General features: G+C 58.6%; 50 protein-coding genes (2 of these 50 only partly in view). 26 read left to right on the top strand and 24 right to left on the bottom strand.

The window, feature by feature from the left end:
* The 3 genes from ACZ5DH_RS13300 to ACZ5DH_RS13310 form a co-directional block, all read right to left on the bottom strand.
* Nucleotides 1-707: the 5' portion of an MFS transporter gene (locus ACZ5DH_RS13300; RefSeq protein WP_464254731.1), read on the bottom strand. 865 nt of this gene lie to the left of the window's left edge; only the first 707 of its 1,572 coding nucleotides appear in the window; the start codon lies at nt 705-707; its stop codon lies off the left edge, out of view.
* 61 nt (nt 708-768) lie between these two features.
* The gene (locus tag ACZ5DH_RS13305; protein ID WP_464254732.1) at nt 769-3,888 is read right to left on the bottom strand and encodes an efflux RND transporter permease subunit; all 3,120 of its coding nucleotides are present in this window, start codon (nt 3,886-3,888) and stop codon (nt 769-771) included.
* Nucleotides 3,889-5,310 (bottom strand): efflux RND transporter periplasmic adaptor subunit, encoded by a 1,422-nt coding sequence (locus ACZ5DH_RS13310; RefSeq protein WP_464254733.1) that lies wholly within the window; start codon nt 5,308-5,310, stop codon nt 3,889-3,891.
* Nucleotides 5,311-5,432: 122 nt separating this feature from the next.
* Between ACZ5DH_RS13310 and ACZ5DH_RS13315 the strand changes: the two genes are divergently transcribed.
* Nucleotides 5,433-6,290: a MerR family transcriptional regulator gene (locus tag ACZ5DH_RS13315; RefSeq protein ID WP_464254734.1), complete on the top strand. Its 858-nt coding sequence runs from the start codon at nt 5,433-5,435 to the stop codon at nt 6,288-6,290.
* A gap of 207 nt (nt 6,291-6,497) precedes the next feature.
* Here ACZ5DH_RS13315 and ACZ5DH_RS13320 read toward each other — a convergent pair whose 3' ends face one another.
* Together ACZ5DH_RS13320 and nth are read right to left on the bottom strand one after the other, a co-directional pair.
* Nucleotides 6,498-7,451, bottom strand: coding sequence for a chemotaxis protein (locus tag ACZ5DH_RS13320; RefSeq protein ID WP_464254735.1), 954 nt, complete (start codon nt 7,449-7,451; stop codon nt 6,498-6,500).
* Between the two features lie 117 nt (nt 7,452-7,568).
* The gene (gene nth, locus ACZ5DH_RS13325) at nt 7,569-8,255 is read right to left on the bottom strand and encodes an endonuclease III (RefSeq protein ID WP_464254736.1); all 687 of its coding nucleotides are present in this window, start codon (nt 8,253-8,255) and stop codon (nt 7,569-7,571) included.
* A gap of 369 nt (nt 8,256-8,624) precedes the next feature.
* Between nth and cutA the strand changes: the two genes are divergently transcribed.
* From cutA to ACZ5DH_RS13350, 5 genes are all read left to right on the top strand, one after another.
* Nucleotides 8,625-8,966, top strand: a complete 342-nt coding sequence (gene cutA, locus ACZ5DH_RS13330) for a divalent-cation tolerance protein CutA (protein ID WP_464254737.1) — start codon at nt 8,625-8,627, stop codon at nt 8,964-8,966.
* Between the two features lie 433 nt (nt 8,967-9,399).
* The gene (locus ACZ5DH_RS13335; protein WP_464254738.1) at nt 9,400-10,353 is read left to right on the top strand and encodes a carbohydrate kinase family protein; all 954 of its coding nucleotides are present in this window, start codon (nt 9,400-9,402) and stop codon (nt 10,351-10,353) included.
* A gap of 79 nt (nt 10,354-10,432) precedes the next feature.
* The gene (locus ACZ5DH_RS13340) at nt 10,433-10,873 is read left to right on the top strand and encodes a VOC family protein (protein WP_464254739.1); all 441 of its coding nucleotides are present in this window, start codon (nt 10,433-10,435) and stop codon (nt 10,871-10,873) included.
* A gap of 285 nt (nt 10,874-11,158) precedes the next feature.
* Complete coding sequence (locus ACZ5DH_RS13345) at nt 11,159-11,587, top strand: DMT family transporter (protein ID WP_464254740.1); 429 nt, start codon at nt 11,159-11,161, stop codon at nt 11,585-11,587.
* 284 nt (nt 11,588-11,871) lie between these two features.
* Complete coding sequence (locus tag ACZ5DH_RS13350; RefSeq protein WP_464254741.1) at nt 11,872-12,345, top strand: YbaK/EbsC family protein; 474 nt, start codon at nt 11,872-11,874, stop codon at nt 12,343-12,345.
* A 538-nt stretch (nt 12,346-12,883) separates the two neighbouring features.
* On the opposite strand, the gene ACZ5DH_RS13355 is transcribed toward ACZ5DH_RS13350, so the two are convergent.
* Nucleotides 12,884-13,348 (bottom strand): DUF134 domain-containing protein, encoded by a 465-nt coding sequence (locus ACZ5DH_RS13355; RefSeq protein WP_464254742.1) that lies wholly within the window; start codon nt 13,346-13,348, stop codon nt 12,884-12,886.
* Nucleotides 13,349-13,439: 91 nt separating this feature from the next.
* On the bottom strand, nt 13,440-13,853 hold the full coding sequence (locus ACZ5DH_RS13360) for a hypothetical protein (RefSeq protein WP_464254743.1): 414 nt from the start codon (nt 13,851-13,853) through the stop codon (nt 13,440-13,442).
* A 666-nt stretch (nt 13,854-14,519) separates the two neighbouring features.
* Here ACZ5DH_RS13360 and aldA point away from each other — a divergent pair.
* Nucleotides 14,520-15,956 carry an aldehyde dehydrogenase gene (gene aldA, locus ACZ5DH_RS13365; RefSeq protein ID WP_464254744.1) on the top strand — a complete coding sequence of 479 codons (1,437 nt, stop codon included), beginning with the start codon at nt 14,520-14,522 and terminating at the stop codon, nt 15,954-15,956.
* 778 nt (nt 15,957-16,734) lie between these two features.
* On the opposite strand, the gene ACZ5DH_RS13370 is transcribed toward aldA, so the two are convergent.
* Complete coding sequence (locus ACZ5DH_RS13370) at nt 16,735-17,082, bottom strand: cupin domain-containing protein (RefSeq protein ID WP_464254745.1); 348 nt, start codon at nt 17,080-17,082, stop codon at nt 16,735-16,737.
* 107 nt (nt 17,083-17,189) lie between these two features.
* Complete coding sequence (locus ACZ5DH_RS13375) at nt 17,190-20,099, bottom strand: mechanosensitive ion channel family protein (RefSeq protein WP_464254746.1); 2,910 nt, start codon at nt 20,097-20,099, stop codon at nt 17,190-17,192.
* Between the two features lie 273 nt (nt 20,100-20,372).
* Here ACZ5DH_RS13375 and ACZ5DH_RS13380 point away from each other — a divergent pair, with 273 nt between their 5' ends.
* Both ACZ5DH_RS13380 and thiE read left to right on the top strand, forming a co-directional pair.
* Entirely contained in the window at nt 20,373-21,503 is a 1,131-nt protein-coding gene (locus ACZ5DH_RS13380; protein ID WP_464254747.1) for a DUF362 domain-containing protein, read from the top strand.
* A gap of 11 nt (nt 21,504-21,514) precedes the next feature.
* Entirely contained in the window at nt 21,515-22,162 is a 648-nt protein-coding gene (gene thiE / locus ACZ5DH_RS13385; protein ID WP_464254748.1) for a thiamine phosphate synthase, read from the top strand.
* Between the two features lie 442 nt (nt 22,163-22,604).
* On the opposite strand, the gene ACZ5DH_RS13390 is transcribed toward thiE, so the two are convergent.
* On the bottom strand, nt 22,605-23,513 hold the full coding sequence (locus ACZ5DH_RS13390; RefSeq protein WP_464254749.1) for a LysR substrate-binding domain-containing protein: 909 nt from the start codon (nt 23,511-23,513) through the stop codon (nt 22,605-22,607).
* A gap of 98 nt (nt 23,514-23,611) precedes the next feature.
* On the opposite strand from ACZ5DH_RS13390, the gene ACZ5DH_RS13395 reads away from it, so the two are divergent.
* Together ACZ5DH_RS13395 and ACZ5DH_RS13400 are read left to right on the top strand one after the other, a co-directional pair.
* Nucleotides 23,612-24,007, top strand: coding sequence for a CidA/LrgA family protein (locus ACZ5DH_RS13395; protein WP_464254750.1), 396 nt, complete (start codon nt 23,612-23,614; stop codon nt 24,005-24,007).
* Entirely contained in the window at nt 23,986-24,699 is a 714-nt protein-coding gene (locus ACZ5DH_RS13400; protein WP_464254751.1) for an LrgB family protein, read from the top strand. Before ACZ5DH_RS13395 ends, ACZ5DH_RS13400 begins: the two co-directional genes overlap by 22 nt.
* A 405-nt stretch (nt 24,700-25,104) precedes the next feature.
* On the opposite strand, the gene ACZ5DH_RS13405 is transcribed toward ACZ5DH_RS13400, so the two are convergent.
* Both ACZ5DH_RS13405 and ACZ5DH_RS13410 read right to left on the bottom strand, forming a co-directional pair.
* A complete protein-coding gene (locus ACZ5DH_RS13405; RefSeq protein ID WP_464254752.1) occupies nt 25,105-25,242 on the bottom strand; it encodes a hypothetical protein in 138 nt (45 codons plus the stop codon).
* A gap of 646 nt (nt 25,243-25,888) precedes the next feature.
* The gene (locus tag ACZ5DH_RS13410; RefSeq protein ID WP_464254753.1) at nt 25,889-26,725 is read right to left on the bottom strand and encodes an EamA family transporter; all 837 of its coding nucleotides are present in this window, start codon (nt 26,723-26,725) and stop codon (nt 25,889-25,891) included.
* Nucleotides 26,726-27,147: 422 nt separating this feature from the next.
* On the opposite strand from ACZ5DH_RS13410, the gene ACZ5DH_RS13415 reads away from it, so the two are divergent.
* The 4 genes from ACZ5DH_RS13415 to ACZ5DH_RS13430 all read left to right on the top strand — a co-directional run bounded on the left by ACZ5DH_RS13415 (nt 27,148) and on the right by ACZ5DH_RS13430 (nt 33,287).
* A complete protein-coding gene (locus ACZ5DH_RS13415; protein WP_464254708.1) occupies nt 27,148-28,320 on the top strand; it encodes an NAD(P) transhydrogenase subunit alpha in 1,173 nt (390 codons plus the stop codon).
* 80 nt (nt 28,321-28,400) lie between these two features.
* A complete protein-coding gene (locus tag ACZ5DH_RS13420; RefSeq protein WP_179980264.1) occupies nt 28,401-28,682 on the top strand; it encodes an NAD(P) transhydrogenase subunit alpha part 2 in 282 nt (93 codons plus the stop codon).
* Nucleotides 28,683-28,737: 55 nt separating this feature from the next.
* On the top strand, nt 28,738-31,248 hold the full coding sequence (locus ACZ5DH_RS13425; protein ID WP_464254754.1) for an NAD(P)(+) transhydrogenase (Re/Si-specific) subunit beta: 2,511 nt from the start codon (nt 28,738-28,740) through the stop codon (nt 31,246-31,248).
* Nucleotides 31,249-31,928: 680 nt separating this feature from the next.
* Nucleotides 31,929-33,287: an aminotransferase family protein gene (locus ACZ5DH_RS13430; protein ID WP_464254755.1), complete on the top strand. Its 1,359-nt coding sequence runs from the start codon at nt 31,929-31,931 to the stop codon at nt 33,285-33,287.
* Between the two features lie 562 nt (nt 33,288-33,849).
* On the opposite strand, the gene ACZ5DH_RS13435 is transcribed toward ACZ5DH_RS13430, so the two are convergent.
* Nucleotides 33,850-35,391 (bottom strand): sigma-54 interaction domain-containing protein, encoded by a 1,542-nt coding sequence (locus ACZ5DH_RS13435; RefSeq protein ID WP_464254756.1) that lies wholly within the window; start codon nt 35,389-35,391, stop codon nt 33,850-33,852.
* 609 nt (nt 35,392-36,000) lie between these two features.
* Here ACZ5DH_RS13435 and xsc point away from each other — a divergent pair.
* The 8 genes from xsc to ACZ5DH_RS13475 all read left to right on the top strand — a co-directional run bounded on the left by xsc (nt 36,001) and on the right by ACZ5DH_RS13475 (nt 44,473).
* Nucleotides 36,001-37,740, top strand: a complete 1,740-nt coding sequence (gene xsc, locus ACZ5DH_RS13440; protein ID WP_464254757.1) for a sulfoacetaldehyde acetyltransferase — start codon at nt 36,001-36,003, stop codon at nt 37,738-37,740.
* A 235-nt stretch (nt 37,741-37,975) separates the two neighbouring features.
* A complete protein-coding gene (locus tag ACZ5DH_RS13445; RefSeq protein WP_464254758.1) occupies nt 37,976-38,725 on the top strand; it encodes an ABC transporter ATP-binding protein in 750 nt (249 codons plus the stop codon).
* A gap of 37 nt (nt 38,726-38,762) precedes the next feature.
* A complete protein-coding gene (locus tag ACZ5DH_RS13450) occupies nt 38,763-39,557 on the top strand; it encodes an ABC transporter permease (RefSeq protein WP_464254759.1) in 795 nt (264 codons plus the stop codon).
* Nucleotides 39,558-39,559: 2 nt separating this feature from the next.
* Nucleotides 39,560-40,402, top strand: a complete 843-nt coding sequence (locus ACZ5DH_RS13455) for an ABC transporter permease (protein ID WP_464254760.1) — start codon at nt 39,560-39,562, stop codon at nt 40,400-40,402.
* Between the two features lie 32 nt (nt 40,403-40,434).
* Nucleotides 40,435-41,199: an ABC transporter ATP-binding protein gene (locus ACZ5DH_RS13460; RefSeq protein ID WP_464254761.1), complete on the top strand. Its 765-nt coding sequence runs from the start codon at nt 40,435-40,437 to the stop codon at nt 41,197-41,199.
* A gap of 103 nt (nt 41,200-41,302) precedes the next feature.
* Complete coding sequence (locus ACZ5DH_RS13465) at nt 41,303-41,704, top strand: hypothetical protein (protein WP_464254762.1); 402 nt, start codon at nt 41,303-41,305, stop codon at nt 41,702-41,704.
* Between the two features lie 56 nt (nt 41,705-41,760).
* Nucleotides 41,761-42,846: an ABC transporter substrate-binding protein gene (locus ACZ5DH_RS13470; RefSeq protein ID WP_464254763.1), complete on the top strand. Its 1,086-nt coding sequence runs from the start codon at nt 41,761-41,763 to the stop codon at nt 42,844-42,846.
* 97 nt (nt 42,847-42,943) lie between these two features.
* Entirely contained in the window at nt 42,944-44,473 is a 1,530-nt protein-coding gene (locus ACZ5DH_RS13475) for an aldehyde dehydrogenase family protein (protein WP_464254764.1), read from the top strand.
* 535 nt (nt 44,474-45,008) lie between these two features.
* Here ACZ5DH_RS13475 and ACZ5DH_RS13480 read toward each other — a convergent pair.
* The 3 genes from ACZ5DH_RS13480 to ACZ5DH_RS13490 all read right to left on the bottom strand — a co-directional run bounded on the left by ACZ5DH_RS13480 (nt 45,009) and on the right by ACZ5DH_RS13490 (nt 47,403).
* Complete coding sequence (locus ACZ5DH_RS13480) at nt 45,009-45,425, bottom strand: hypothetical protein (RefSeq protein WP_464254765.1); 417 nt, start codon at nt 45,423-45,425, stop codon at nt 45,009-45,011.
* 21 nt (nt 45,426-45,446) lie between these two features.
* Nucleotides 45,447-46,013: a hypothetical protein gene (locus ACZ5DH_RS13485; RefSeq protein ID WP_464254766.1), complete on the bottom strand. Its 567-nt coding sequence runs from the start codon at nt 46,011-46,013 to the stop codon at nt 45,447-45,449.
* Nucleotides 46,014-46,203: 190 nt separating this feature from the next.
* The gene (locus ACZ5DH_RS13490; protein ID WP_464254767.1) at nt 46,204-47,403 is read right to left on the bottom strand and encodes an HD-GYP domain-containing protein; all 1,200 of its coding nucleotides are present in this window, start codon (nt 47,401-47,403) and stop codon (nt 46,204-46,206) included.
* A gap of 522 nt (nt 47,404-47,925) precedes the next feature.
* On the opposite strand from ACZ5DH_RS13490, the gene ACZ5DH_RS13495 reads away from it, so the two are divergent.
* Nucleotides 47,926-49,311, top strand: coding sequence for a diguanylate cyclase domain-containing protein (locus ACZ5DH_RS13495; RefSeq protein ID WP_464254768.1), 1,386 nt, complete (start codon nt 47,926-47,928; stop codon nt 49,309-49,311).
* Between the two features lie 519 nt (nt 49,312-49,830).
* Here ACZ5DH_RS13495 and ACZ5DH_RS13500 read toward each other — a convergent pair.
* The 8 genes from ACZ5DH_RS13500 to ACZ5DH_RS13535 form a co-directional block, all read right to left on the bottom strand.
* The gene (locus tag ACZ5DH_RS13500; RefSeq protein ID WP_464254769.1) at nt 49,831-50,409 is read right to left on the bottom strand and encodes a nitroreductase family protein; all 579 of its coding nucleotides are present in this window, start codon (nt 50,407-50,409) and stop codon (nt 49,831-49,833) included.
* 42 nt (nt 50,410-50,451) lie between these two features.
* Nucleotides 50,452-51,249 carry an adenosylcobinamide-GDP ribazoletransferase gene (locus ACZ5DH_RS13505; protein ID WP_464254770.1) on the bottom strand — a complete coding sequence of 266 codons (798 nt, stop codon included), beginning with the start codon at nt 51,247-51,249 and terminating at the stop codon, nt 50,452-50,454.
* Between the two features lie 10 nt (nt 51,250-51,259).
* Nucleotides 51,260-51,901 carry a redox-sensing transcriptional repressor Rex gene (locus ACZ5DH_RS13510; protein WP_179980216.1) on the bottom strand — a complete coding sequence of 214 codons (642 nt, stop codon included), beginning with the start codon at nt 51,899-51,901 and terminating at the stop codon, nt 51,260-51,262.
* 962 nt (nt 51,902-52,863) lie between these two features.
* A complete protein-coding gene (gene atpE, locus ACZ5DH_RS13515; protein WP_179980215.1) occupies nt 52,864-53,187 on the bottom strand; it encodes an ATP synthase F0 subunit C in 324 nt (107 codons plus the stop codon).
* Nucleotides 53,188-53,319: 132 nt separating this feature from the next.
* Entirely contained in the window at nt 53,320-54,024 is a 705-nt protein-coding gene (gene atpB, locus ACZ5DH_RS13520) for a F0F1 ATP synthase subunit A (RefSeq protein WP_320351710.1), read from the bottom strand.
* A gap of 107 nt (nt 54,025-54,131) precedes the next feature.
* Nucleotides 54,132-54,554 (bottom strand): hypothetical protein, encoded by a 423-nt coding sequence (locus ACZ5DH_RS13525; protein WP_464254771.1) that lies wholly within the window; start codon nt 54,552-54,554, stop codon nt 54,132-54,134.
* The gene (locus ACZ5DH_RS13530) at nt 54,538-54,891 is read right to left on the bottom strand and encodes an AtpZ/AtpI family protein (protein WP_464254772.1); all 354 of its coding nucleotides are present in this window, start codon (nt 54,889-54,891) and stop codon (nt 54,538-54,540) included. Before ACZ5DH_RS13530 ends, ACZ5DH_RS13525 begins: the two co-directional genes overlap by 17 nt.
* Before the next feature lie 162 nt (nt 54,892-55,053).
* On the bottom strand, nt 55,054-56,730 hold the full coding sequence (locus ACZ5DH_RS13535; RefSeq protein WP_464254773.1) for a class I SAM-dependent RNA methyltransferase: 1,677 nt from the start codon (nt 56,728-56,730) through the stop codon (nt 55,054-55,056).
* A gap of 264 nt (nt 56,731-56,994) precedes the next feature.
* On the opposite strand from ACZ5DH_RS13535, the gene rplU reads away from it, so the two are divergent.
* Nucleotides 56,995-57,303 (top strand): 50S ribosomal protein L21, encoded by a 309-nt coding sequence (rplU, locus tag ACZ5DH_RS13540; protein WP_015939251.1) that lies wholly within the window; start codon nt 56,995-56,997, stop codon nt 57,301-57,303.
* Nucleotides 57,304-57,442: 139 nt separating this feature from the next.
* Nucleotides 57,443-57,545: the 5' portion of a 50S ribosomal protein L27 gene (rpmA, locus tag ACZ5DH_RS13545; RefSeq protein WP_179980209.1), read on the top strand. 167 nt of this gene lie beyond the right edge of the window; only the first 103 of its 270 coding nucleotides appear in the window; the start codon lies at nt 57,443-57,445; the stop codon falls past the right edge of the window.

Consider the following 57,545-nt stretch of genomic DNA (forward strand, 5'->3'; position numbering starts at 1 on the left):
TTTACCGCATACACCGTGGCCATAAGGCCCGCCGCCAGCGTGAGCGCCTGGCCGATGGGCCATGCGCCGCGCATTTTTACTTGTGGCTTGGGCAGCAAAATGGCCGCCAGGGGTAAAATGCCCAGAATAACGGGCACATTGATGAGAAAGACCGAACCCCACCAGAAGTGCTCAAGCAGAAGGCCGCCCGCCAGAGGCCCCATGGCCGCGGCCACGGTGCTCACCGTGCCCCAGATGCCCAGGGCCATGGCCCGTTCTTTCCAGTCCTCAAAGGTGATCCGTATGATGGCCAGCACGCTGGGCACGATCATGGCCGCGCCCACGGCAAGAAGCGCCCTGGACATGATCAGGGCCCTGGCCGTGGGCGAAAAGGCCGCGGCCAGCGAAGCGACCAGAAAGATAACCAGCCCGACCAGCAACAGCGCCCGTGGGCCCATGCGGTCGCCCTGCGTGCCCATGGGCACCAGCAGGCTGGCCATAATCAGGGGATAGATATCTATGATCCAGAGGATTTCCGTGCCTGTGGCCTGTAAGGAAAGCGTCAGCGAGGGCACGGCGATATGAAGAATGGTCATGTCCGTGGCAATGGGCAGCCATGCCACCATGACGGCCATAAGCACCCGCCAGCGGGCAGCCCTGTTGAGGCCCTTCTGGACAGGAGCGTTTTGCGGGGGCGCATTATGCGTATCAGGAGTATCCGTATTCATAAAAACTTGTGAAAGGTTTTTGTCGCGGCGGCAGCGCCGGGGGGGCACTGCCGCCGCAGTTTCAGCTTTTTTGCCGGTTGCCGCCTCCGGCCAATGGTCTGCCCAGCAATGTTACAATCAGTACAAAGAACAGCGGCGTAAAGTAAATGCCAAGCGCGGTTGCCGTAAGCATGCCCGCCATCACCACAGTGCCCAGGGCGTTCTGCGCTCCGGCCCCGGCCCCGCTGCTCAGCGCGAGAGGGATAACGCCCAGGATAAAGCACAGGGAGGTCATGATGATGGGCCGCAGCCGCAGGCGTGACGCCTCAATGGCGGCAGCGACCAGACTTTTGCCGGCCCTGTGCTGGGCGCGGGCGAATTCCACAATCAAAATGGAATTTTTGGCGGACAGGCCCACAATGGTCAGCACCGCAATCTGAAAGTAGACGTCATTGTTCAGCCCGCGCAGCCAGGCCCCGGCAAGCGCGCCCACAAGGCCGGTAGGCACGGCCAGCAGCACGGATACGGGGATGCTCCAGCTTTCATACAGGGCCGCAAGGCTGAGAAAGACCACCAGCAGGGATATGGCATAGAGCATGGGCGCCTGATCGCCCGAAAGCATCTCTTGATAAGATAGTCCTGTCCAGGCAAAGTCAAATCCCGCTGGCAGGTCTTTGGCGCTGGCCGCCATGGCCTTCATGGCCTGGCCGGAACTTTGCCCCGGTGCCGCGTCGCCCTCTATTTTCACCGCGGGCACGCCCTGATAGCGGGTGAGCTTGGGCGAAGCGTTGATGGATTCCACATCAATAAAACTGGCAAAAGGAACCATTTCACCCACACTGTTGCGCACATGATAGCGGCGAAAGTCTTCCGCGCTGGAGCGAAAGGCCGGTTCCGCCTGCAGGTACACCTTCTTGGTGCGGCCCTTGTCCACAAAGTCATTGATGTATTCCCCGCCCCAGTATGCGCCGATGGCCCCGTTGACCACGCTCATGTCCAGGCCCAGAGCCCCGGCCTTGTCGCTGTCGACAATAAGGCGGTACTGCTCGGCGTCGTCCAGGCCGCTGTACCGGGCAGAGGCGATGGCCTCCTGAGTGGCGGCCTTTTGCAGCAGGGCGTCCTTGGCGGCCATGAGGGCATGATGCCCCCTGTTGCCCCTGTCCATCAACTGCATGCTGAATCCGGAGGAATTGCCCAGCTCCATAACCGCAGGGGGAGCCATGACAAAAAGCAGGGCTTCGGGAATGTTCGCAAACCGGGCATTGGCCCTGTTCATGATGTCAAAAACCCCTTGCCCCTTGCCGCGCTCGTTCCAGTCCCTGAGCAGGGCAAAAGCCATGCCCGAACCCTGGCCCGTGCCGCTGAAGCTCCAGCCCATAACAGTAAATACACTTTCAACAGCTTCTTTTTCGTCCTGGCGAAAATAGTCTTCCACCTGCGCCAGCACCTTGGCCGTGCGCTCGAAGGAGGCCCCAGGCGGCAACTGGAGATCGAGAAAAAGTATGCCCTGATCTTCTTCCGGCAAAAACGCGCCGGGCAACTGGAACAGCAGGACGGCGCATATGGCGAGTCCCGCCACAAAGAAGCCGACCCAGCGCCTGGGTTTGTCGAGCATGGGGCGCAGGCTGACGGCGTAGCGCCGCGTCAGGCGGTCGAACCAGCGGTTGAAGCGACCAAACAGGCCTTCGCCCTGGCCGGGGGCGTGCGTGTGCAGCATGATGGCGCACAGGGCGGGCGTGAGCACAATGGCCACAAGAACCGACAGCACCATGGATGTGACGATGGTTATGGAAAACTGGCGGTAGATGACGCCTGTGGACCCGGACATGAAGGCCATGGGCACAAAAACGGCCGAAATGACCACGGCAACGCCCACCAGAGCGCCCGTGATTTCCCGCATGGACTTGAGCGCGGCATCCCTGGGGCTGAGCATTTCATCCCGCATGAGGCGTTCCACGTTTTCAACAACCACAATGGCGTCGTCCACCAGCAGGCCGATGGCCAGCACCATGCCGAACATGGTCAGGGTGTTGATGGAGTGGCCCGCCAGCGACAGCACGGCGAACACGCCCAGCAGGACAACTGGCACGGTGATGGCGGGAATGAGCGTGGAGCGGAAGCTCTGCAAGAACACAAACATCACGGCAACCACAAGGGCCACGGCCTCCAGCAGGGTGCGCACCACCGAACTTATGGATTTTTCCACAATGGGGGCCCTGTCGTCGGCAAAGGCATACTGCATGCCCTGGGGAAAAAAGCGCGAAAGGGAGGCCAGTTCGGCCTTGATGGCGTCCGTTGTTTTTATGACGTTGGCCCCTGAGGCCAGCTTTACGGCCACGCCCACGGCGGGGTGGCCGTTGAAGCGCGATTGACCCATAAAGGTTTCTTCATTGATCTCCACGCGGCTCGCCTGGCCGAGCCGCAGCACCGAACCGTCGGCCTCGGTGCGCAGACGTATGCGCTGGAATGCATCAACTGTCTGCAAGCGCGACGCGGCATTGACCGTGATGCTCGTTTCCTGCCCCGGCAGGGCGGGCGCTGCGCCAGTCTGACCGCCCGCAACCTGCGCGTTCTGCGCCTGCACGGCGGCCACGATGTCCTGCGGGTTCAGGCGGAATTGCTCCATTTTCGCCGGGTCGCACCAGATGCGCATGGCATTGACACCGCCATATAGCGTGGTGGAGCCGACGCCTTCTACCCGGTTGAGCTGGTCTATGAGGTTGCTGGCCACATAGTCGCTGATTTCGCCCGCGCTCATTGAGGCGTCATCAACATAAAAGGCTATGGTCATAAAGGAGTTTTCCACTGCCTTGCTGACCTGCAAGCCCTGGCGCTGCACGGATTCCGGCAGCATGGGCATGGCCTGCTGCAACTTGTTCTGCACCTGCACCTGGGCAATATCGATATTGCTGCCCGCCTCAAAGGTGAACACCATTTCCACGTTGCCATACGAATCGCTGGACGAATGCATGTAGAGCAGGTTGTCGATGCCCTTCATCTGCTGCTCGATGAGCTGGGTCACGCTCTGGTCCACAGTGGCCGCCGAAGCGCCGGGGTATTGCCCGAAGATGGATATCTGCGGCGAGGCTATGTCCGGGTACTGGGCAACGGGCAGACTGCGCAGGGCAAGGCCCCCGGCCAGCATGAGCAGAATGGCCAGTACGGTGGCGAATATGGGTCGGTTGATAAAGAACGCGGCCATCTAGCGCCCACCCTGATTTTTGTGGCTGTCCTGCGTGTCGGCCCTGGGCTGCGCGCTGACTTGCGCGCCGGCCTCCGCCTGCCACAGGGTTCCGGCGGCCTTGCCGCCGGGTACGGCTTTTTGCAGCCCCTCAATGACCACGAGGTCGCCGGCTTCAAGGCCGGAACGCACAAGCCAGCGGTTGCCGTGGGGGCGGTCAAGCTCCACATTCTTTCTCCGCACCGTAAAGACCGGGGCCGCGTCCTCGCCTTGTGGCGGCGTTTGCGGGCCTTGCAGGGTCATGACAAAATGGCGTCCCTCACTGTCAGCCATGACAGCGCGCTGGGGAACAAGAAGCGCGTTTTCGATGACGCCTTCTTCGATCAGCACTCTGGCATACATGCCCGGCAAAAGCAGGCCTTCGGGATTGGGAAACAGGGCGCGCAGGCTCACGTTGCCGGTGGACTGGGCCACGCTTATTTCCGCAAACAGCAGGTCGCCCGTAATCCACTGCGTTCCGCCCCCTGCCGTATCCGCCGTATTGGCCGCCCCATGCGCATTTGGCGTATCCGCTGCCAAGGGTGCTTTCACCATGTCCGCCACCGCCGTAGCAGGCGTGCCCGCCGCATTTTGCGCCCCCGCTGCATTTGGCGCATTTGGCGCGGCGTAAGGCGTGCCGTCTTCAAGAATAAGGCGTGCCCCGCTGGAGCTCTTTCCCCAGGCCGGGCCAAGGGACGCGGCAAGGCGGCGCAGGCGCAGCATGCTGGCGCTGGGCTGCGTGATGTCCACATACACGTGGTCGATCTGCTGTATGACCGCCAGAGGGCTTGTCTGCTTGGCCGTGACAAGCGCGCCCCGCGTGACGGCGGATCTGCCGATCTTGCCGGCCACAGGAGCCTTGATGCGCGTGTAGTCAAGATTGATCTCCGCCGTTTCAAGCGCGGCACGTGCCCTGGCCACGCGCGCCCTGGCCCGGCCGAGTTCGGCCTGCACATCGTCCAGTTCCTGCTGGCTCACGGCATTGGCCCTGGCCAGCACCCTGACGCGGGCTTCGCGTTTCTGCTGGGCCGCGGCGTGAACCTGGGCTTCCTCCAGTTCGGCTTTGGCGGTATTTCTGGCTGCCTCGTATACGGCCGGGTCTATCTGGTAAAGCGTCCGCCCTTTGGCCACAACCGCCCCTTCTTCAAACAGGCGTTGCTGGATGATGCCGTCCACCTGCGGGCGCACTTCGGCCGTGACAAGGGCCGCCACACGACCGGGCAGTTCACTGGTCAGCACAAGACGTTCGGGAGTAACGGGCAGATAGCGCGCTTGCGGCGTGTCGGTTGCGGGGAGTTCCTGGTCGCTGCAACCGGCCTGCAGCAGGCAGAGGCAGAGCAGGGCGGTCAGGACGGCGAGAAGTCGGGCGTTGCGGGGTCTAGCGGCATTTTTGGTTATGGTCATCGTTTCCTCTTGAGGCGGGCGCTACGCCATTTTCTGGCTATTCATCTTGCTATTAATCTTGCTTTTCACAGTGGCGTCGGTCACCATAAGGTATGGAGTAACTCCAGAGTCAAGGGGGACGCATGAAGTATTTGAGCACGGGAGAATTCGCCAGACTGTGCGGAACGCGAAAAGACACCTTGCTGTTTTATGACAAGGAAGGATTGCTGAAACCGCGCATCGTGTCGGAAAATGGCTACAGACGCTACTACATCGGGCAGTTTTATGAATTTGACATGGTGACCATGCTCAAGGAAACGGGCAGTTCGCTGAAGGAAATTCGCGCCTTCATGCAGGAACCCGATCCGGCGGGCCTGCTGACGCATCTTGAGGGAAAAAAGCGGCTTCTGCACCGGGAGCGCATGCGTATGGCCGCCAGGCAAAAAATGCTCGAAGCGACCATAGCCTTTGGGCATGAAGCGCTGAACGCCCGTTATGACGTTCTGGATCTTGTAGAAATGTCGGAAGAGCGGCTTGAAATGACGCCCGTGAGCGAAGAAGACCAGACAACCGAAGAAGGTTCCATTGAAATATTCGCCGAATTTGTGGAAAAGTTTGAAAAGCAGGGGCGTCCTGTGCCCATGCCTCTTGGTTTTATGACCGAAAAGCAAAAGATTTCCAGCCGCGTGTATCTTGCGGATTATTTTTTTTGCGGCGCATCAAGGGAAACCAGCCGCGAAAATATGAGCATCCGGCCAGCCGGACTGTACGCGAGGCTGTACCACAAGGGCGCCCCCCAGAGCCATGCAGAGGCCTACAGCCGCATGGTGGACGCCATCAAGCAGCGCGGCTGGGTCATCAATGGTCACATGTACGGCTATGACATGGCCAGTTACATCGTTTCGGCAAACCCCCTCGAGTATGTGGCAAAGTACTGCGTTTCGGTATGCGCCACCGGGGATGAGGCTCAGGGGCCGGGGCATGCGCAGGATAGGGCTTAGGGGCAGGAATAGGGCAGCGTTAGATCATGTACCCTTTTTTAAAGGTAACATGCCCTGAAACACGCTAAGAGTTTTGGGGGGTGGTGGTGTGGGGGAGGAGACCCTTTTGCAAAAGGGCTCCTCCCCCGCAAAGCATTTCAAAGCCCCATTGCAGCGTCTTGCGCTGCAATGGGGCTTTTTTTAACAGCACGCGCCTGTTACGGGCGGCTACTTGTTCAGTTTTTCGGCAATGAGCTCACGAATGATCTTGCTGAGGCCGGGCAGGTCGGGCTTGGACACCTGCTTGTCTGCCCCCACCTTGACGCCCTTGGCGTACAGGGCCTCGGTGATGAGCGAAGAAAAGAGGATGATGGGCAGGGTGTTCATGCCGGGAGTGTCGCGAATTTTTGCCGTGAGCATGTGGCCGTCCATTTCGGGCATTTCGATGTCCGAAATGACCAGATGAACGATGTCGGTAAGTTCCTTGCCCTGGGCCTGGGCCTCGTCGCGGGTTTTTTGCAGAAAATCCCAGGCCTGACGCCCGCTGGCCACAGCCGTGACCTGAAAGCCGGATTTTTGCAGCGAGGATTTGATGATGTGGCGCAGTGAATTGGAGTCGTCGGCCACAAGCAGATGAAACTGGGCCGCGCCCTCAACGGGCGAGGTATCCACCTTGATCTGCGACATGTCCAGCGTGCTGTCCAGGCTGGCCAGAATTTTTTCCATATCCAGGATAAAGAGCACTCTGTCCTGAATGCGCAGCACTCCGGTGATGCTGTCGCGCGAGTAGGTCTGCACGTACTGGTTCGGCGGCTCGATGCGGTCCCAGGTCATGCGGTGGATACTCGTGACGGACGAGACCAGAAATGCCGCCTGCACCCCGCTGAACTCCGTTACGATGACCTTGGCGTTGGACTCTTCGGCCATGGTTTTGCCAAGCCATGTGGCAAGATTGAGGATAGGCAGCACCTTGCCCCGCAGATTGAAGGTGCCGAGCACCGAAGGGTCGCACTTGCTGGGCACGCTGGTGATGTTGGGCAGGCGAATGATCTCGAGCACTTTGGCCACGTTGATGCCATAGTGCCCGCTGTAGGTGCTGCCGTCCGGCTGCTTCTCGTCGATGATAAATTCAATGATCTCAAGTTCATTGTTGTTGACGTTGAGCAAGCTGTTCTGCGACATGGCTTTCTTCCTGTCTATCCGAGCCGGTTGAACGGCTGAGTCTTGTTCAAAACGTGGGGGGGAGCACCTGGTAAATAGTCTGGCGCTGCTGTTCTCATCGGCCAGAAAACCGAACTCTTAAGGCGTGGCCGTTTTCTTGCGTTGCGGGCGCGGCGTTTTGGGGGGCTCAAGCTTTGGGCAGAACTCCGCCATTTCACACCGGCCGCACAGGGGCTTGCGCGCCTCGCACACTTCACGGCCAAACCAGACCATGCGGTGGTTCACATCGCCCCAGTCCTCACGCGGAAAAAGCTTCATGAGGTCGCGCTCAATGGGCACCGGGTCGGTTTCTTCAGTCAGTCCAAGGCGGTAGCTGATGCGTTTTACGTGCGTGTCAACAGCAAGCCCTTCATTGATGCCAAAAGCCCCGAACAGCACCACATTGGCCGTCTTGCGCGCCACGCCGGGCAGGGTGATGAGTTCTTCAAGGGTTTTGGGCACCTGCCCACCGTAAACGTCACATACGCGGGCAGCCGCTCCCAACAGGTTTTTGGCCTTGCTGTGGTAAAACCCTGTGGGGCGGATGACCGCCTCTATTTCCTCAATGCCTGCTTTCGCCATCTCTCCGGGGCCGGGCCAGCGGCGGAACAGTTCCGGAGTGATGGTATTGACCCTGGCGTCTGTACACTGGGCGGCCAGCACCGTGGCTACCAGCAGTTGCCAGGCGGTTTCGGCGTCCAGATGGGTGTGCGGTTTGGGGTAGCGGGTCCGCAGCGCCTCAAGAACTTTTTGCGCCCGGGCCGGGCGGGTGTTCTTCGTGCTCATGGTTGACATATGCCACAGGCGCAAACTGCCCGCAAGTTTTACGCGGGATGCGTTGGCCCGTCGTGCGGCATTCACGGGATTGCGGTATGGCAGGCGTGGTCCGTCGCGAATCAGGCTCCGGGCCAGCGGTGCCAGCCACTGGCAGATACTGGCTTGTCGCGGGCCAGAGTATGGGCCGGCCGTAAACAGGCAAACGCCTGTGCGGGCCTGTCGCGGGCCGATATCGGGTCCGCGCAAAACAGCCTTGGGGCTTGCGGGCCGCCAAGGCGGCCCGTCCCAGAGTAAATTTGTACATGGCTGCCCGGCCTTTGTTTTTTTGCGCGTTTGCGTATAAACTTGCCGCCAGATACCCACAGGCGGAGGAAGACCATGTCCTTTCTGGTTTACGTCACTGCCCCCGATGAAGCGCTTGCCCTCGTGCTTGCCAGAACGCTCGTGGGCGAAGGGCTTGCCGCCGGAGTCAACATTGTGCCCGGCGCGCGCTCCATATACCGCTGGCGCGGTCAGGTGCATGACGCCGGAGAATATCTGCTTGTGGCCCAGGTGAGCCGTGCGGCCCTGCCAGCCTTTGAGGCGGCGGTAAAGCGCCTGCACAGTTATGAGGTTCCCTGCATGGTGGCGGTGCCCATTGAGGCGGGGCACGGACCTTTTCTGGACTGGATTGAGGAAAACAGCCGTCCGCCCGAGCTTGCAGACGACCAGAGCATTTAACCGTGAAATGCTCGCTTACGGCAGGCACAAGCCTGCCTGCTCGCATTTCGTGGCAAGGATTTTCCTGAAAATCCCTGCAGGGCAGTTAACCCATTTTACTCGTTAACAGTTCTAGAGCAAATTTTTTTTGAGAATGTATGTTCTCAAGGATTGAAAGCGCCCGCTTCGGCGCGTGACAGCGCGGATACTTGGCGCTTGCGCCTTTATGGCGCACGCCCTCACGCAGTGCGGCGGCTTATGGGGTTTGCGCCACCTGTGCGGGCCACACGCGGGCCAGCCGCGGGCTAGGCGCATGTCCGCGCATGTCAGGCGCGGTGAGAGCACAAGGGCGGATTTTTCAGAGTAAAAGCGCTTCAGGCGTGTATGGGCTGGCCCGGTGCGTCACCGGAGCACCCCAATCAAAATGTTTTTCACCATATAACGCGAGGACCCTATGGCCATTTACGTTTCCGGTTCGCTGGCCTTTGACCGCATTATGACCTTTCCCGGCAACTTTCAGGATCATATCCTCATGGACAAGCTGCACATGATCAATGTCAGCTTCATGGTGGACGGCATGGACGAAAGGCGTGGGGGCTGCGCGGGCAATATTGCCTATACCCTTGCCCTGCTGGGTGAAAAGCCTGTGATTGTGGCGGCGGCCGGACGTGATTTCGAATCCTACGCCCTGACGCTGGCCGCCCACGGCCTGCCTCTGGACGGCATACGCCGTGCGGACGACGTGTTTACGGCCCTGTGCTACATCACCACGGACATGAACAGCAACCAGATCACCGGATTTTATCCCGGCGCCATGACCCTGTCCGCGGAGTATGCTTTCCCAGGCCTTGACGCCCGGCAGGACCTTGCCATCGTATCCCCCGGCAATGTGGAAGACATGCGCCGCCTGCCCCGCCTGTACCGTGAAAAGGGCGTGCCCTATATTTTTGATCCCGGCCAGCAGTTGCCCGTGCTCACCAGCGAGGAACTGCTTGACGCCATTGAAGGCTCGCTGGCCTGCATCACCAACGATTATGAACTGAACATGATCTGCAAGGCCACGGGCAAGAGCGAGGATGAGATCGCGGCGCGCACCCAGTGGCTTGTGACCACTCTTGGCGCGGAAGGCGCGCAGGTGCGCGGCAATGGCGAAAACATCCGCATCGCGTCCGTGCCCATCAGCAAGGTGCTGGATCCCACCGGTGCGGGCGACGCTCACCGCGCGGGACTTATCAAGGGGCTGGTGCATGGCCTTGCCATGCCGGAAGCCGCCAGGCTTGGTTCCGTCAGCGCGAGCTTTGCCCTGGAAAAGCTGGGCACGCAGGAACACACATTTACGCCCGCAGATTTTTGCCAGCGGTACGAGGCCGTTTTCGGGCCGGTGCCCAAGGGCATTTGGGGCGTATAACACTGCCCGGCAGCAGGCGGCCGGGGCGGAGCAGAAACCTCGCGCCCGGCCTGCCTGCCCTGTCATGAGAGGAGACAGCATGCAGCATACCCTGCCGCAAGGCATAAGGGTCCTTTTTGTTTCAGGCTTCGGCCCCGTGGTAGGCAGGCAGCAGGAGAGCGAGCGCCTGTACAGGGATCTGCTCGGCCTGCCGCTTGAACACACAGAGGGTTACGACGGATACTGGCACACGCAGGCTGTGGACGGCGTGAAGCATTTTGCCCTCTGGCCTCTGGACAAGGCCGCGCTTTCCTGCTTTGGCAGCGCGCAGTGGCCGGAAGACGTTCCGGCGCCGCAGGCGTGGCTTGAGCTGGATGTGGAGGATATTGAAGCAGCCACCCGACTGCTGGAAGAAAACGGCTATACCCTGCTGGTTCGGCTGCAACTGGAACCCTGGGGGCAGACCGTTACCCGTTTTCTCAGCCCGGAAGGCCTGCTCATGGCCATTGCCCACACGCCTTTTCTGCGGGACGGCCAATAACCCTCCCTGCGCCCCCGTGCCCTCGTGTCCGGCGGTGGATGGAGCAAATCGTCTGACCACTGAAGTGGAGTCCCCTTTTACAGATACGCGCGCTGGATCAGGTTGCTTTTGAAATGCTGCACATTCTCACTGTTTCCTATGTGCCCGCTTTGGCGCATAACAGGGCAGATAACGCCGTGCCTGTGCCTTCACGGCGAGCGCCTGTTCGTGCGGTCGCCAGAGCAATTGCAACGTGAAATCGCTCTATGATACGGGGATTCTTTTCCAGACTTTGCCGGAGGGATCATGCTGTACATCACTCTTATAATTCTGGCGGGTTTCCTGACGGCCATGCAGTCGCCCATCAATGCGGCCCTGAGCCGTACGGTGGGCGTGCTGGAAAGCAGCTTCGTCTCTTTTGCCGGCGGGGCGCTGTTACTTGGGCTCGCCATGCTTTTTTTCGGGCGCGGGCAAATCTGGCGGTTAACCGAAGCGCCTCCCTGGCAGTGGATAGGCGGCATTTTAGGGGCCGCCATGGTGCTGAGCAGCATAATCGCCGTGCCGCGCATTGGAGTGCTGGTCACGGCCCTGGCCATGATTTTCGGCAACCTGCTTATGGCGGCCATTATTGACAATTACGGCTGGTTCGGTGTGCCTGTGACGCCGTTCGGCTGGCGCAGGCTTTTGGGCTTTGTTCTGGTGCTGGCCGGGCTGGCTCTGGTCTATCGGCGCTAGGTGTAACACGGCGGGGCGTGAGCCTTCCGCAACGTGGCGCCCCCGTAATTTCCAGGCAGCGGCACCCTGGGTGCGGGGAGGGACGAACTGCCGTGCAGGCGGTAGTCTGGCCGTTTGCCATCGTAAAGAAACGCGTCGGGACTGCGCAAGGTGCCTGCGTGAAGGCGCAAACGCTGGTTATCTGGCGGTTACGCGGCGTGTCGGGCGTTCCGGAAGCTTTGAGGATGTCTGTTCTCAAAGCTTCTTTGCCCTGCTGTGGCAAGACATACAACCAAGGATGGATCATGCGTGTGGATGCGGTAAAGGCCGTGCTGGCAAATTACGGTCTGGCTGAGGCCTATATGGAATTTGAGGTGTCGAGCGCCACTGTGGACCTGGCCGCAGCGGCGGTGGGGTGTGAGCCGGGGCGTATTGCCAAAAGTCTCTCCGTCATGGGTGTGGACGGCCCCATGGTGTTGGTGGTCATGGGCACGGCCAGGCTGGACAACCGCAAGTTCAAGGATGTTTTTGGCTGCAAGCCCCGATTCATCAAGCCTGAAGACCTGCCGGACATGGTGGGGCATCCCATGGGCGGCGTCTGCCCTTTCGCTTTGCACGACACAGTGCGCGTGTATCTTGACGCGAGCCTCAGGCGCTTTGACCCCGTATACCCTGCGGCTGGCGCGCCCAATAATGCGGTACGCCTGACGCTGGACGAGCTTGAGCGCATCACCGGGGGAACCTGGATTGACGTGTGCAAGGAGGACCAGCCAGCCTGAGCGGGCCGGACGCGGTGATGCACAAAACGGGGCGCAGCCGCATTCTGGCGCTGGCCCTCTCGCTCCTGGAGGCCTTCAGGTTCTGCGTGTTGCCAACGCCGGAGCGGGAGCCTTGAAAAGTAGCGAGAAGATGTGTTCGCACGGCAAGGGGAGCCCGGAACAAAAAACCTTTGCCAATGTATATTCACAAAGGTTGAGGACGCCGCTTCGGACGTGACAGCGCGAACGACTGGCGCAAATAACCGGCACAAACAGCTGGCGCAAACGACTGGCACAAATAATTGGCGCGGATGCCCACAGCCTGCGTCTGCACGGCGAGCGTCAGGCCATGCGGCCGCAGGGCGGTTTTCAACGACAAGCTGTTTTAAGGAACCGCTGATTAAATGGCTCCCATAATCTTGTAAGCAATGCCTGGAAATGCTGAGTTTTCGTGTTTGGCTAGGCGCGAGCCATTTTTGAGGGGGGCTGGACTCTTCCGTCCTGCCTCCCTCAAAAACGGCGAAGCAACAACGCCAAGCGCGAATAAATCAGTATTTCCTTAAAAGTGCCGCCTGTGATGGCAGCCCTCGTGACCACAGGGCTGATCCGAGCCTTCGCAAAGTTTGTATTCGCCGCCCTCTATGCGCAGCATCTTACCGTTGACCAGGGCGTCGGCCAGTTTTTTGCGCGCCTCCGCGTAGATGCTCTGCACGGTGGTGCGGGCGATCTCCATTTTTTCGGCGCAGGCTTCCTGCGTAAATCCTTCCAGATCGATCAGGCGGACGGCTTCATACTGGTCCACAGTCATGACCACAGCTTCAGCGTGCGTGCCGTGCATGCCGTGGCCGCCGCGCCCGCCGTGACTTCCGCGTCCGCCGCGCCCCGATCCGGGGCCGCCGGGGCGCATGCCGCGTCCAGATGCGCCCCCCTCCGGCGCGGGGCCGCCGTCAGGCCCGACCATGGGGCCGAAACAGGTGCTCTGGGGCATGCAGCAGACTCTGCGCCATTTTTTGGGTCTTGGCATGGGCTTCTCTCGGTAACTCGTGAAGCCGCCCCGGTTGGGAGCGGCCTTTTGGCATCAGGCGATGCAAACGGGTAATGAGGGCAGGATACCCTTAATCGTCCGTGCCGTCACCTGCGGGGTTCGCGGGGGCAGATCCGGGGAGCGTGCTCCGGCTCTGGGACATGCCGCTGCGGCGCCGGCACTGACCCATGGCCTGTCCATAACCCTGCCCGTTGCGCCCACGGCCGCCGTTGCCGCCATGGCGTCGGCACTGGGGCATGTCCATGTTCTGAGCATCCTGAGGCATTCCCACGTCCTGGCCATTCTGGCGCATACCCATGCCCTGACCATAGCCTTGCCCGTCGCGCCCACGGCCGCCGTTGCCGCCGTGGCGCCGGCACTGGGCCATGCCCTGTCCGTCCTGGCGCATATCATCAGCGGCGAACCTGCCGCCATGCATGCCGCCACGCCTGCCGCGACCCGTCGGGCGGAACTCCTGAGGATTGTTCTGATTGTCATTGTACATATAGCATCTCCTTGATGTTGATTAGTTCTGTTGTTGGCTGTTGCATGCGCCCATGGACGCATGGTTATTATCGACATATGTCAAAAATAACGTACAGTCTGTTTATGGCATATGTCAATAACAAAATGTCAAAATATCGAAAATTCTCTGCCCGGTGGCTGCAAAAACGCGCGGGCGGACAAGGATGTTTTTTTAAACCGGCAGGTTGTCTGGAAGAAAAAATTGCCAGATCTGCGTAATCACCATGTGGCAATTCCAGGTGAACAGTTCTGGCGGCTGCGTCGGTGTTCGCCAGTGTCCAACGAAATGCTGTTGAAGGGTGCTGGCCGCGGCGCGGGCGTTTCCCGTGAAGGCCGCACGCCGGCTGCCTGTGCAGGTGCTGGCATGTCCGAGACGGGCGCGCCCTGACGTTAAGGATATAGGATTTCAGGTGAGGGGGATTCAGGCAAAGGTGCTGGCGAACCTTTGCCTGAGCGCGGTTGCGCAAGGTTCAGCCAGACCATACAGATATGCGAAGTGCCATATTCATTTTGGGAATAATGAAAATGACAATCATTCTGGAAAGTTTTGCGCAGGAGCCCCGCAAGGGAGCGTCCTGCGGCGTCTGCGGGCGGCTTTACCTTGGTTTTGTTTTATGGCTAACTTGGTGCAAACCAAGGAGAGAACATGCGTACATATTTGCAGTTCATCAACGGTAAACTGGTTCCCGGTCTGTCGGACACCATGATAGAAGTGGAAAATCCCTCAACCGGAAAAATAATGGCCCATACTCCCAATGGCGGGCGCGAAGACGCCATGGCCGCCCTTGAGGCCGCCACCAGGGCGCAGAGCGGCTGGGCCGCCCTGACCTCGGCGGCCCGTGCGGAATATCTGAAAAAAATTGCCGCCGTCATACGCAAACACCGCCTTGATCTGGGCCGCATTCTGGCTGAGGAGCAGGCCAAGACCCATCCCCTGGCGCAGGTGGAAGTGGATTTTACGGCAGACTACTTTGACTATTATGCCGGTTGGGCGCGCATCTATGAAGGAGAGATCATCCAGAGCGACCGCCCGCGCGAAAACATCCTGCTGTACCGTCAGCCCATTGGCTTGGTTGTGGGCATCTGCCCCTGGAATTTCCCCTTCTTTGTCATGGCCCGCAAGGTCGCCCCCTCCCTTCTGGTGGGCTGCACCGCCGTCATCAAACCCAGCAGCGTGGCCCCGGCCACCACAATGGAATTTGCCAGGCTGGTGGCCGAAGAGGTGGATCTGCCCGCGGGCGTGCTCAACATCATCACGGGGGGCGGCGGCAGCATGGGCGAGGCCCTGGCGTCCAGCCCGCAGGCGGACATGATTTCACTCACCGGCAGTGTTGAGGCCGGGCAACGCATTATCGCCGCCAGCGCGGAAAATGTTACCAAGGTTTCGCTGGAACTGGGCGGCAAGGCCCCGGCCATTGTGTGCCAGGACGCGGATCTGGATCTGGCCGTCAAGGCCGTCACAGCCTCGCGCACCATCTTCAGCGGTCAGGTGTGCAACTGTGCCGAGCGTCTGTATGTGCATGAGAGCATTGCCGACCAGTTTACGGAAAAACTGGCCGTGGCCTTTAACAGCGTACGTATGGGCAACCCCTTTGATGATCCCGCGCCGGACATGTGCAGCCAGATCAGCGCCGAACACCTTGAGAAGATCGAAGGCATGGTGAAGCGCGCCCAGGCCGACGGCGCGGAAACGGTCACTGGCGGGGCACGCGCGCCAAAGGGAAGCGGGTATTTCTATATGCCTACCCTGCTGCGCAACTGCCGTCAGGATATGGAGATCGTGCGTAAGGAAGTGTTTGGCCCTGTGCTGCCCATGCTGCCCTTCCGCGAGCTGGATGAGGCCATCGTTCTGGCCAATGACTGCGAATACGGCCTGACCTCGTCCATTTACACGAGCAACATTTCCAACGCCCTTGAGGCGGTCAACAAGCTGAAGTTTGGCGAAACCTACGTGAACCGCGAAAACTTCGAGGCCATGCAGGGGTTCCACGCGGGCTGGCGCAAGTCCGGCATAGGCGGAGCCGACGGCAAGCACGGGCTTATGGAATATCTGCAGACCCACGTGGCCTACATTCAGTATTAGGGAAACGCTGATTTGTTCCGTTTGGCGGCGTTGCTTCATTTTTTTTGAAACAGTCGAGGACGGAAGAGTCCACTCCTGCTTCAAAAAAAGATCGCGCCTTGCCAAACGAAACAACTGCGCGTTTCCAAAAGGCTCTTTGATAAGTGCTTCCTTAGACAGTGTGGTCACGAGCGCCGTTACAGTTATCTTTGCGTCGAACGTCGCCTTTTATTCCGGTCGAGTACCATCAGAGTACACTCCCTGCATAAAAGGCTCGTTCTCCTTGATATAACTGAAAATTCATCTCGTGACGACACTGTCTTGAACAGTCTGCGGATGAAAGGAACTACCGGCTCTTTACGGAGAAGCCAACTGAACACGCCAGGCTGAAATGCTCAAGTAACTCTCGGCGTCGGGCTGTGGAAAACACCATTGGCCCCGAAAGCTGGCAGACCATAATAAACTAGCAGGCCGAAAAACGGACAGCTCGAAAAAAACACTGGAGAAGCCGGAAGGCTTCTCCAGTGTTTGCGTTCACGCCTCTGGGCAGAGTTACGTTGGGAAAGTGCTTGAAGACGTTGCCGCTGCCCCGCCCCAGATCAGAAAATTCATTGGTATATACGAAAATACACCAGGAGTTTTAGGGGGTGGGGGTGTGGGGGAGGAGACCCTTTTGTAAAAGGGTCCCTCCCCCACAAAGCATTTCAACCACAAAGCATTCCAGCGAAACCTTGCCCCGGAATATGCCCGACAGGCATACCCGCAGGCCCGCCCGGCAGACACTTCCGTTTGGCCGCCGCTACTTCGTAAACAGGATAAGGGCGATCATATCCAGGTCTTCAGTGCCGCTGTTAAGGATGCCGTGCACTTCACCGTCATTACAGACAGTGACGTCGCCGGTTTTGACCTGTACGGACGCGCCGTTGTCGTCATAGGTGCCCTGGCCTTTGAGCACATAGTAGATTTCCAGTTCGCCATTGTGCTTGTGGCTGCCAATGGCGCAACCGGGTTTGAGGTTCACCACGTTGAACAGACGGCCCTTGCCGGCGAGGCCTTCTTCATTGACGATCTTGGTGAACTTGGTGGTTCCGGGACCGCCGAACATTTCTTTTTCAAATCCGTCCAGAGCGTCAGCGCGATAGATCATACGTTCTCCTTGTGCCTTGTGTTTGTCTGCGGCCCTGGTGGGGCAGCAGCCGTGACGCAGTACGGTCCCGGGCGGTGGCGGGCCGGGCCGGACGCGTTCTGCCTTGCCTATGATTCGTCTTCGTCATCTTCAGCCTTGCTCTGTTCGGGCTTGGCCGTTGCGCCTTCCGCTTCCGTCGCCGGGGCGGATGGCCTGCGCCGGGGACGCCTGGTGGGCCGCTTGCCCGTCGGCTGTTCCGATGACGGGCGGGGGCTTTTCAGGCGGGGCGCAATATCCTTGATGTGGACATCCAGCTGCGGGAAGGCCACTTCAATACGCTGCTTGCGGAACTCTTTTTCTATTTCCAGGCGGATGTCCGACGCGGTGGACGTGCCCACGTCATAGTCGCGTACCCAGAAGGACAAACTGAAATCAAGGGTGCTGGCGCCAAAGTCGGCAAAGTTCACGGACGGCGGGGGATACTTGAGCACATTGCTGTTGGCGTTGGCCGTGGCCAGCAAAATGCGCATGACAACGGCAGTGTCGCTGCCGTAGGCGACGCCTATCTTGATCTCCTTGCGTACGGTGCGGCTGTTGCGCGTCCAGTTGATGAGGCGGCTGGCCACAAATTCCGAGTTGGGCACGATGATCAGGGCATTGTCAAAGGTTTCCACCATGGTGGCGCGCACGCTGATCTTGCGTACCCGCCCCTGGGTGCCGCCCACTTCCACCACGTCGCCAGCCTGCAGCGTGCGGCTGAAAATCAGGATGAGGCCGGAAAGGAAGTTGTTGACGATGGTCTGCATGCCAAAACCGATACCCACGGAAAGACCACCAGCCACCATGGCGAGGTTGCTCAGTTCCATGCCAAGGGCCTTGAGTACGAAAAGGCCGAAGAAGCACCAGAGGGCGTAGGAAAACGCCGTCTGTATGGGGGGAATGAGCGTGGCGTCTATCTGCAGGCCCTGCTTGGGCAGGCGGCCCAGAAAGCGCGAACCCATGCTCACGGCTGTGCGCGTGATGTAGAAGGCGCTGACGATCATGAGCAAATGCAGGATGTTGAACTGCGTTGCCCCCACATTGACGCCCCGCAGGATGTAGTATTGCAGCAGGGGCAGGCCGCCGGGCAGGGTGCCCACCCACAGGGTGACGCCCATAAAGGCCACAACCAGCACCACGGGAGCGGCCAGGGCCACGGCCATGTGGGCCAGAGCGGCGCGCACGCCCTCCTGGGGCAGCTTTTCGCTCACGGTGGTCACAAAGCTCATGCCGCCCAGCGACAGTTGCAGCGCAAGGGAGCAGGACACAAAGCAGAGGTAGAGCACCATGCTGTACAGGTGCAGGCCGAAAATGGCCATGACGAGGCATATCCACAGCACCACGGGTTCTGTTTCCAGTACCGACGTTTCCGCGTGCAGGGGGCCGAGGTCCTGTTCCTTGCGGCGGCGCATGCGGACAATGTCCACAATGAGCAGGGCCATCCAGATAAGAACCACCAGCGGCTTGACCAGCGGCAGGTACAAAAGCACATAGGCGCACAGAGTCAGCGGGATAAGATGCCAGAGGGGCGAGCGCTCAAGCTGCACCTCGGGATATTTGAGCCGCCGCAGATCCCAGGCCAGATATATCTGGGCCACAATGAGGCTCAGGTTGCCGAATGCCAGAAACAGCCTGAAAAACTCGCCCGACGCGGACAGAGAACTGCCAAGAAGAGCCAGGCCCACACAAAGCCAGGGCAGGCTTACATGAAAGATGTGTTTGACAGCCGGAGAGGATTTTTCGTGGAGCCAGCGGCGTGAGAACATCACGGTAATGACGCCCGTGAACAGCAGGCAGACGAAAAACCGCAGAATGGCCGTGCCCCAGCTTTCCAGCGTTATGGGCACTTCAACGGGAATGCGCAGCAGCATGCCCTGGTAGGAATAGGTCATCTGCTTGGAAAAGTCCGTCCAGGCCGACGTGCTGAGCCAGGGAACCGGCTTTTGCAGGTAATAGTCCTTCCACAGGGCGGGAAGCTGGGTGGCGATTTCTTCACGGGTTTTTTCCAGCCGGTTGAGCAGGGCCAGCGAAGGGGCCAGAGCCGTGTCATACTGGGCCAGCACCGCCGTAAGCCGCAGGCGGGTCATGGCGAGCGAGCGGATGTATTCCTGCATTTCCGTGCTCAGGCGCTCGTCGTGCAGGTCTTCGGGCAGGCTGTCGGCAAGATAGCTGATGCGTTCGAGCAGGGCCTGCGACTCGCCCCTCGCAGCCATCATGGGCGCGAGAATCTTGTTCACTTCGGTTATGGTCACTGTCAGCCGGCGGCTGACGGCCTCCATAGCGTTGGGCCAGTTTTTGTAGGTGTTGCTCAGCACAAGCAGACGGCGCGCCTCTTCAATAAAGGGCTGCACCTTCTCGCTCACGTTGAAGGCGCGGTCGCCAAAGGAGTCGCTCATGGCCAGAGCCTTGGCGTTGACCTCATCGAGCATGTTGTGCTGGTTGCTCCAGACCATTGACCAGGGGTCGTGGAGCACGCCGCTTTTTTCCTCTTCCGGCTCGGCCGCCTGTTCGCCGGCCTGGGCTTCTTTTTTGTCGGCTCCGGCAGGGCGGTCTTCACCCTTGTCGGCCTTGGGCGCGGCGGTCTCTTTTTTATCGGCCTTGGGCTTGACCGGGGCCTTTTTTTCGGCCTTGGGCTTGGCGGGCTCTTTTTTATCGGTTTTTTCCGGTTTTTCGGCCTTTTCCGGTTGCGGGGCGGAGGGTGCCGCTCCGGAGTCGGCCGGGGGCGTGACAGGCGAAGCAGAGGCGGCCGGAGGCACGCCTTCGGGGCTTACAGGCACGGCAACCGGGGGGGCCGGCTGCGCGGCGGGCGCGGGCGTTGTGTCGGCGCTACTGGCAGGGCTGCCGCCTGCGGGGGCGGCATTGTCCTGTTTGGGTTTTTCGGCGGCGGTGGCGGCCGGTTCCTGCGGCGCGGCAGCGTCGGCGGCCAGCGCCCGCTGTTCCGTCACGAAACAGCACAGGATCAAAAGAAAGAAGGCAAAAAAACGGGATATGGAGTGCATGAGCAACCTCAAGGGATATGCCGGATTTTTAGTCACTGCCCGAATGGGGATTTCTCCCGTGGGCGGCAGGAAAACGGCGTGACATCATTGCCATTACACCGTTCTGAATGCATACGCCAAGATCCAGGCTTTGAAAAGAGCGCAGGGGCGGCAGAAGCCCGGCGGCCTTTGCACCATGCCTCCTGATGCGGCGGTCTTTGCGCCATGTCGTGATGACGTGGCCGCTTTGCCGCTGGAGCGTGGAAGAGCCGCATGGCCGCGCGGGAGGGCGCCATGCCGCAAAAAACAGGCGCGCGAGGCATATCCACGCGGCAAAATTGGACGGAGCAGCGGTTTTCAAGGCTGGCCGCAGGCCCTGGGGCGCGGCCGGGGCTGGACAAGGCGACCGCTCAGCGGCATATTCGGCCAATGGAAAAACCGTCAGTTTCAGCCCATGCCGTGCCCGTGGCTCTTGCCCGTTGCGAAGGTTACGACCGCCGATCCCTTGACCAGCTGGTGGGAGAAGTGCTGGACGCCGCCCGCATTGCGCAGTCCTGCTCCCTCAAGGTGGGAACCAAGGTGCTTGTGAAGCCCAACCTGCTCATGGGCAGGCCGCTGGCGTGCACGTCGCCGGGGGTGGTGGCCGCCGCCTGCCGCTGGCTGCGTGACCACGGTGCGCAGATGGCCGTGGCGGATTCGCCGGGGTTTGGCCGTGCCGGGTCGGTGGCGCGCGCCATCGGGCTTGAGAGCGCCCTGCGGCCCTTGGGCCTTGAGGTGCGCGAGCTCGACAGGCCGGTGCCCGTGACGCTACCCCTGCCCCAAGGCTCCCGATCAGGGCATTCCGGCAAGGGAGGGGCGCGCTTTCATGTGGCGCGCGCCGTGCAGGAGTGCGATTTCATTCTTTCCCTGCCAAGGGTCAAGGCGCACAGCCAGATGCTGCTTACCCTGGCCGTCAAGAACTGTTTTGGCTGCGTGACCGGGCTGCACAAGGCTGTGGCCCATGCCCGCGAGGGGCGCGACCCAGAGTATTTTGCGGACTGCCTGGCCGCCCTGTGGGCCGCCCTGCCGCCAGTGGCGGCCCTGTCCGACGGCGGCGTGGCCATGCACGTCACCGGGCCGTCCGGCGGCAAACCTTTTGTGCTGCATTTGATGGGGGCCAGCGCCTCAGCCGTGGCCCTGGACGAAGTCCTGTACGCCGTCTTCGGGCTTGCGCCCGAGGCCGTGCCTCTTGGGGCCGCCCTGGCGCGCCGCAAGGCGCAGGGCAGCGCCGCGTCGGGCACGGAAGTGACCTTTCCCCTGCTGCGGCCCGAAAATTTCGACGCTCGCGGTTTTGAGCTGCCCAAAGAACTTTCCCACACCTCTTTTCATCCCGCACGCTTTGTGCAGAGCTGCATACGCCGCGCCATCGCAGCCGTAAAAAAATAAGGGAGCCGAACATGCCCAGAATTCTTCCCGGTGAAACGGATATATATGCCATCACGGATTCGCGTCTTTCCCTGGGCCGTCCGCTTGAGGAAGTGGCCTCAGCCTTGCTGGGGGCTGGCGTACGCATTTTGCAGTACCGCGAAAAGTGCTTCAAGGGCGGTGAAATGCTTGAAGAGTGCCGCCTGCTGCGCCGCCTGACCAGGGAGTCAGGAGCCTGCTTTATCGTTAATGATCATATTGACATAGCCATGCTGGTGGGGGCTGATGGCGTGCACGTGGGGCAGGAGGATCTGCCTGTGCCCGATGTGCGCAGCCTGGTGGGACCGGACGTGATCATCGGGCTTTCCACGCATGAGCCGGAGCAGGCACTGGCGGCCAGGGGCCTTGGGGCGGACTATCTGGGCGTGGGACCCATTTTTGCCACGCAGACCAAGGAAGACGTGGTGGCCCCTGTGGGCTTTGACTATCTGGACTGGGTTGCCGCCAATAGTGACCTGCCCTTTGTGGCCATTGGGGGCATCAAGACCCACAATATCGGCGATGTGGCGCGCCATGGCGCGCGCTGCTGCTGCCTTGTGTCCGAACTGGTGGGCGCGCCTGACATTGCCGCCAGCGTGAGGGCCGTGCGCGAAGCCATGGCCGAGGGTTTGCGCGGCTAGACAAGGCTCAAGCTTACTGGAGCAGATTAACTTTGAAATGTTTCACATTTCAAAGTGTTCATTCAGCCGAAAAATGCGATTTGCGGCTGAATCCACGCCACGTTGTGGCGCGCTGCACTTTCGTGCAGCGTTAGAGCATTTACACTTTTTCAAAGTTGAAATGCTCTAAGCTTTACCAATGGCGGGGCGCTCTGTTGCTGACGGGGCGTCCCGCCTTTGTTCATGCGCCTGCCGCGTTTGCGGCGTGCCTTCACTGCGGGGTGGGCATAGATATTTGTGATGGTGTACTGCCTGGAGGCAGCTTTTTGGATCGCCCGCTTCAGGTCAAAAACTCGTTGTAATATGTTAAAATATACTAAGAGGTTCAGGGGGTGTGGGTGTGGAGACCCTTTTGCAAAAGCGTCCCTCCCCCACAAAGCATTCCAAAGTGACAGATCTCCAATCAGTTGCCGGGCGTCACGGGTTCCTGCCTGTGAAGGCACTGCCGCAGGGCCGTCATATTGGCGGAGAGCATGCCCTTGCGCCAGACCAGTTCCGTGGTGGCCTTGCACAGGGGGTGTTGCAGCGGATGCACGGAAAGAATGCCTTCGGAGCGGCACAGGTGCAGCACTGATTCCGGCACAGCGCCCACGCCCATGCCGGCGGTGACGCCGCCCACAATGGCGTGGTAGGAGGCCAGTTCCGCTATGCGCTCCGGCTCGCGCCCGAAAGCCCGAAACCAGTTGACCAGACGGTTGCGGTAGGCGCAGCCGCCCTGAAAGGCCAGCACTGTCTTGCGCCCGATGTCGTCAGGGCAACGAATGGGGGCATGCCCATCCGGCGCGATGATCACCAGTTCTTCGGCAAAGGCGTCCATGCGCTCCAGTCTGTCGTCCTCGGGCATGTCCACCACAAAGGCCGCGTCCAGCCTGTTTTCCAGCATATCTTCATACAACGAGCGGCTGGTGCCGATGATCAGTTCCAGCGAGATTTGCGGGTAGCCCGCGTGCAGCCGCGCCAGCACTTCAGGCAGGCGTACGGCCGCCGCGCTTTCCAGCGCGCCGATACGGAATTTGCCGCCAGGGGCCATGCCCCTGACGCGGTCTTCGGCCTCATCCACCATTGCCAGTATCTTGCGGGCGTATCCGTACAGGGTCTGCGCCTTGTCCGTCGGGTAGAGCCGTTTTTTTTCCCGCAGAAAGAGCTGCACTCCCAGGTCTTCCTCCAACTGGAGAATGCGCGTGGTCACGCCCGAGGGCACACGGTTCAGTTCCTTGGCCGCGGCGGTAATGCTGCCCGCCTCCATAACGCTGACAAGGGTTCGCAGGTCTGCCAGTTCCATGTGTTCACCAATTTTGATGGTTATTGTCATTTTTATTCATTTGTAATGAATGTGACCATTATATAGTCTGCGTCAAAAGGCAAGCGGCGCGGTTGTATGCGTCGCGTTCAACCTGGTGGTAGGCGGACATGAAAGAGACGTGGAAGTTTTTGTGGCAGATGGCCATTCTGGCGGGTTTGTTCTGGGGTTCGGACTGGCTGGTGCGCGCCGTGGGCCTGCCGGTGCCCGGCAATGTTTTTGGCATTGTGGTGCTTTTTCTCCTTTTGCTCACGGGCGTCATCAAGGAGCGGCACATCAGCGCGGCGGCGAATTTTTTACTCAAGCACATGGTGTTTTTCTTTGTGCCCGTGGCCGTGGGCCTCATGCAGTGGGGCGGCGTTTTTTATGAGTATGGCTGGATATTGCTTGTGGCCATTGTCATCAGCGCCATTCTGCCCTTGCTGACCGTGGGGCTGCTGGGCAGGGCATTGCGCCGCAGGGCGCGCAAGAAGGAGGGCGAGTCGTGCAATCCTACGCAAGCATAAGCACGGTGCTGTGCATTCTGGGCACGTTGCTGGCCTATATGGCGGTGCGTGCGCTGTACCTGCGCTACAAGCACCCCCTGCTGAATATCGTGGCTCTTGGGGCCGCCGCCGTGATCATCGTGCTGGTGTTTTTTGATATTCCCTACGCGGTTTACGAACCCTCGGCGAAAATCATGACAGCCTTCATTGGCCCGGCCACGGTTGCGCTGGCTCTGCCCCTGTACCGTTACCGCCATGTGCTTTTGCGCTATGCGCTCGCCATCATGGGCAGCGTGTGCGCGGGAACCTTTGTGGCCATGTTTTCGGCGGGATTGCTGGCAAAGGTCGGCGGCCTGCCTCAGGAAGTGGTCATATCCATTCTTCCCAAGAGTTCTTCCATTCCTTTTGCCATCGAGGTCGCGGGGATGTACGGCGGCATACCGTCGCTGACGGCTGCCTTTGTGGTGGCCACCGGCACGCTTGGTTCCCTCATCGGCGGGTGGACCCTGAATCTGGCCCATGTGGCCGATCCCTTTGCCAGAGGGCTGGCCCTTGGCACGGTATCCCATGCCCAGGGCACGGCGGCGGCTTTGCAAGAAGGGGAAGAGCAGGGAGCCATGGGCGGGCTGGCGCTCATACTTGCGGGTATTTTTACCGCAGCCCTGGCTCCTGTTGCGGTATGGCTGCTGATGCGCGTGCCGGTTTTTGGCTAGAGCATTTTACCTTTGAAAAAGTGTAAATGCTCTAACGCTGCACGAAAGTGCAGCGCGCCACAAAGTGGTGTGGATTCAGCCGAAAATGCGATTTTCGGCTGAATGAACACTTTGAAATGTGAAGTATTTCAAAGTTAATCTGCTCTAGATGCAGAGTGCCGACTCATTGAAATGTCTTGTGGGGGAGGAGCCCCTTTTATAAAAGGGGCTCCTCCCCCACGCCCCCACCCTTTAAAATTTTTATTGTATCCTACAGTATTACAAAAAATTTTTCGGGATTGGAGCCGGGGTGCCGGACGGTGCGCCTGCTGTGTGAAAGAGATGATGCGTAATTTTTACTCATGTTGCGCAAAGTCGTGAGTAAAATTGCCGCACTCACAAGGTGAAGTCCTAATGGTGATTTTATTAATTATTTAAAAAAAGCAAATGGTTAAATAAATCTCTCATGTCTGGCACGGCTTTTGCCATTAGTTTGTTGCTCCCGCTAAAGGTGAAGCCGGCCAGCCTTCCAGGCAGGGGCTGACCGCAGATTGGATTGTCCACACCCTCCTCCTGTGACAACCCCGAAGCGTCAGGCGGGCGCTACCCAGAACGCCCGCCTGACGCCCATGCTCAACCCTGTGAGCTTCCTTGCAACCCCGCCCGGTCTGTACCGGGCGGGGTCTGTTTTTATGTCCGGCGGCGCTCCCCTGTCTTTCATTGAAGGTGTTCATTCAAGAGCATCATGAAGGAAGTGGAAACCGTCGTTATTGAAAAGGCATGAAGCAGTATGGCTCCATCAGTGAGCTTTCACGCCATTTTCAAATGGACCCAGCACTCTTTTTCGCAAGATCATGGCAATGGAGGCAGCAGGCACGGCGACCTTTGCCGGATGGTTGGGTATGCAGGGGGAAGGTGGCGACGCCATGCCCGCCAGGTGCGGCAGTTGCTGGCCCGTCCGCGAGCCGCACGAATGGCGACAGGGATTGCATGAAATAATCCCTGTCGCCACCCATGAGGTTTTATCAGTAGCTTTGCGCTGCAATGGTTTAGAAAGCAGGGGCGTTCGCGCCGAAACGGCTGAAGGTGCCGGAGCATTGCAGGCAGCGGACGGGGCTGCGTTTACGTATCACTCCGCCCGCCAGCCGTATGGGCGTCCCAGACGAAAATGTTCAAAATCCGCCGGGTGGCATTGCGCTGCCCGGTTTTTTTATGCCAGCTTCAGCATCATGGCCCCGCACGCCACAAGGACCACGGCGATTCCCCGCCAGAGCGTAAATTTTTCATGCAGCAGAAACACGGCCAGCAGCATGCCGAAAATAACCGAGGTTTCACGCAGGGCCGCCACCATGGCAATAGGGGCGATGGTCATGGCCCAGATGGCTATGCCGTATGACCCAAGACCGGCCAGGCCGCCAAAAAGCCCGATGGCGGCCCGTTTGCGCAGATACCGGGCGTAGCTCAGCCCATGCCGCCAGAAAATAAAGGTGTTCAGCGGAAAGATGTTGATCACGAAAATCCAGCAGGCGTAACTCACCGCGCTGCCACTGTGCCGGGCGCCCAGGCCGTCTGCCAGCGTGTAGCCCATGATGACAAAGGACGTGCGCAGGGAAAGCAATATGGCGCTTCTGTCCGCGCCGCGCCGCGCGTTGTCCCCGGCAAGACAGAAAATGCCGCAGCACAGCAGCAGTACGCCGCACCACGCGCCCAGGCTCAGCGACACGCCGAAAAAGAGCATGGCCAGTGACGTCAGCAACGGAGCGCATCCGCGCATGATAGTGTAGCTGAAAGAAAGGTCTGCTTTCTTATAGGCTTCCGCAATGCAGATATAGTACGTGAAATGGCAAATGCAGGACATGCCAAGGTATGCCCATGCCTCAGGCAGAAGGGGCGGCAGAAAAGGCACAATGCATGCCGCGCCAAGCCCTGCGCCCAGCGCGTTCAGGCCAGCTTCAAAAAGTTTGTTTTCACCGCCCTTGACAATGATATTCCATAATGCATGCAAAAGGGCGGCAAACAATACTGTAAGCACTATATAAGATGGCATGAAAAATCCACTACGCGCATCAGGCAGCTTTGGCAATCGGAAATTGCGGGTGAGTGGCTCTTGTAACTTCTGTATACGTTATCAGTAAAGCGCATTGAAGACGTAGTTCTCTTTTGGGTCTGGCTCCTGAGTGATGCATGCCACATCGCGGCATGGCGAAGTCGCGATTAAACCAGTTTCGGTTTATCTTCAAAAAAATCTCGCAAAGTAATGCTGTTGTGCATCCTTCGCGTGCCCCATTTGGGGAGACAGGCGGGAAATATTTTTATAACACTCTAAAATTAAATGTAATATTATATTGAGGGTCCTTGGCATATGTCTTGCTTTCTATCTTGGCATATGTCTTGCTTCCTGTGTTGTCACCACGGCGCTTGCCGTTGATGCCTTTTTATTGAACACCCGTAACCCCAAGGAGTCTTATAATGAAGTTTCAGGGTATGACTATCGGTGTGCCGATGGAAATCATGCACGGCGAACGCCGCGTGTCCGCAACTCCTGATACCGTCAAAAAGATGGTTGGCGAAGGCGCCACGGTTCTGGTCGAGAAGGGCGCGGGCGACGGCGCGTTCTTCTCTGACGCCGCCTATGTCGAAGCTGGCGGCAAGATTGTTGAAGACGTTCAGGAAATCTTTGCCAAGTCCGACGTGATCCTGAAGGTCAAGGAACCCCTGTTCAATAAAAAGGTGAACAAGCACGAAGCGGAAATGGTGCGTGACGGCCAGTACCTGATCACGTTCCTGCATCCCGCCGCGCCGGTGAACCATGAAATGATGAAGAAGCTGGCGGCCACGGGCGTGATCAGCATCACGCTTGACGGCATCCCGCGTATTTCGCGCGCCCAGGGCATGGACGCCCTGACCTCCATGAGCACCGTGGCCGGCTACAAGGGCGTGCTCATGGCCGCCAACCGTCTGGCCAAGTTCATGCCTATGGTGGGCACGGCCGTGGGCGTCATCAAACCCGCCAACGTGCTGGTCATCGGCACGGGCGTGGCCGGTCTTCAGGCCGTCGCCACGGCCAAGCGCCTTGGCGCCGTTGTGACCGCGGTGGACATCCGTCCCGACGCGCGCGAGCAGTCCACGAGCCTTGGCGCCAAGAGCTTTGACGTGGGCGTGCCCGCCGACGTGGCCATTGGCGAGGGCGGTTATGCCCAGCGCCTGAGCGACGAATGGCTGAACAAGGAACGTGAGGCCCTGAAGCCCCTGGTGAAGGATTCGGACATCATCATCCTGTCCGCCCTGATCCCCGGCAAGCTGGCCCCCATCCTGATCACCAAGGAAATGGTGGCCTCTATGGCTCCCGGCTCCAGCATCGTGGACATCTCCATCGACCAGGGCGGCAACTGCGAGCTGACCGAGGCCGGTGAAGTGGTGGTCAAGCACGGCGTGACCATTGACGGCACCAAGAACATCCCCGGCATGATGCCCACGAGCTCCACCTGGATGTTCGCCAACAACGTGTACCAGCTGCTTTCCTTCCTGGCCAGGGACGGCAAGATCGTGCTGGACAAGAGCGATCCCATCATCGAATCCACGCTGACCACCATCGACAAGCAGATTGTCCATCGTGGCGCGCGTGAGGCCATGGGGCTGTAAGTCTATAACTGAGTGCCCGGGCGGCAGGCGCCGCCCGGGCACTTGCGCATGGGCCCGGAAAAAAATTCAAGGAAGAGCATATGACCCCAATTACCCTGCTGGCAGTGTTCGTTGCCGCGACGCTGCTTGGCTACAAGATCATCAGCCATGTGCCAAGCCTGCTGCACACGCCCCTGATGTCGGCCATGAATGCCCTTTCGGGCGTCATCATTCTTGGTGCGGTGACGGCGACCTATCTTGCGGGCTCCGTCTTTTTCACCATCCTGGGCGCCATTTCCGTCGCCATGGCCATTGTGAACGTTTTCGGCGGGTTTGACATTACTCACAAGATGCTTCGAATGGTCGCCGGGAAAAAGAAGTAACCCTTCATTCTGGCCTTTGCTACAACCATAAATCAGAAGAAAGGGTTGCAGTGACATGAATGCACTAACCTACAACATCATTGCCGGACTTCTTGTGGCGTCAGTACTGTTTGGTCTGCGCCTCATGAACAAGGTTCCCACCGCGGTCAGGGGCAATCTTTTTTGCGCCTCGGCCATGGGCCTCGCCATTCTTGTGACCATGTTCAAGGATGGCTCCATGACGACTCCCACGCTCTGGCTGGCCATTGCCGTGGGCATGACGCTGGGGCTTACCCTGTCCAACAAGGTCAAGATGATCCAGATGCCGCAGATGGTAGCCTTTCTGCACGGCATCGGCGGCGGCGCCGCCGCCATTGTGAGCTTTCTTGTCCTGACGGACACGGGCGCGCCCACGGCCTTCGAGCGCGGCAGCGCCTGCCTGGCCATGGCCATGGGCATGACCACCATCACGGGCTCCTTTGTGGCCGCGGGCAAACTGCACCAGATCCTGCCGCAAAAACCCATTATCCTGCCCGACCACACCAGGATCATCCTGTCCATTCTGGGCGTTATGGGCTTTTCCGTGCTTATGGGCACGATGTTTCCGCACTTTCTGTTCGGCTTTTTCATCTTCATGATGCTCCTGTCGGGCACGGCCTTCGGCATCGGGTTCACCATCCGCGTGGGCGGAGCCGACATGCCCATCACCATTTCGCTGCTGAACTCCATGGGCGGCGTGTGCGCCGCCATCGCGGGTTTTGCGGTGAGCGATCCCCTGCTGGTGGCCATCGGCGGCATCATCGGCTCTTCGGGCTTTCTGCTGACGCGCATCATGTGCAAGGCCATGAACAGAAAGCTGCTGTCCATCCTGCTTGGCGAATCCTCTGTGGTCACGCCCGCCGGCAAGGCCGCGCCCAAGGCTGCCGCCGCCGCTGCTCCGGCCCCTGTCAAATCCACTGAGGCCGAAGTGGCCAGGCTGGTGCAAAACGCCAAAAACGTGATCATCGTGCCCGGCTACGGCATGGCCCTTGCCCAGGCCCAGTACAAGGTCAAGCAGCTCGCGGACCTTCTGGAAAGCAAGGGAGCCAGGGTGAGCTACGGCATCCATCCCGTTGCGGGGCGCATGCCCGGCCACATGAACGTGCTGCTCGCCGAAGCCAACGTGGACTACGAACATCTGCTTGAAATGGACACGGTGAACCCGATGTTCGCCGATGCCGACCTTGTGGTCATCGTCGGCGCCAACGACGTGGTGAACCCCGCGGCCAACAGCGCGGAAGGCACGCCCATTTACGGCATGCCCATTCTTGACGCCGAAAAGGCCAGGAACATCATCATCTGCAACTATGACAGCAAGCCGGGCTACGCCGGCGTGCCCAACCCCCTGTATGAACGCGCTGGCGTGCATCTCATGCTGGGCGACGCTGCCAAGACCTTTGATACCCTGCTGCACTACGCCCAGGGCAATGCTCCGGCCGAGCAAAGCGCCGCCCCGTCCGGCGGCGACAGCAAGGAAGCCGCGGCCGCCAGGCTGGTGCAGAACGCCAAAAGCGTGATTATCGTGCCCGGCTACGGCATGGCCCTTGCCCAGGCCCAGCACAAGGTCAAGCAGCTCGCGGACACGCTGGAAGCCGGTGGCGTCAAGGTGAGCTACGGCATCCATCCCGTTGCGGGGCGCATGCCCGGCCACATGAACGTGCTGCTCGCCGAAGCCAACGTGGATTACGAAAACCTGCTCGAAATGGATACCGTGAACCCGATGTTCGCGGAGACCGACCTTGTGGTGGTCATCGGAGCCAACGACGTGGTGAACCCGGCGGCCAATACGGCCGAGGGCACGCCCATCTACGGCATGCCCATCCTCAAGGCCGAGGAGGCCAAGGGCATCATCATCTGCAACTATGACGACAAGCCTGGCTACGCCGGCGTGCCCAACCCCCTGTATACCCGCGAGGGCGTGATCCTCATGACGGGCGACGCGGCCAAGACCGTGGACCGTCTGGTGAGCTTCGCCCAGGGCGAAAGCCCGGCGGCAGCCGCCCCGTCCGGCGGCGACAGCAAGGAAGCCGCGGCCGCCAGGCTGGTGCAGAACGCCAGAAACGTGGTCATCGTGCCCGGCTACGGCATGGCCCTTGCCCAGGCCCAGTACAAGGTCAAGCAGCTCGCGGACCTTCTGGAAAGCAAGGGGGCCAGGGTGAGCTACGGCATCCATCCCGTTGCGGGGCGCATGCCCGGCCACATGAACGTGCTGCTCGCCGAAGCCAATGTGGACTACGAACATCTGCTTGAAATGGACACGGTAAACCCGATGTTCGCCGACGCCGACCTTGTGGTCATCGTCGGGGCCAACGACGTGGTGAACCCCGCTGCCAACAGCGCGGAAGGCACGCCCATTTACGGCATGCCCATCCTCAAGGCCGAGGAAGCCAAAAACATCATCATCTGCAACTACGACGACAAGCCAGGCTACGCCGGTGTGCCCAACCCCCTGTATACCCGTGACGGTGTGATCCTCATGACGGGCGACGCCTCCAGGAGCTTTGACAAGCTGCTGGCCTATGCCCAGGGCGAAAACCCGGCGGGGTAAAGCGCGCAGGATAATAAGAAGGTTTTGTTCCTGCCGGAATCCATCCGTGCGGGACAGTGAACCGGGTGTGCCCTTTCTGTGTATGGGAGGACGCACCCGGTTTTTTATGTCTGACTGCAACGCGTACCTATGCGATTTCCCGCAGTAAAGCGGCAAGGCATCGTGGCATTCCGTTCAGAAAGGCGAGGATCATTTGCGTACTGCACAAGGTACTCTTCGCATAAAGGGCAAGTTTTTTTTGCATCAGATGAAGGACGTGTGACAATAATACTTATTTAATTAAGTAGGTTATATAATTGGCATGTTTGTTGCCATATTAGTGGCATGTGACCTTCAAGATGTCGCATCAGGCTTGCAGCGCGGACGGTAAGGGGCCGGTCGGTAGTAAAGAGTATTCTGAAAGCGCCTGCATCTGCGAGCCTTCTGTATGGAGTGTGCTGACTGTCCATCCTGAGAGAGCAGAGTACCTTTGAGGATAGACACTACTGTTTACGCCACGCCCGCTTTGGCGCCTGGCAGCGCGGATGGCCGCGCCTGCGCCTTCAAGGTGGGTGTCAGCTCACCAGCCGCCAGAGAAGTTCAAAGTGAATTTGCTCCGGCCCAAGAGATTACGTGGAACAGTGTTTTGTTCAAGATTTGTCCCATTGCTGCCAGCCCAAAACATTTAAGGGAGAGCATCCATGTCCGCAAAGAGTGCAAATGAATATGTCAGTGGCGATGTAAATACTGTATGGCATCATCTTACGCTGCATCAGGGCAATGCGCCCATGATCGTTTCTGAGGGGAAGGGGCTGTACCTTAAGGATATTAACGGAAAAGAATACCTTGACGCGACTTCCGGCGGCGTGTGGTGCGTCAATGTGGGCTACGGACGGGACAGGATCGCCGACGCTGCCGCCAATCAGATGAAAAAACTGCCTTTCTACGCAGCCAGTTGCGGTTCCCAGCCCGCGATCGAGTTTTCTGAAAAACTGCTTTCGCACATGCCCGGGCTTTCGCGCGTGTATATTTCAAGCAGCGGTTCCGAGGCCAATGAAAAAGCCTTCAAAATGGTGCGCCAGATTTCCCAGCTCAAGCACGGCGGTAAAAAGTATAAAATCATCTACCGCGACCGCGATTACCATGGCACCACCATCACCACCCTGAGCGCGTGCGGCCAGGAAGAGCGCCGTCTGCAGTATGGCCCCTTTACGCCCGGTTTTGTGGAATTTCCCGCTTGCCTGGCGTACCGTTCGCCCTATCCTGAAGGCACACAGAACTTGGGCGAAAAATTTGCCCGTGAACTGGAAGCCGTGGTGTTAAAGGAAGATCCTGATACCGTGGGCGCTGTTATTCTGGAACCCATCACTGCTGGCGGCGGCATTATCGTGCCCCCGGACGGCTATTTTGAGACCATTTCTGAAATATGCAAAAAGTACGGCTTGCTGCTTATCATTGACGAAGTGGTTTGCGGGCTTGGCAGAACAGGAACGTGGTTCGGCTATCAGCATTTCAATGTCAAACCCGACATCGTGACCATGGCCAAGGGCGTCGCCAGTGCCTACATGCCCATTTCCTGCACAGTGACGACTGAAGAGGTCTTTGCCGCCCTGCAGGATACTACCGACAAACTCTCCTACTTCCGTGACATCAGCACCTTTGGCGGTTGCCTTGCCGCTCCGGCCGCAGCCCTCGAAAACATCAAGATCATCGAAGAAGAAGGCCTGCTGGATAACGTTGTGGCTATGGGAGAATATTTGCAGCAGGGCTTGCAGGAGCTCCTTTCCTACAGCAATGTGGGTGATGTGCGTGGTAGGGGCCTCTTGCAAGGTATTGAATTTGTTGCCGACAAGGCTTCAAAAAAGCCTCTGGAAGAAGAAAAGGTCATCGCCGTTTGCGGAGCCATGGCCAAGCGCGGCGTGCTTGTGGGCAGAACCAACCGCAGCTTTGTGGGACGCAACAACGTGGTCAATCTGGCTCCGGCCTATATCGTGACCAAGGAGCAGATCGATACCATTCTCACAGCGTTGCACGAATCCATAGCCGAAGTTCTGGGGTAGGGCAGTCTGGCGCTTAAACTGCCTGGCTGACCAACGCGGTTTTCAGGAGCGTTAGAGCATTTTAACTTTGAAAAAGTTGTAAATGCTCTAACGCCGCACGAAAGCGCAGCACGCCACAACGTGGCGTGGATTCAGCCGAAAATGCGATTTGCGGCTGAATGAAAACTTTGAAATGTGAAGCATTTCAAACTTAATCTGCTCTAGTGCATCCGCCAGTGCAAAGAGCACCGGAAGACAGCGTTAACATACTTCAGATTGCATAGATTCAAGATACTTGGCTTCCGGTCGCACCTCCCTGACCTGCGGCGCCGCGGCCTGGGTAAGGGGGCAAAACACGGCACTGCTTTTTATGACGGCAAGTTTCGCCTTCCGTTCCTTGCACAAAAGCGCATGCCGCGGCCGGAAGCCAGATTTCAAAACCCGTAAACCCTGAAAACCCTTGGGGCCGCCTGTCAACCTTCCCAGGCGGCCCCTTTTGCGTTTCAGGCGCGGCCGCATCGGATGCGCGGCGTGCCGGGCGCTGGCTGCCGGGAAGGCCGACAGGCGGCGCACGCCTGAAAGCCTATTTGTGTTTTTTCTTTTCCATCACGGGAATGTGCAGCTGCTTGGCCTTGCGAACCACCGTGGACTGGCTGATTCCAAGCCTCGCCGCGGCCTTGTAGGTGCTGCCTGTGTCCGCCAGGGCTTCACGAATGAGGTTGCGCTCCAGATTCTCAACGGCCTCTTTGAAGGAAAGCGCTTCTTCCGACTGTTCCGGCCCTGAGTCCTCTTCTTCTTTTTTCAGCACGTCGCCCAGCAGGTAGGAGGGCAGATCGCGCATGGAAATGACGCTGCCTTCGGTCATGGCTGCCAGAAATTCCACAGCCGCCCGCAGTTCGCGCACGTTGCCCGGCCAGGAATGCTGGCAGAAACAGTCAATAACCCTTGGCGAAAATGTCTTTATGCTGTTGTAGCGGGCACATGCCTGGTCGAGAAAAAACATCATGAGGGAGGGGATGTCTTCTGGGTGCTCCCGGAGCGGAGGCATGCAGATGCTGAGCACGCGAAGGCGGTAGTAAAGGTCGGCCCTGAATCTGCCGTTGCCCACAAGCTGCTCCAGGGGCCTGTTGGTGGCCGCGATTATGCGCACGTCCACGCGGAGTTCCTTTTCACCGCCGATTTTTCGAAAACCCTGGCCGTCCAGAACGTGCAGGATTTTCGCCTGCATGCTCAAAGGCAGTTCGCCTATTTCGTCCAGAAGCAGGGTGCCTTTGTCCGCCAGTTCAAAATAGCCCTTTTTCCCCGAGCGGTTGGCGCCGGTAAAGGCCCCTTTTTCATAGCCGAACAATTCTGATTCGATGAGGGTCGCAGGGATGGCGGCGCAGTTGACGGAAATGAAGGGCCCCTTGGAGCGGAGGCTTTTCTGGTGAATGTAGGAAGCCGCATAGGTTTTGCCTGTGCCGGTTTCGCCCAGGATAAGGATGCCCGATGGAGCCCTGGCGGCTTTTTCCAATTCAATCATGCAGCGCCGCATGACCTTGCTGGTGGCTATGAGCGTTTTTTCGCTATTCTGGGGCGGGGCGAGCCCCCCTTCCTGCCGCAGAAAGGCGGTACGCTCGGCGTCGGCCAGCCGTTTTTGCAGGTTCTCAAGCTCCGTAATATCCCGGATGCAGGCCACTACCCGCCAGATATTGCCCTTTTTGTCAAAAATCGGGGTGCTGGTGTTGAGACAGCGGGTTCCGTTGGGATAGTCGTCAAATCTAGTGATAATTTTCCTTTGCTCCAGCGCCTCAAGCGTTACGGCCGCGGAAAACTTTCCTTCGAGCAAGGGGATGGAAACAGGTTTACCTATCATTTCCTCCGGCTCGATGTCGGCAATGCGCTTCAGAGCCTTGTTGACGTGCAGGGTGGTGCCGTTGCCGTCAATGATCCACAGGCCGTCATGCATGGAATCCATGATGGCGTGTAATTCCTGACTGATAAGGTGCAGGTCCGTTGTCTCTTCCGCCGGGTGAACTTCGTGCAACAGGACGAATCTTCGCCTGTCCGGGTCATCCACTGCGTGGGCGTTGCCAAGCCATTTCCAGCCAAGCGTCCAGCTGCCTGAAGCCAGTATCATGCCCATGCGGGACTCTGGAGAGCTCGCGCACACTCTGTCTACGAGGGCGTCGCCGCCATTTTGACGCAGCAGTTCAAGAAAAGAATGTTGTTGTCCGGGGGAGAGCGAAGCGCTGCTTTCAAAAAAGTTGGAAGTACTGCTGAAGCGCTGCGCAAGAAGACGAAATGAATGGTTGCATGCCTCTATAATCCATTGGTCACCTCGGCATATAACCGCACAGGTGTTTGCAGGCATGAGATTTAGGAGATCCATTAGGTAGAATATAGTTTTGTCCATATGGCATCCCTTCTGTCTTAAAAGACAGATGATTCGAAGCTGCATCGGACTTCGGGAAAAAGATGCTTTGTGAGGCAATACTGCATTAGCACTATAGAAGCCCCTGGTCAAGAAAGTTAATGTTTAAAATATGTTAACCATCTTAAGCCTCTGGAACGTTTCTTGTAATACTACGGTACAAGCTCCGGCGGCAAACAGGCTGGCCCCTTCGCCGGGAAATTGAAAAAACATGTGACCGACATTGCAAGCGGCGGGCCACGGCAACAACCCACGATCGGGCGTGTCGCTTGCCGGGCAGCGACTGCGAACACCTATCATGCACTTGTATTGGAGGATAAAATGCCCAAGATGACGCCCAGTGAGGCCATGACGGAAGTTCTGGTTCAGGAAGGAGTAAACCATGTCAGCGGCATTCTCGGTTCCGCGTTTATGGACATGCTGGACCTGTTTCCCGCAGCGGGGATCGACTTTATTTCAGTGCGCCACGAACAGACCGCCGGACATATGGAAGATGCCTACAGCCGTCTTACCGGCAGGGCCGGCGTGGTTATCGGCCAGAACGGCCCCGGCATCACCAACTATGTGACGGCTGTGGCCACGGCCAACATGGCGCATTCGCCCATGGTGGTTCTTTCTCCCAGTGCGGGCAGCATTTCCGTCGGTTGGGACGGTTTTCAAGAATGTGACACGTGGAATCTGTTTAAACCCATTACCAAGGCCTCGCTGCGCGTACCCCATCCCAAGCGCGCGGCCGACATCGTACGCACGGCTTTCCGCATTGCCTATGCCGAACGCGGCCCGGTGCTTGTGGACATCCCGCGCGACTATTTTTACGGCGAGCTGGATGAAGACATTCTGCATCCTTCGCAGTACCGCGTGGCTCCCGGCGGCATCGGCAACCCCGAGCATTTCGCGGCCGCCGTGGAAGTGCTGAAGAACGCCAAAAATCCGGTGATCATCTCCGGCCGCGGCGTGGTGGATTCCGGCTGCGTTGCCACCATCAAGGCCATGGCCGAATACCTTGGCGCGCCTGTGGCGACCACCTACCTGCACAACGACGCCTTCCCCTGCGACCATCCGCTGTGGACCGGCCCCATAGGCTACATGGGCTCCAAGGCCGCCATGCGCATCCTGCAGAAGGCCGACGTCATCCTGGCCGTGGGCACCAGGCTGTCCTACTTCGGCACCCTGCCGCAGTACGACATCAACTACTTCCCCAAGACCGCCAAGATCGTGCAGATCGACATCAATCCGCGCCACATCGCCAAGACGCATCCCGTGGCAGTGGGCCTGTGCGCCGACGCCAAGGACGCCTCCGAAGAACTGTTCGCGCGGCTGCGTCAGGCTGTGCCCGCCAAGACCGACCTGACCTACGTGCATAATATGGTGACGGACGAGCTGAACGGCTGGTATCAGGAAATCGCCCTTATCGCCGACGAACCCGTGGAAGCCGGACGCATGCATCCGCGCAAGGCTCTTGAAGTGGTGGGCAAGTTCGTCACCGACAACGACGCCATCGCCACCACGGACATCGGCAACACGTCCTCCACTGCCAACAGCTACCTGCGCTTCAAGAATCCCAAGCGCCATGTGGCCACGCTGACCTTCGGCAACACGGGCTTTGCCTATCAGGCCGCTCTGGGCGCGCAGCTTGCCTGCCCCGAAGACCTGACGGTAGCCATTGTGGGCGACGGCGCGTGGGGCATGAGCCTTTTTGAAGTGCCCACAGCCTGCCAGTACAATCTGCCCGTCATCGCCACCGTGTATAACAACGGGGCCTGGTGCGCCGAAAAGAAAAACCAGGTGGACTTCTATAACAACCGTTTTGTGGGCGCGGACATCTGGTCCAAGTCCTATGCCAAGATAGCCGAGGCCATGGGCGCCGACGGCTACACGGTCAACACGCAGAAGGATCTGGCCGAAGCCCTTGAAGCGGCCAAGAAGAACCGACGCCCCGCGGTTATTGAAGTAATGACTGACGGTACGCGGCTTGCGCCTCCCTTCCGCAGAGACGCGCTGGCCCTGCCGACCAGATATCTGCCGAAGTACGAACATCTCGACAAGTCGAACTTCAAATAGAGCGAAAAAGGGCGCGTCCGGGTAACACCGGGCGCGCCCTTTCGGTCATGGAGGCATCTGTAGCGCGTTGCGCCCCGGCAGCCCGAAATGGTCGGCCTGTTGATGAAACACATCAAATTTCAGGCAAGGCCGTGCGTCGGGTTCCGCCAAAGAACTCGGACAATGGAACCGCAAGACCGGCGCGTTTTCAGACAGGCGGGGCAGCCGCGTATTCTCAATCCAAAGGAGTTCGTTAGTGTCAGTCAAAACTCCACAGAAAATTCAGGTTCGTAATCTGACGAAGCGATTCGGAAACCTGACGGTTCTCGACAGGATCAATTTCAGTGTGGAAAAGGGAGAACTGGTCGCCATTGTCGGCCCTACCGGGTGTGGCAAGACCACGTTTCTCAATATGTTGTCAAAATTGATGCCCGCCACTGAGGGCAATATCCTTATTGACGGTGAAGAGGCCAACCCGCGTACGCATAATATTTCCTACGTTTTTCAGGAGCCGACCTGTCTGCCCTGGCGTACCGTGCGGGAAAATGTGGCCTATGGTATGGAAATCAAAGGGGTTCCACACGACGAGCGCATGAAGCGCAGCGACGCCATCATGGAACTGGTGGGGCTTTCAAGCTGCGCGAACCTGTATCCCAATCAGGTTTCGGCCAGCATGATCCAGCGTATCGCCGTCTCCAGAGCCTTTGCCGTTCAGCCGGACCTGCTGCTCATGGATGAGCCCTACGGGCAGCTTGACGTCAAGCTGCGCTACTACCTTGAGGACGAGCTGGTCAACCTGTGGCGCACGCTCCACAGCACCATCCTTTTTGTTACGCACAATATCGAAGAGGCCGTTTATGTGGCAGACCGCATTCTTGTGCTCTCCAATAAGCCCACGACCATAAAGTCTGAAATACATGTGGATATTGAGCGACCGCGCAAGCTGACGGATCCGCGCTTTGTGGAACTGCGCAGACAGGTGACCGAACTGATCCGCTGGTGGTAGCCATCAAGGCTTCGGAACCATCGAAGGAGACTACCGCATGGCTTATCAAGAAGTAAAAGTAAGACAGCCCCTGCTACTGACCATGTTGCCCGTTCTGAGCCTGGCCTCGTTCTTTTTCGGCTGGCAGGCTCTGGTTTCGTTCGGGATCATTCCCAATGAACTTCTGGCCTCGCCGACGCAGGTTTTTTATGCGTTTCTGGATAAACTGCACGATCCCATGCCGGACGGCGCGATACTTTCGGCGCATATCTGGACCAGCATCAAGGAGGCCTTTATCGGCTACAGCCTTTCCCTGCTGGTGGGCATCCCCCTGGGGCTGGCAATGGGCTGGTTTCGTGTCGTGGAGGGCCTTGTGCGGCCCATATTTGAACTGATCCGGCCAATCCCCCCCATCGCGTGGATACCCCTGACCGTCTTTTGGTTCGGCATCGACCTGACCGGCAAGGTTTTCATTATCTGGATCGCGGGCATAGTGCCTTGCGTCATCAACTCTTATGTGGGCGTGCGGATGACCAATCCCGCCTTGATCCAGATGGCGCGCACTTACGGCGCCAATGACTGGCAGATTTTCAAGGGCCTGTGCATTCCTTCGGCCCTGCCTATGGTTTTCGGCGCGTTGCAGATCGCTCTGGCCTACTGCTGGACCAACCTTGTGGGCGCGGAACTTCTGGCGGCGGATTCCGGCCTTGGCTACCTCATCACCATGGGCGGGCGTCTCATCCGTCCGGACATAGTGCTGCTCGGCATGATCTGCGTTGGGCTGTCCGGCGCCTTCATCGGCGTCATTATCGACTATATCGAAAAGACGCTGCTGGCCGGCATCAGGAGGTAGGCATGAGTTCGCACATTGCCAATGAAACCGTGGGGACAGTCAAGGAATCTCGGCCTTTGAGCGCCATGCTCATTCTTACCAATATCTATTTTTTGTACGGCGTTTCTTTGCTAACTTTCTTTGTGGTCTGGGATCGGGTGGCGGCCCTGAAGATTTTTGACGATTCGCTGGCCCGGCCCTCTGAAGTGGTCATGCAGATCAAGATGCTGATGACCATGAAGTTTGGCGGCACCAACCTTTGGGGGCATATCTGGGCCAGTACCCTGCGCGTGCTTATGGGGTTCAGCCTGGCCGCCGTTGTGGCCGTACCCCTGGGCCTGTTCATGGCCTTGAACAAATACGTCAACGCCATTGTCAAACCCCTTTTCGACCTCTTGAAGCCCATGCCGCCCATTGCCTGGGTGTCGCTGGCCATCCTGTGGTTCGGCGTGGGCGAGTTTGCCAAGGTATTTATCATTATCATCGGCACGTTCGTGCCTTGTCTGCTCAATTCCTACAACGGCATCCGCCTGGTGGAGCCGGAACTTTACGATGTGGTTCGCGTGCTTGGTGGCAACAGGAAGGACGAGATATTTCAGGTTTCCTTTCCTGCCTCTTTTCCTTCGGTGTTCGCCGGTCTGCAGATATCGATGAGCATCGCCTGGACGTGCGTGCTGGCGGCGGAACTGATGAATGCCCGCGACGGCATTGGCTTTCTTATCAAGCGTGGCATGGATACCCACCAGCCAGCCCTGGTGTTGAGCGGCATGATTCTTATCGCCGCTGCGGCCTGGTGCACTTCTCAGGTTCTGACCCTGATGGAACGCAAGTTCTGCCCCTGGCAGCGCAGTATCGATAACCTGTGATGCCTCTTAGCAGCGCAATTGAGGGAAACGGCATGGAAAAACTCATCAAGATTGAATGCAACGATATCAGCAAGACTTTTATCCAGAAGGGCACGGTTGAAGTTCCCGTCATAAAGGACGTGAGCCTGGCCGTGCACGAAAACGAGTTTCTGGTCATCCTTGGCCCCGGTCAGTGCGGCAAGTCCACGCTTTTGCGTATCATTGCCGGGCTTGAGGTGCCGGACAAGGGCTTTGTGACCATGCCCGACGGCCCCATCGTGGGTCCTGGCCCGGACAGGGGACTGGTTTTTCAGGGCTATATGCTCTTTGCCTGGGAAACTGTGTTCGGCAATGTGGAAATGGGCCTCAAGCTGCGCAAGGTGCCCAAGGCGGAGCGGCGCGAAATTACCATGCACTACATCAACATGGTCGGCCTTGCCGGTTTTGAAAACCACTACCCCCATCAGCTTTCCGGGGGCATGAAGCAGCGGGTGGGCATTGCCCGCGCGTATGCCAACAGCCCTGAGGTCATGCTGATGGACGAGCCCTTCGGGCAGCTGGACGCCCAGACCCGCATGTTCATGCAGCAAGAGATAACGAGCATATGGGAAAGGGAAAAACGCACCATCATTTTCGTGACCAACAACATTGATGAAGCCCTTTTTCTGGGGGACCGCATAGTCCTTATGGAAGGCAAGCTGCCGGGAACCATCAAGGAAGAGTTCAAGGTGGATCTGCCACGGCCCAGAGAACATACGGATATGGAGCTTCTTCATATGCGTGAGGTCATCACTGAGCGCACGGAACTTGTTTTGTAGGCCGTAAAGGCCGCCCGGGCGCAGTGCGCGGCAATGCCGCGCAGGCAAAGACCTAACCGGGCCTTACCGGCACTCCCGGTGTGGCTGGTATCGTGGGGGAACTATGGATACTGCGACATCACACGCTCTCATTCTCACCGCCGCGGCCGTGCTCGTATGGTATTTGGGCAGGGCGCTGCTTTTACGGACTGGAGGGCGCGGGACTGAAAGCGGAAGCCAACAGAAAGGCAAACCGTTATCCGCCGGAGATCTGGAAGCCGCATTGAAGGATCTTTATGCCCGCAGGGCGTGGTACCGTCTGGGAGTCATTGCGTGCTGCGTGCTGGCTCTGGTGGCGTACTTTTACGGCGGACACAGGCTGTTGCTGTTGGCACCGCTGCTGGTGGCCTGTTGGTGCCAGTACGGCATTTATAAACACAGAACCACGGGCCGCCTGACTGAACTCATGCAGCAGCGGCTGGGGAGGGCAAGTCTCGAAGGGGTCGCTCAAAACAAGCACCCCTAGTGTTTCAGCTTCCAGTAATCCGAAAGACAGTACCTTTCTTACACGCGGAGGTTTTTATGAAAAAGTTTTTTCTTCTGGCTGCCGTTCTGACTGCGGCCATGCTGTTGGGGGTCACCCTCTGTATGGCGGCAGAAAACCCGGTCAAACTCCGTTCTGCCTGGATGGACGAGCATGAAACCTTTCTTGTCTGGTATGCGCATGAAAAAGGGTGGGACAAGGAAGAAGGCATTGACCTTGACCTGCTGTACTTTGACTCCGGTATGGCCCAGCTCAACGCCCTGCCCGCTGGCGAGTGGGTGCTTTGCGGTACAGGCGCCGTGCCTGCCATGATGGGCAACCTGCGCTACAATACCTACGTCATAGGCATAGGCAATGACGAATCCATGACCAATGCCGTCATGGTGCGGCCCGACAGCCCCATTCTCAAGACCAAGGGCTACAACCCCAAGTATCCCGAGGTGTACGGCCATCCTGACGACGTGCGCGGCAAGACCATTCTTGCCACCACCGTGTCTTCTTCGCACTTTGCTCTCAGCCACTGGCTGCGCGTGCTGGGCCTCAAGGACAGCGACGTGACCATCAAGAATATGGACCAGGCGCAGGCGCTGGGTGCGTTCAGCACCGGCATCGGCGATGTCGTTTCCCTGTGGGCTCCCCATATGTATGTGGGCGAAGAAAAGGGTTGGAAGATCGCTGGCACTCCCCAGACATGCGGCGTGGGGCTGCCCATCAGCCTCATAGCCGACCAGAAGTGGGCTGACGCAAATCCCGATCTGGTGGCCAAGTTCCTGCGTGTGTATTTGCGTGCCGTCAACATGATCCAGAGCCAGATGAAAAAAGACCCCAAGGCGCTTGTGCCCGAATACAAGCGTTTCTTCCTTGAGTGGGCCGGCAAGAACTATTCTGACGAGATGGCCCTCAAGGACCTGCAGACGCACCCCGTGTTCAACTACGAAGAGCAGGTGGAACTGTTTGACGCCAGCAAGGGGCAGAGCACCGCGCAGAAGTGGCATGCCGACGTGGCCGCCTTCTTTGCCGAGGTTGGCCGCATCACCAAGGATGACCTCAAAAAGGTCGGTGACGGCAAGTACGCCACGGACAAGTTCCTGAAAAAAGTAAAGACGCCCATACCCGCCAACTGATCCAACTGCCGCCCGCCCCGCGTATGGCGGGGCGGGCGGCCTACGCAACACGTCGGACAGGACGCAAAGGCAATTCACTTACGCTCGGGAGGGCGACATGACGCAGATAACCATCAGAAACTATATTAACGGCCAATGGCAGGAGGAAACGGGAGTGCCCACAGTGCCCCTGTACAATCCTTCCACTGGCGAGCAGATTTCGCAGGTTCCCCAGTCCGGCCCAGAAACGTCCAAAATGGCTGTGGACACGGCGGCCGCGGCCTATCCGGGCTGGCGCAGGCTCTCCATCGGCAGGCGCGTGACCTATATTTATAAAATGCGCGAAGCCATGCTGCGGCGCAAGGAGCAACTGGCCCAGGCCATCGCGCTGGACCAGGCCAAGCATATCTCCGAGGCCAGAGGCGAAGTGCAGCGCGTGGTGGAAATACTGGAAGCTGCCGCTTGCGCTCCGGCCATGATGCAGGGGCAGACCCTGGACTACATTGCGACAAATATCAGCGGCAAGGTTGTCCGCGAGCCGTTGGGCGTCTTTGGCGGTGTGGCTCCCTTCAATTTTCCCGCCCTGGTTTTCGGCTGGTTTGTGCCGTATGCCATTGTGGCGGGCAACACCTTTGTGTTCAAGCCATCAACGCAGTCGCCCTATTTCATGCAGATCATGGGCGAAATTTTTACGGAAATAGAGCTCCCGCCCGGCGTGGTCAACATCATTCACGGCAACAGGGACATCCCCGGCTCCTGGTATGACGATGCGCGCATTTCCGGCATTTGCCTGGTAGGCTCAACGCCTACGGCTCAGAAAATGGCCGAGGGCTGCGCCCGCATGTGTAAGCGCTCCATGCTGCTCGGCGGGGCCAAGAACATGCTGGTGGTGATGGAAGATGCGGACCTCACGGTCTTTCGCGACAACTACCTGAACTCCTGCTACGGCTCCGCGGGTCAGCGTTGCCTGGCCGGTTCTCTGGTGGCTGCCGTGCCTGAAATTTACGACAAGGTTGTCGAGGTGATGGTTGAAGCCGCTTCCACCATCAAGGTGGGCGACGCTTTTGATCCTGACGTGTATATGGGGCCGCTCATTTCACGCAAGGCCGTGGACTTTGTGCACGCGTCGCTGGAGGCCGCCCTCGCGCACGGCCAGGGCTGCGCGCTGGCGTTGGACCGCCGCGAGCTGGACCTGCCGGAGAAAAACAAGAAGGGCTTTTTTGTCGGCCCCATCATCGTCAAGGACCTCACGCCCTGCAATCCGCTGTTCACCACCGAAGTGTTCGGCCCCATTGTGGGAACCATCAAGATCGCGGACATGGACGATGCCCTGGACCTGATACGCAGGTCCGAGTTTGGCAACGGCGCCTGCATCTTCACCCAAAGCCAGTTCTATGCCGAAAAATTCAGCCGCGAGGCCGATGTGGGCATGGTGGGCGTCAATGTGGGCATCTGCGCGCCGCATCCGTACATTCCCTTCGGCGGCATCAAGGGATCGCTCCTTGGCGTCAACAAGGTACAGGGGCGCGAAGGCTTCGATTTCTTCACCCAGAACAAGGTTACGACCATTCGCACCATTGATCCCCATGCGCATGCGCATGGCGGAGCACCCGCCAGCAAGTTCGTGAGATCTTGTGTAGCGTCGTAAGCTACAGGCGTTGTTCCTCCTCCAGAAGGCCAGCCCCTTTTTCACGCGGGGGGGCTGGCCGACTGCGTGTTGCGGTGTTTTGGCGGCGCCATGGGCGGTTCTTTCAGAGGTAGCGTGCTGCTGCCGTGTAATATTCGCACGGCAGGGCATCAGGAACCACAAAGGCGTGGCCTCCGCATCACACAGATGCGGAGGCCGCGCCCTGGGTTTTGATTGGAAGGCTGGCCTGTTCAGATGCGGACTGCTTACGGCTGATTGCGGGCCGTTGGTCAGCTAGAGCAGATTAACTTTGAGAATATACATTCTCAAAGTTTAAGGCACGCTCACTTCGGCGTTTAACCGCGCAGATAAACTGCGCTGACGCCTCCGTAGCGAACGTCTGCTCACGCAGCCGTCAGAGCAATTTAAAAGTTAAATTGCTCTAGAGCAGATTAACTTTGAAATGCTACACATTTCAAAGTGTTCATTCAGCCGCTCTCGCTCTGTTCATGAGGCTCGCGTGGCACGCTGTGCGGGCAAGTGCTGTGGACGCATGCTATTCCACGCGCTTGAATACCAGCTGGTCGAATTTTCCGTCTGCCTTGCCGTCATTTTTAAGTATGATGGTGTTGGGGTCCTTGAGCACAAAGTCGAGGGTGTTGCCTTTGTCGTTTTTGAGGGTGATGGTGTTGCCCTTGTCGGCCACGACGGTGAATCCCCCGGTATAGGCAATGCCGCCAAGCGCGAAGGCAATGGTCTTGTTTCTGGCGTCAACGTCCACACGAAGGTTCTGCACCAGACCTTCAAGCATTTTGGTTACAAAGGGAATATCGGCAAAATCTTTCCGCACTTCGGGGCTTGCCAGCGCCACAGTGGCCGCAGGGTCGCCCCGCCACTTGCCGTCAAGCTTTTCAAGATTGCTGCCGCAACCTGTCAGCAGCAGGACTATAAAGAGCCAGGCAAATTTTTTCATGATAAAACCTCCCGCAGCGGGCTATGGGCCCATCTGCTTTTTGGCGTTCATTTCCGTGTTGATGCAACTCTGCATGACCGTGTAACTTCCCCGGCCTGTCTGCGCCACATCCGTGCAGTGGCGCAGAATGTTTTCCGGCACGTCAGTCATGGTTGCAATGGCCGTTCTGGCCTCCCGCTCCGCATCAAAGCAGCCGGATTCGATAAGGGGGCTGCCCATGGCGACGCCTTTGCAGTAGGCGGGAATATCAAATTCAGGCATAAGGCCTGTGTTCTGTCTGTTTTTGCCGACTTTTTGGGGGCCCTCCGTGGCGGCGGCGTATCCTGCCAGCACGCCCGCCATCATGGCGGTCTGCTCCGGGCCAGGCTCCTGCCCCTGCTTGCGATATTCCGCGCCAAGCCAGGCTGTCAGCTCTTTTACCTCGTCATCTGTCAGAGGGCAGGGCGGCAACCCTTCTTTTTTCTGGGCCTGAAAGGCCCACATGCCTGCGGCCAGCTTGCGGAGGCTGTCCTGCGGGTCGGCCTGGGCCGGGGTGCACAGGAGCGCCGCCACCAGGACGGAAAACAGGTTGACACATAATTTTCGCACGCCATCCTCCCGGTGGGCTTTCCTGTGCAAAGGCTAGCGTCATTTGCTTTGAATAGCCAGCAGGTATCCGTCATTTCGCGGTGGGGCGGCGCTACCTGGCGCGGGCAGCAGCAGGCTTGTGGCGCGTACCGGCGCGTCTGCCTTCACGGGTGCCGTCATATGGGCCGTGGTGCACGAAAGGGGTGTGCAATCAGGACTGCGACAGCAGCAGGCCTATGTCCATCTGTTCAGCGTCTGTACCGGCAAGTGACCGTTCAATCTCAAGCCCCGGCTGTTCGCTCAGGTCCCGCAGTTGGGGCCGTATGGATTTTCCGTCAGGGCTCAGGGCGATTATGACGGTGGGCAGGGCCGGAAAGTCCGGGTTTGAGTGGCAAACCACGCCGCGCTCTCCGTTCGACAGCTGCACGGGCGTTCCGGCCGGGTAGATTCCCAGCATCTTGATGAAGCGCTCCACATAGCCTGGCGCCCATACCTGGCTCCGCATCTTGTACATGACAGCCAGGGCCACATTGGCAGGCATGGGTTCTTTGTAGACTCTCTGGGATGAAAGGGCGTCATAATGGTCGCTCAGCGAGAGGATGAGGCCATAGATGCTTATGGTATTGCCTTTCAGGCGGTTAGGGTACCCTGTGCCATTGTACCGCTCATGATGCTGCATCACGCCTTGCAGTATTTCGTGGTTTGCGTCTTTGTCCCTGGCGAGGTGGGCGAACCCAAGCTCCACATGGGCCTGCATGACTGTCCGTTCCGCAGGGGTGAGCTTGCGCGGGGCGTTCAGTATTGCCTGAGGAATGAATATCTTACCGTAATCATGAAAAAGCCCGGCCAGCCCAACGAGGGGCAGCTTGTCTTTCGGCAGCCCGAGATATTGGGCATATGCTATGGACAATATGGCTACGTTGACAGAATGCGTGTGGGCGCATTGGTCGCTTTTTTTAAGCTTTGTCAGTGCGATGAGCGCGTCCCGATTGCGGCTGAGGCTCTGGATGACAGCCTCGATATAGGGCCGCGAGGCCGCCATGTCCACGGGTTTTACCTGGGTATCCTGCATCAGGTCCTGTATGTGCTCAAATGCATCGGCGTATGTCGCTCTTGCCCTGGGTATTTCGTCCCCCAGTGAAGCCGCGGAAACGGACTGGCCCGGCCATGGGATGTTGGCGGTAGAAAGCCCGTCGTCAAGGTCATGGCATTGGCGGAACCGGCTGGGGTCGTGGCAGACCTCAGTATAGCCCTGCCTGACAATGTCTGAAATGGCGCTTTGCGTGGCAAGAAATCCTTCCTGCGCATAGAGCAGGGGGGATTCAAGCCATGAGATGCCGGGATTGACGATATACATTCCTGGTACAGCGTCCGAGAGGGCTATTATGGCGGTGTTTGTGCGTTCAGTCATATTTTACAACGTGTGCCATGACAGAGCTCTTGCGCATCAGGCATGTTTTGCCCGTAAACCACGCCACGAAGGGGCGGCGAGTCAAAAGGCAATGGAGTGGCGCATGTCGGGCTGCGCGCACACAGCACGCAGCCGGTTTCAGCGGGCATCAGAAAACAGAGAATTTCAGCATGCCGCTGGCCTGGTTTTCAGCCGTGCGATCCATTGGTGGAAGAACAGCGTGAAGGCGCGAATTTTTTTTCCAGTTTAACCATGGCGAAAGACAGAAGCCCAGGCATTCGAGTATGCTATGGCGGAATATGGGTTTATTGTGATTTTTTTACATCGAGCGGTATTGCTTGTCGCGTCATTTTTATAGGTGAAGCTTTTTTATTTTGAAAATTGCGGCAAAACGAATTGACAGGATTGGCTGGTTTTTTTATATCTGAAATTGTATATAGATTTTTTAGAGTGTTGTCAGGTGTGCAGCATGAAGCGCAAACGTCACCTCATAAAATACCCCCCCAACCCAGCGGGGCCGCTATGGAACAGGTTTCAGCATGCGCCCGGAACTTCGCAGTGAAGACCGCCGGACGCCAAACCAACGAACGAATCACCCTGGTCTCCTCTGATAAGGGTGTCGCAGATAGCTCCCATCTCGATTTTTTGCAGGGCCTGCCGCAGGCCATTGCCGTGGTGCGCGTTGACCTGGATATTATGGGCCGTCCCAGTGATCTTGTGCCTGTGTACGGCAATCAGGCCCTTTTTTCTCTTTTCGGCATCAGCCGCGAAAGATTTATCGGAACGCCGCTCACTACCAATCCCCGTATAAATTTTGATAAAAAGTGGCTGTATGCGTTCTGGGAAACCTCCTGCCATGGCCGCGTGCAGGAAATTACGGATTTCTGGCCCGCTCTCGGCAGGCACCTTATGGTGACCTGCCATCAGCCGCAGTACGGGTATTGTACCTGCCTTTTTCAGGATGTGACCGAAAACGTGCTGCTGGAAAAAGAGATCGAAAAAAACCGGCAACGGCTTGAGGCGCTTTTGCACAGCGCTGTGGACGTGGTTTTTCAGATAGATCCTGCTACGCGGGCCATAGTCAACCTTGAAGAAAACATGACGAGATGCGGCAATCTGTTCACGGCGCGCAGAGTGCCGGAAGCCCTGTTGCAACAGGGGATTTTCGCGCCAGGGCAGGACGACAAGATTGGCGAGATGGTCAGCCTTGTGCGTAATGGTCTGATGGACTGTACCTGCGAGGTGCGCGCACGGCTTCGCCTTAACGCGGCCTACACGTGGCACAGCCTGACCGTGGTGGGCTATGCCGACCCGCAGTCACGGGAAGTTTGCATAATAGGTTTTCTCAAGGACGCGCATGACCGTGTAAAAGAACGCGCCGCTCTGCTTAACCGGGCTGAAAAAGATGCCCTTTGCGGTATTTACAACAGGGCCGCGGGTGAGAGCCTGATCACTCTCAGGCTGGCAGAGGTGGAAGAGGGCAGGCAAAGCAGCGCCGCCATGTTCATTTTTGATCTTGACGATTTCAAAAATATCAACGACTCGGCGGGCCATTCCACAGGAGATGCCGTGCTTCGGGCTTTTGCCGGTGTGCTGCGTCAGGTTTTTCGTAGGGATGACGTGGTTTTTCGCCTTGGCGGTGATGAGTTTGCCGCATTTGCGCGCAATCTGCCCATGGAGCGGATCGCAAAAATCTATGAAAGGATCAGCCTTAAACTTGAAGAACCGCTTGCCGGCGGCATGCGCGTTCACGCCTGCGCGGGTGTGGCCTTCAGCCAGAGTGGTCGTCATACGTATGACGATTTTTACATGACCGCTGATAAGGCCTTGTACAATGCAAAGGAAGGCGGCAAAGGACAGTCCTGCGTTCTTTGTCTTTATGAGAATGAGCCCCGTGCGCCGGGGTAAGAGGCTCCCGGCGCGCAGGACTGCATGTGTCCACCCTGTATTTCAGGGCAGTTATCGTTGAAATAAGTACATGCGCAACCGCCGCCCGAGAGCGCAAGCGCCACGCAACGTGGTGTGGATTATGCTGAAAACCGTATTTTAGGGCAGAGTGACAACTTTTAAAAAGTGAAGCATTTCAAAGAAAATCTGATCTGGATGTTATTGAATTTGTACGTCGTGGCGTGTGTCTTGCAGTGTGCTGTGTCAACCAAGCGCCATAGTGCGGCATTTCGTGGCATGCATGCACCGGCTGCTGGTGTCAGGGTCCGGACGTAAAGGGACGGATAATACTGCCAGATGCAAGGCGTACAAAAAACGAGGGCTGCCAGTAGTGGGGCAGCCCTCGTGCATTTTGTTCTGTGCCGGATAACGCGCAAGGCGTCCAGCCGGAACACCTTCAAAAAAGGTTATATGCTCGAGCAGATTAACTTTGAAACGCTTCACATTTCAAAGTTTTCATTTTTTCAAAGTTAAAATGCTCTAAAAACGGGATGCAATCAGGTCTTCAAGCGCCCGCTTGGGCACATGGTGCAGGCCCTCTTCATCGCGCCAGTAGCTGAACGCGCCGCTGGCGGGCATGGGAGCGATCACGCGTTTTTCTTTGGCAACGCCCAGACCCAGAACAAGCGCCACCTTGAGGTCGGCGGGGACCTGCAAAAGTGCGGGTACAGCCTGGTGGTCAAAGGACTTGATGATGCAGCAGCCCCAATCGCGGCTGCCGGCAGCAAGCTGGATGGTCTGGGCGGCTATGCCCACATCATAGAACGTCAGTTCAGCGCCGCCCTGCGGCATGAGGATGGCGATAAAGCCCGTAGGGCGCTCGCCGGGCTGGGGGCCGCCCCAGTCCTTGAGGGCCCCTGCCCAGCGGGTAAGGGGAAACAGCTTGTCGCAGGTTTCGCCATGCGCGACCAGACTGAAGCGCAGTTCCTGCGCGTTTTTGGCCGAAGGGGCCAGACGGGCGCAGTCCACAAGCCACTCCAGGTCTGCCATGGTCAGGGGCCGGTCTTCATAAAAACGGCGGCAGGTTCTGGCCTTTTCCGCCAACTCTTTGAAATTCATGAGTTCCTCCTTGGTTGCACAGGCAAATGAACTGTCCCTACTCTACACTGTACTTGCCAGAAACCACAACTGCCCCCACTGGATGCCCGCGCCCAGAAAATCGCCGGAAATGCCGCCCCTGCTGCGCGCCAGTGCCGCAATCTGGCGTAAAATAAAAAACTGTCCCAGAGCGGTTACGGGCACGCGCCACCATGTCTGGTGGCCCAGCAGGGCCAGCCCGCATAGCGCCAGCAAGGCTGCCAGGGCATACCATCCTGCCAGTGCGGGGCTCGCGCCCGCGCAGGTCAGGCCCCCCAGTGAATCCGGCTCGCGGGGCGGCGCCAGGGCCGCCAGCCAGATCACGCAGGCCCTGCCCCAGGCGGGAGCCAGCGCGAGCCACAGCCACTGCCCGGCATGAATGTGCCAGCACACAGTGAGCCACATGCCCCCAAAGGCCAGCAAAAGATGCAGTGCGCCGAACGCTCCCAGGCGGCTGTCGCGCAAGACGGCCCAGAACCGTTCACCCTGTGCCCCGCTGCCGCTTGCGTCGCCGAGATCGGCGAGTCCGTCCCAATGCAGTCCACGTGTGCTCCATACCTCAAGGGCCATCCAGAGCCACGCGGCAAGCGCCGCGCACAGCAGGGAATCAGCCTGGGGGCGGCGCGTCAGCAACAGCCAAAAAAACCAGCAGGGCAGTGTGACGGCAAGGCCAAGGCACAGGCCCGCCGGGCCGTAACAAGGCAGGCAGGGGCCAAGGTCGCGGCCAGAACAGCCGGGCCGGGGCGGTACAAGGCGCGTCAAAAAAGCCAGGGCGTCGTAGCAACGTCCTGGCCATGAGGTACGGTTTCGCGGCAGCGCCAAGGCTGACGTCCTAGCGGGTCATGGGGTGATTGAACGCCAGGGCGTAAAGATGGTGGAAAAAATCCACGTACTCCACGTTGATGCGCTCGGGCACCTTGATGCGGGCCGGGGCGAAGTTGAGAATGGAGGTTATGCCCGCATCCATGAGATGTTGCGCAGCCCTTTGCGCTCTTTCGGGGGGCGTGGTGATGATGCCAATTTCGATATTGAGGTCAGAGACCATGTCTTTGAGGTCGCGGGTGCAGTGCACCTCAAGACCGTGGACGATCTCGCCAATCTTGAAGGGGTCGCAATCGAATATGCCCACGATGTTGAAACCGCGGGCGCGAAATTCACTATGGTTGAGAATGGCTTTACCCAGATTGCCAACGCCAATGAGAGCCATGCGCCACTCGCGGTCTACGCCCAGCGAGGAGGTGATGGCGGCAATAAGGGACTTTACGTGATAGCCCACGCCGCGGATGCCGAACTCGCCAAAATAGGCCAGATCCTTACGCACTTGTGAGCCATTGACCCCGCAAGCCTCTGCCAGGGGGTTGGAGGAAATGACCTCCACATTATCGCGTGAAAAGTTTTCAAGCACCTGCACGTATGTTGCCAGGCGTTGAATGGTTGCGCGAGGAATGTGTTTGCTTTTCGGTTGGTTAGCCATAGTGTACCTTCTGGAAAGCCGCGAGTTTGTCAACGGGAAGATGTCATCTCGTGAAAGAAAGTGTCTATCAAAAAACAGTAAATGTGCAAGCTGAGCCAATGGTGGTCTTTGCTACTTCCAACAGCATATAAAATATATACAATTCTATGCCGTGGCAATCCTCGCACCAACCTATCGCTATTAAGTTGGGTACACAACCATTGACGGGCTCTATCTGTGAATGAGATACTGAAAAGATGTCCAGCATGCGGACTGGAATAATTACATGTATTTCGTCATTAATTAAAGGGTGTTATACATGTCCATCTTTTGCTTTTTTGCCGCATGCCAGGCCTGGTGGATGCTTGGCGGGGCGCATGTTACAAAAAGAATTTTTATGGAAGAAATGCTACTATAAAAGGAGACAAAGGTTAAGCCCCAAGCCCCAGGGATCTGTCGTATCCTGCAAAAAAAAGTCTATGTAATTCTGGAAAATACAGGCCCACCGTACGATCTTCGATGTCGGGCAAAGGGATTTTTTTGCTCCCTTCGACTTTCGCATTCCGCGAGATGCCAATATAATTTATTTTTCCTTTGTGAAAAAACAGCCCATCCACAGGAAAAGCAGCCGTTGTCGCGCCCTCTCTCTGCCCTGGCAAGGGGGCCCGTGCGTGGTCCGCATGGCGGGACGCCGATCTCCGTAGCAGGGGCTTGGGACCGCGTGCTGCATGGCGTGCGAAGAGCGGCGTTGACCCGCGGTCCTGCCAAGGGTTGCTCTGGTCGCTCCGCGCGCCGCGTGGCGCTGGCAAGCGTACCAATGCTGTCTGATGATGGGGCCGCGCCCGGCGGGCGAGGCAAAACGCGGAGCACCGTGCTTTGCGGCGGGGGGGCATGGTGCGTCTTTACACGCTCCAGCAAGAGGTAGTTGCAGGAGACAAAAAAAGGAGGCCGGAGCCTCCTTTTTTTGCAAAGCTGATCCAGCCCTACGCGTAGGGGTTGGCGTACAGCAGGATGAAGCTGATAACCAGAGCGTAAATGGCCAGAGATTCAATAAAGGCGAAGGCCAAAATCATGGTACCGGTGATCTTGCCGCTTACGTCAGGGTTGCGGGCAACGCCTTCGCAGGCGCCCTTCAGGCCAAGGCCCATGCCGATGCCGCAACCAAAGGCGGCGATGCCGATGCCAAGGGCGGCGGCCAGGCAGGTGTAGCCAAGGGCCGAGGCGTCGAGCTGGTTGGCGGCGAAAGCCATGCTGGCCATACCCAGCAGAGCCACGGTGTTCAGGGCGATCATCAGAAGTTTACGCATGAGACACTCCTTGCACTGTTGTATTGTTGGGTCGTAAACGACCATTCCCCACTATGCAGCGCCTGTTTCACGTCCGGCGAAGGACGCCCGCGGATGGCCGGCGGGGAGGGCGGCAGGCCGCCCTGTGCAAGTCTAGTGTTCGGGAGCTTCCAGAGCGCCCTTGATGTAGAACATGGTCAACATGAAGAACACGAAGGCCTGCATGGTCTTGCCCAGAAGGAAAAGCGCGTAGATGGGCAGGGTGCCCAAAATGGGCGCCATGACGAAGAACAGCACCATAACGATTTCTTCACCCCGGATGTTGCCGAAAAGACGGAGGGAGAGAGAAACCGGACGCGAAAGGTGCGACACCACTTCCAGCGGGAACATAAGCGGAATAAGGAACTTGGAAGGCCCGGTGAAGTGGTGGATGTAGTGCGTTTTCCAGCGGATGAGACCCACGGCGTTGTAGAACACGAGCACAAAAAGCGCCATGCAGACCGTGGTGTTGAGGTTGGCCGTGGGTGCGTCGAAACCGGGCACCAGACCCATGAGGTTCATGCCGAAGATGTAGATGAAAATGCCCGCCAGCAGCGGCACGAACTTTCGCCCGTGTTCACCCATGGTAGCGATGATGAAGTTTTCAACAGTGTCTACCAGTGCCTCGAAAAAGTTCTGCAAGCCGCCCGGCACGAGGGTCAGGCGTCTACGCATGATCAAGGCCACCGTAAACAGGAGGGCCATACAGACCCAGGAGTAGAACACATGCTTGAACTCCACCATCTGTCCACCGATGGCGATTTCGTCCATGCCCATAAATGTGGAGAGCAATACCGGATGCGGCAAACCACCTGCCATGAGCCCTGCCTCCTGGTCGATGCGCGCCTTTGCGGCGCTGCGTTGATGTAAAGCCCTAAGGCCGTTCCCCAGAAATTTCGTGCCGCCCATCTGGCGGCGTATCCGCCCTATTGCGCGCTGCGCCTGATGGCGCGCGCTGCCAGAGCAAAGCTCGCAAGGGCAAAAAATCCGCCTGCCAGCATGCCCCCTACAAGGGCAAAAACCGGCGCCCGGCACTCGATGAGGGATATATAAAGAATGCCCCCCACCACGATAAGCCTGCCAAGCCAGCGCACCAGAACGATGCGTAAAAAAGCCGTGCTGTAGTCGCCCAGCCCCCGGCGCAGAAAAAAGCGCGCCAGACCCCAAAATGTCCAGGCCATAATGGCCAGCCCCACGCCGAACCAGAGCACCCAGGGCGTTACCGTGAACAGCAGTGCCCCGGCAAGAAGAACAATGGCGGTGAGCAGAAGTTCGTTGCGCACCATCACACGCACGGCGGGGTGGTCAATGCCGCGCCGCCAGAGCCATGCGTCAAGGCTGTGTATCATGCTCTTCCTGTTGGCCACGGTTCTCCGTCTTGCCCTGCCCCGGAGGGGTGCTTGCGCCATCAGGCGGCTGTGCCAGGCCTTTGCGCTCTGCGTCCTGCCTTGCAATCTTTCTCAGCAATGCCTTGGTGTCGCGGTAAACATTGAGAAAACCGGCGGCAATGCCAATAAACAGAAAAATCAGTTTGCCCCAGGGGCTCGTGTGCAGCCAGTAGTCAATGCCGTAGCCTATGGCAAAGCCAACCGCCGGGCCGCTGACCAGATGCAGGCCGATAACCCCGGTATTCGCCATGGCTTCAAGGCCGCTTTGCTGCTGTTTCAGAAAGTCCTTGAATGACATGCTACCTCCGCGCTGCCTGCGTCTTGTATGTCAGAGCGCAATATCCGCATACTATTCGCGCGCTAAGGGTGGCAGTGTCAAGAGCCCCAACGCTGTGTAAATTATCACAGCCTTCGGGTCGCGTCAATGGCTTCCGCGCGGAAAGATGCGGGTCATGCGCATTTACAGGCTTTGCCACAGGGTCAGGCACTCGATATGCGGCGTGTGGGGAAAAAGGTCCACAGCGCGCATTTCAGCCAGTCTGTAGGCGCCGCGCAGGCGGGCCGCATCTCGGGCCAGCGTCGCCGGGTTGCATGATATATAGAGGATGGTGTGCGCGTTGAGCCGCAAAAGCGCGTTGAGCGCACGGGGCGCCAGGCCTGCGCGTGGCGGGTCCACCAGCACCGCGTCCCAGTGTTCTGTCTGGTTCCAGTAGTTTTCCTGCAGGGGAGCGAGCTTGTCCAGATGAAGGCCGGCATCGCCCGTTTCATAGACGCAATGGTCAAGGCCCATCCGTTTGGCGTTGGCACGCGCCAGAGCCACTGCCCTGGCGTCCTGCTCCAGTCCGAGCAGGCGGCCACACCGTTTGCCCAGCAGCAGCCCGGGAGCGCCGACCCCGCAGTAGAGGTCGAGCAGGGAGGGCTTGTCCTGATGCACGTGGCGCTCAAACATGTCCACGGCCATGGTGGCCAGGACTTGTGACGCCGCCGTGTTGACCTGAAAAAACGATGCCGCGTCAAGACAGAAATGTTCACCGGCAAGGGGCAGCCACAGGCGCGAGGCGGTCGTGTCGGCCTCGCCGGTGCTGCCAAGCACGGCAACGCGCCTCTGTCCCAGCACAAGCGCGTCCTCGCTGGCGCGTTCTTCGTGCACAAAGCCCGACAGAAGAGGAAAAGCCTTCAGGAGCTTCTGGCCGATGGAGCGCACCATGGCCTGCTGCGCAGGGCTGCCGGGGCTTGTGATACACAGCGCCCACCAGCGGGGACCGCGCAAATCTGAGTCCAGCGCCCTGCGCAGAACCAGAAAACGCCAGAAACCGTTGCGGTGCTTGCGGCTTTCGGCAGCGTCCATTGCCGCAATGGAGGACGAGCGCCAGCCAAAGCGCGTCCGCCGGGGTTTGGCGGCCGCTCGCTCGCGGCATTCCGCAAGGGCATGGCGGTCAGGCTTGTGCTGGTTGCCGCTCGTTTCGTCCGTGCCCTGGCCGTCCAGGCGGTACCGGGCCTCGTCCTTGGGCGTGTGCGCGGGCAGGTCTGTTTTTGCGGCAAGGTCGGCCATCATGTCCACCATGCCGCGCGCCTCGACCGACATGAGGGCGCAGTGCGGCACAGAAATGACCCCGCGCCCGTTGCGCCGGCGCATGCCGATGGTCAGCGGCTCATCGCCGCCGCCGGCAAAGGCCAGTTCCACCTTGTTGCGGTAGCGCCGCATGGCGGGTGAGGGCAGAACTTCGGTTAGCAGGCTTTCCATCTGATCCGCGTCCATGCCGCCAATGCGTATCATGGCGTCAAGGGCAATGCGGCGTTTCCAGTGGAGCTGGGTGTCATAGGGCATGGTTTGCAGCGGGCACCCGCCGCACTGTCCGTTATGCGGGCAGATGGCGGGCTCGGCATGGCGCGCGGGTTGCACAACCTCGACCGCTTCCGCTTCAATGAAGCTGGATTTACGTCTGGTGACTCGGGCGCGCACCGTCTGGCCGGGCAGACCGCCTGTTACGAAGATCACGGTGCCCTGGTTGCGGGTGCGCCCTGCGTGAGCTTTTTGCTCATTGGCCGTCTGGCCGTGCTGGCAGTGGGCGCGGGCAAGCCCGCGGCCATCGTGGGTCAGGTTTTCAATCTGAAGGGTAAGAATATTTTCGTTCATCGCAAAGAAATATAACAGCGGGAAGGCCGCATGCCAAGAAAAACTATCTTGAAAAATGGCTTGTGCGAACCCGAAGTTGGCGTGTGTGACGTGTGTTGTGATTTCTGCTTGTGCCTGGCGGCGGCTTGATGTACAAGCGCCGTGCGGCTGCATGCCCCGCCTTTTGGCGGAGGCGGCGCGTCCTTGCCGAAAAATTGCGGAAGGCGCTTGACATTTGCCGTGCAATGGGGCAAATATGCCTTTCTCTTTTTGGAGGTTGATATCATGTACGCGATTATAGAAACCGGCGGAAAACAGTACCGCGTTGAAGAAGGTTCCAAAATCGTTGTGGAAAAGCTCGCGGCTCAGGCCGGAAGCGAAATTTCCCTGGACAAGGTGCTGATGGTCGGTGGCGCTGAATGTAAGGTTGGCGCTCCCTATCTTGCCGGTGCCGCTGTCACGGCGGAAGTGGTGGATCACGGGCGTGGCCCCAAGATCAAGGTGTTCAAGCGCTGGCGCCGCAATGACTCGCGCAAGATGCGCGGTCATCGTCAGGACTTCACCACCATTCGCGTCAAGAGCATCAACGGCTAGAACCTTTTCTGGGTTCCGGCGGGCGTGAGGGCGAACGTCCCGATGTCCGGCAATGACAGCCGCAAGGCTTTTGTTGTTACGGCGAGCAAAAATTTATTCGCCCGGCTGAACCGTGGTTCAGCGCACCAGGGAGGCTACTATGGCTCATAAAAAAGCAGGCGGCTCTTCGCGTAACGGCCGCGACAGTGCAGGACAACGACGCGGCGTCAAGCGCTTCGGCGGTCAAAGCGTTCTTGCCGGCA

It is taken from the genome of Desulfovibrio simplex, from assembly GCF_055387835.1.

Coding starts and splice junctions, on each gene's coding strand:
- ACZ5DH_RS13375 (WP_464254746.1), bottom strand. CDS start 20,099: ATGCACTCCATATCCCGTTTTTTTGCCTTCTTTCTTTTGATCCTGTGC.
- ACZ5DH_RS13410 (WP_464254753.1), bottom strand. CDS start 26,725: ATGCCATCTTATATAGTGCTTACAGTATTGTTTGCCGCCCTTTTGCAT.
- ACZ5DH_RS13470 (WP_464254763.1), top strand. CDS start 41,761: ATGAAAAAGTTTTTTCTTCTGGCTGCCGTTCTGACTGCGGCCATGCTG.
- ACZ5DH_RS13425 (WP_464254754.1), top strand. CDS start 28,738: ATGAATGCACTAACCTACAACATCATTGCCGGACTTCTTGTGGCGTCA.
- ACZ5DH_RS13465 (WP_464254762.1), top strand. CDS start 41,303: ATGGATACTGCGACATCACACGCTCTCATTCTCACCGCCGCGGCCGTG.
- ACZ5DH_RS13345 (WP_464254740.1), top strand. CDS start 11,159: ATGCTGTACATCACTCTTATAATTCTGGCGGGTTTCCTGACGGCCATG.
- ACZ5DH_RS13510 (WP_179980216.1), bottom strand. CDS start 51,901: ATGGCTAACCAACCGAAAAGCAAACACATTCCTCGCGCAACCATTCAA.
- ACZ5DH_RS13490 (WP_464254767.1), bottom strand. CDS start 47,403: ATGACTGAACGCACAAACACCGCCATAATAGCCCTCTCGGACGCTGTA.
- ACZ5DH_RS13500 (WP_464254769.1), bottom strand. CDS start 50,409: ATGAATTTCAAAGAGTTGGCGGAAAAGGCCAGAACCTGCCGCCGTTTT.
- ACZ5DH_RS13430 (WP_464254755.1), top strand. CDS start 31,929: ATGTCCGCAAAGAGTGCAAATGAATATGTCAGTGGCGATGTAAATACT.
- ACZ5DH_RS13450 (WP_464254759.1), top strand. CDS start 38,763: ATGGCTTATCAAGAAGTAAAAGTAAGACAGCCCCTGCTACTGACCATG.
- aldA (WP_464254744.1), top strand. CDS start 14,520: ATGCGTACATATTTGCAGTTCATCAACGGTAAACTGGTTCCCGGTCTG.
- ACZ5DH_RS13475 (WP_464254764.1), top strand. CDS start 42,944: ATGACGCAGATAACCATCAGAAACTATATTAACGGCCAATGGCAGGAG.
- ACZ5DH_RS13495 (WP_464254768.1), top strand. CDS start 47,926: ATGGAACAGGTTTCAGCATGCGCCCGGAACTTCGCAGTGAAGACCGCC.
- nth (WP_464254736.1), bottom strand. CDS start 8,255: ATGAGCACGAAGAACACCCGCCCGGCCCGGGCGCAAAAAGTTCTTGAG.
- ACZ5DH_RS13390 (WP_464254749.1), bottom strand. CDS start 23,513: ATGACAATAACCATCAAAATTGGTGAACACATGGAACTGGCAGACCTG.
- ACZ5DH_RS13435 (WP_464254756.1), bottom strand. CDS start 35,391: ATGGGCATGATACTGGCTTCAGGCAGCTGGACGCTTGGCTGGAAATGG.
- rplU (WP_015939251.1), top strand. CDS start 56,995: ATGTACGCGATTATAGAAACCGGCGGAAAACAGTACCGCGTTGAAGAA.
- cutA (WP_464254737.1), top strand. CDS start 8,625: ATGTCCTTTCTGGTTTACGTCACTGCCCCCGATGAAGCGCTTGCCCTC.
- ACZ5DH_RS13305 (WP_464254732.1), bottom strand. CDS start 3,888: ATGGCCGCGTTCTTTATCAACCGACCCATATTCGCCACCGTACTGGCC.
- ACZ5DH_RS13350 (WP_464254741.1), top strand. CDS start 11,872: ATGCGTGTGGATGCGGTAAAGGCCGTGCTGGCAAATTACGGTCTGGCT.
- ACZ5DH_RS13370 (WP_464254745.1), bottom strand. CDS start 17,082: ATGATCTATCGCGCTGACGCTCTGGACGGATTTGAAAAAGAAATGTTC.
- ACZ5DH_RS13415 (WP_464254708.1), top strand. CDS start 27,148: ATGAAGTTTCAGGGTATGACTATCGGTGTGCCGATGGAAATCATGCAC.
- ACZ5DH_RS13380 (WP_464254747.1), top strand. CDS start 20,373: ATGCCGCAAAAAACAGGCGCGCGAGGCATATCCACGCGGCAAAATTGG.
- ACZ5DH_RS13310 (WP_464254733.1), bottom strand. CDS start 5,310: ATGACCATAACCAAAAATGCCGCTAGACCCCGCAACGCCCGACTTCTC.
- ACZ5DH_RS13335 (WP_464254738.1), top strand. CDS start 9,400: ATGGCCATTTACGTTTCCGGTTCGCTGGCCTTTGACCGCATTATGACC.
- thiE (WP_464254748.1), top strand. CDS start 21,515: ATGCCCAGAATTCTTCCCGGTGAAACGGATATATATGCCATCACGGAT.
- ACZ5DH_RS13340 (WP_464254739.1), top strand. CDS start 10,433: ATGCAGCATACCCTGCCGCAAGGCATAAGGGTCCTTTTTGTTTCAGGC.
- ACZ5DH_RS13480 (WP_464254765.1), bottom strand. CDS start 45,425: ATGAAAAAATTTGCCTGGCTCTTTATAGTCCTGCTGCTGACAGGTTGC.
- ACZ5DH_RS13420 (WP_179980264.1), top strand. CDS start 28,401: ATGACCCCAATTACCCTGCTGGCAGTGTTCGTTGCCGCGACGCTGCTT.
- ACZ5DH_RS13395 (WP_464254750.1), top strand. CDS start 23,612: ATGAAAGAGACGTGGAAGTTTTTGTGGCAGATGGCCATTCTGGCGGGT.
- atpB (WP_320351710.1), bottom strand. CDS start 54,024: ATGGCAGGTGGTTTGCCGCATCCGGTATTGCTCTCCACATTTATGGGC.
- ACZ5DH_RS13455 (WP_464254760.1), top strand. CDS start 39,560: ATGAGTTCGCACATTGCCAATGAAACCGTGGGGACAGTCAAGGAATCT.
- ACZ5DH_RS13360 (WP_464254743.1), bottom strand. CDS start 13,853: ATGTACAATGACAATCAGAACAATCCTCAGGAGTTCCGCCCGACGGGT.
- ACZ5DH_RS13315 (WP_464254734.1), top strand. CDS start 5,433: ATGAAGTATTTGAGCACGGGAGAATTCGCCAGACTGTGCGGAACGCGA.
- atpE (WP_179980215.1), bottom strand. CDS start 53,187: ATGCGTAAACTTCTGATGATCGCCCTGAACACCGTGGCTCTGCTGGGT.
- ACZ5DH_RS13530 (WP_464254772.1), bottom strand. CDS start 54,891: ATGTCATTCAAGGACTTTCTGAAACAGCAGCAAAGCGGCCTTGAAGCC.
- ACZ5DH_RS13460 (WP_464254761.1), top strand. CDS start 40,435: ATGGAAAAACTCATCAAGATTGAATGCAACGATATCAGCAAGACTTTT.
- ACZ5DH_RS13525 (WP_464254771.1), bottom strand. CDS start 54,554: ATGATACACAGCCTTGACGCATGGCTCTGGCGGCGCGGCATTGACCAC.
- ACZ5DH_RS13535 (WP_464254773.1), bottom strand. CDS start 56,730: ATGAACGAAAATATTCTTACCCTTCAGATTGAAAACCTGACCCACGAT.
- xsc (WP_464254757.1), top strand. CDS start 36,001: ATGCCCAAGATGACGCCCAGTGAGGCCATGACGGAAGTTCTGGTTCAG.
- ACZ5DH_RS13320 (WP_464254735.1), bottom strand. CDS start 7,451: ATGTCGCAGAACAGCTTGCTCAACGTCAACAACAATGAACTTGAGATC.
- ACZ5DH_RS13355 (WP_464254742.1), bottom strand. CDS start 13,348: ATGCCAAGACCCAAAAAATGGCGCAGAGTCTGCTGCATGCCCCAGAGC.